This window comes from Rhodococcus sp. P4_E4, assembly GCF_056401575.1.
Genome location: NZ_JBFUJB010000001.1, coordinates 171133 through 228095, shown reverse-complemented (window position 1 = coordinate 228095; position 56963 = coordinate 171133). Strand labels below are relative to the sequence as shown.

Here is a 56963-nt window from a genome sequence, read left to right as displayed (position 1 = left end):
GCGGTTCGTCGTCGATGATCGCCTGGAAGAGGGACTTGATCTCGTCGGTGCGAGGAATCTCGTTGCCCCAGTCGTTGGTGCCGTCCGTGGGGACCGTCAAGAACGTCACCGCGCCCGCGTCGACGTTCTGCAGCGAACGGCCGAGGGTGACCAGCGACTTCGTGTCGATGTTCTCGACGAACGTGTCGCTGGTGAAGGCGTTGATGAATCCGTTGAGCTTGCTCGGATTCAGGAGGACCTGGTTGGACAGGGCCGAGCGGAGCAGCGCCGACAGGAACTTCTGCTGACGGGTGATGCGTCCGTAGTCGCCGTTACCCTCGGCTTCGACGTGGCGCGCACGCACATAGTTGAGGGCGGTACGGCCGTCGAGCATCTGCGTTCCGCCGGATGCGAGGACGGTTCCGAGGATGCCGTCCTCGATCGGTCCGGGGGAGCAGACGTTCACGCCGCCGACGGTGTCGACCATGCGCTCGAAACCGGCGAAGTCCATTCCGACGAAGTGCCCGATTTTCAGGCCGGACATCTTCTGGATGACCTTGACCAGGCACTTGGGACCACCGAGTGCGTACGTCGCATTGAGCTTGTCGCCACTGGCGGCCGGGAAGGTTTCGCTGGTGTACTTGCCGGCGTCGTTGTCCCAGCCCTGGCAGATCGGACGTTCGACGTCGAGGTCACGCGGGAAGGAGACGGCGACGACGCGGCTTCGGTCGGCGGGAATGTTCACCAGCATGACCGTGTCGGCTCGGGCGCCTTCGGCGTCTTCGACGGTTCCGGCGCCGATCTCACCGCTCGCACCGGCGCGGGTATCGGTGCCGATGATCAAGTACGTCTCGTCGCCGAGCTGGCCCCCGGCGTCGATGATGTCGTCGGACTCGGTGTCGAGTGCCGCAATCTGATCGAAACCGCCTTCGACCGACCGCAGATAACCCCAGACGACGCCGGTCAACGCGAGAGACATGACGGCCAGGAACGCTACCGCCGATCGGCCGATCACTTTTGCGCGATGGCGGCGGCGAATCTTGCTTTGCGCCAGACGGGTAGCGCCGGTGTCACCGACTACCCGCGGCACTGCGGAGGTGACGGGATGTTCTTCGGTGATCCAGTCCGCAGCGGCGGGCGGGACTGTCGAACGCGCGGGAATCGGCCGGGCCGGGGGCGGCGCGGACGCTGATGGAGGTGGAGTCCTGGGTGGCACGGATTTGGTCGGCGCTGCCTTGGGCGGCGCAGCCGGGGCAGGTGGCGGCTTCTTGTCGCCTACCCGTCGGACCAACTCGGCGACCGAAACAGAGTCGTCGGTCGGAGGCGAATCCCGGCGGCCGGTCCGTCCACTGCTGCGACGCTCCGGGGGACTGGGTGGTTGCGGTGCTGGTCGCTGGGGTGTGGCAGGGCGCTGGGGCGTTGCCGGTTGGTCCGGGCGGGCGTTGCGGAACCGCTTGTCTGCGAGCGGACGTTCCCAGGGGGCGCGGCTCTCGGGCGGAGGTGGGCCCGAATCGTGATCATCACCCACCGATGCAACCTGTCCCGTCGTCGACTGTCAGTAACTCGTCATTCAGATGCCGGCGTCAACCGGTTGTCGACGAAGCTGGAGCCATATTACTGGTGAATCCTGAGTGCTTCACTCAGAAAGTGATGAGAGTAATCCGACGGCGTGTTCTCGCTAGCCACCGGAGTGCATCATGTCAGCCCCCACCGGCACAAGATCGTCCTCGGGATCGTCGAGCCAACCTTCCGGAAGTGCTACCTGACCGGGCGAGCCTTGGCGACCCCGCGGGCCTTCGGCGTCCTTGGGGAACGGGACGTCGTGATCGAGCTGTCCGAGCAGGTCGTCCAGTTCGGACAACGTGCTGACCAACGCCATCGAGACCCGCAGATCCGATCCGACCGGGAACCCACGCATGTACCAGGAGACGTGCTTGCGAAGTTCGCGCAAGCCCTTCATCTCACCGTGGTGTGCGGCGAGCAGCTGGGCGTGACGGGCGATGATCTTGGTGACTTCGCCGAGCGTCGGCGGCGTGGCGATCTGTTGTCCGTTGAGAGCTGCGCTGAGTTCCGCGAACAGCCATGGCCGTCCGAGGCAGCCACGTCCGACGACGACGCCGTCGCAGCCGGTCTCGTTCATCATCCGGGCAGCATCCGAAGCATCGAAGATGTCGCCGTTGCCGAGGATCGGAACGTCGGTGACGTGTTCCTTGAGACGCGTGATCTCGTTCCAGTCAGCAGTGCCGGAGTAGCGCTGCGACGCGGTACGTGCGTGAAGTGCGACGGCAGCAGCGCCTTCAGCTGCGGCGATCCGGCCGGCGTCGAGGTGCGTGTGATGTTCGGGGTCGATGCCGACGCGCATCTTCACAGTGACCGGAATATCGGTGCCCTCGGTCGCGCGCACAGCAGCCGCGACGATCTGTCCGAACAGCCGACGCTTGTACGGCAGCGCGGAGCCACCGCCCTTGCGGGTCACCTTCGGGACGGGGCAGCCGAAGTTCATGTCGATGTGATCGGCCATGTTCTCGTCGACGATCATCTTGGCCGCGGCGTAGGTCGTATCCGGGTCGACTGTGTACAGCTGCAGCGACCGGGGCGTTTCGGTCGGGCCGAACGTGGTCATGTGCATCGTGGCCGGCTGGCGCTCGACGAGCGCACGTGCCGTGACCATCTCGCAGACGTAGAGGCCGGACGTGCTGCCTGCACGTTCGAGTTCGAGTTCACGGCACAGCGTGCGGAAGGCGACGTTGGTGACGCCCGCCATGGGGGCGAGGACCACGGGGCTGTGCAGCTCGAGTGAACCGATACGTAGGGATGACATGTCTACCTCTGAACAAATACTTGTGACAATTGGAAGTGCCCGGTACCGAATCCGGTACCGGGCACAGAATAGCTGGTGAAACTAAGAAGCCTGCTGTTCGCGCTTGGCGGCTTCGCGTGCGAGCATGCGATCGCGCTGTTCCTCGAACTTCGTCGCGTTGGCGGCGAGGGTCTCGAGGAAGGCCGCCAACTCTTCGCGCGTGTTCTCGCCTTCGGCGCTGAAATCGTTGCGCTCGAAGATGTTCCACTTGCGCAAGACGGGCCAGACGACCTCGTCGAGGTGCTGGCGAAGGTCGTAGATGCCGTGCTTGGCCATGAGAGCGCCGTTACGACGGAAGTTCGGCATGCCGGCGCCCGGCATCTGGAAGTTCTGGACGATGTTCGCCACAGCCTTGAGAGCCTGATCGGGAGCAAGATCGAGCGCGGCGGCGCAGATGTTGCGGTAGAAGATCATGTGCAGGTTCTCATCAGCGGCGATGCGCTGAAGCATCTTGTCGGCAATCGGCTCGTCGCAAGCCTTGCCGGTGTTGCGGTGGCTGACGCGCGTCGCGAGTTCCTGGAAGGTCACGTAGGCGACCGAGTGCAGCAGGCCGGCGTCGCCCTCGTCGATGGGCGCGCTGTAACCGTTGGTCATGTGTTCCATGCGGAAGCGCTCGAGCTCGACGGGGTCGACTGCGCGCGTGACGACGAGGTAGTCACGCATCACGATGCCGTGACGGTTCTCCTCGGCGGTCCACCGGCCGACCCACGTTCCCCAGGCGCCGTCCTGCGAAAAGTTCTCGGCGATCTCGCGGTGGTACGAGGGCAGGTTGTCCTCGGTGAGCAGGTTGGTGATCATCGCGGCGCGAGCTACCTCGCCGAGCTGTGACTGCTCGAGGCTCCAGTCTTCGCCGCCCATGGCTGCGAAGTTACGACCCTCGTCCCACGGAACGTAGTCGTGTGGATGCCATTCCTTGGCCATGGAGATGTGGCGGTTGACGTTCTCCTCGGCAACCGGCTGCAGCTCTTGTAGCAGCTCCAGCTGCGTCAGAATCCTCGTCATTTCTTGCCTCCATGTTGAGTGAATGCGCGACTTCGCCCCAGCCTACGGCACCGTAGGTTTGAAAAGAATGGCATGAAAATTGCTCCCCTCGAGGGATGTTACCGATCCGTAGTTATCCGGGGGCACTTTCACGACCAAGTCGTTCTTTCGACGTAGTCGCGGAACGTCCGGGAGGGATCGGACAGCTCGCGGCTCTTCGACCAGATCAGCCCTATTTTTCGCTGTGCTCCTTCGATCGGTACGTAGACGACTCCTTCGGCCCAGATCGGTGGATCCTGCACCGGCATGACCGAGACACCGAAGGACGCGGAGACCAGTCCGCCGACCGTTGCCAGCTCGCTGCTCTCGAAGACGAAATTCGGAGTGAATCCTGCGGCCGCGCACAGTTCATCGAGAATTCTTCGCATCCCGAAGTTCGGATGCATACCGATGAACGGTTCGTCGGCCGCGTCCGCAAGCTCGACCGAATGCAACTTCGCAAAGCGATGATCAGCCGGAACAGCCAATGCCAGTGACTGCTGGGCGATCTGCATCCATGCCACCTGCGGATCGCGCGGCTGCGGCGAGACGACGGCCAGGTCGGACGTGCCGGCGGCAATTCTGTCGACCAGGAACTGCGCACTGTCCTGACGCAGTTCGAATCGCACTCCGGGATGCTCGACGCGGTATCCGCGCAGCATGTGCGGCACCAACCAGGTGCCGAACGAGTGGAGGAAGTCGAGCCGGACCGTGCCGCTTTCGGGGCTCGCCAGCGACTGGATTTCGCTCTGCGCCGCGTCGAGTGAGTGAAGAGCGGTGCGAGCGTGTCGGTAGAGGATCTCGCCGTACCGGTTCAGTTCGAGCCGGCGTCCCTGACGGTCGAAGAGCGTCACTCCGATCTGTCGTTCGAGGCGTGCGAGTTTACGCGAGAGTGTCGGCTGCGACAGGTGAGTCAGATCCGCGGTAGCAGTCACCTGTTGGGTTTCGGCGAGAACGACAAACCATTCGAGGTCTTCGGTCAGCATCACGAACCCAATCTATATACCTATGACGCATATAGAACTCCAAGTTTATGCATTTTCTTTTGTCGAAGCGCGGCGGGAGGATTCTTACCGGAGGTAAGTGATGCCTGGAGGTATGTGGTGACTGTCGAGAATGTGATCGAATCCGAAGTGGTGCCGCTTCGCCGCGGAACATCGGGGTATCGCACGGTGACCGTTGCGTTGTTCGCGGCCGGGCTGTCGACATTCATCTCGATGTACGCGGCACAGGCATTGCTGCCTGCGTTCGCCGAAGGCTTCGACGTCTCGCCCGCGGTGTCTGCACTTTCGGTCTCGGCGACGACGGGCATGTTGGCGTTGGCGATCATTCCGGCCAGTGCGCTCTCCGAGCGGTTCGGTCGCACACGGGTGATGATCGCGTCGGCGTCGGCATCCTGTGTGATCGGTTTGCTTCTGCCGCTCAGTCCGACGATCGAGGTTCTGCTGATCGGACGCGCGGCACAAGGCTTGGCTCTGGCGGGGGTCCCGGCGGTAGCGATGGCCTATCTGGCCGAGGAGGTCGATCGGAAGGACCTCGGTGCAGCGATGGGAAGGTACGTAGCCGGCACGACGATCGGTGGGCTGATCGGACGGCTGGTTCCGTCGGCCGTCGTCGATTTCAGTACGTGGCGCTGGGCATTGGTGACTGCGGCCTTGCTGTCAGCGTTGTTCGCGCTCAACATGATCCGGAAGCTTCCCGCGTCGAAGTTCTTTCGCTCGCAGCCGGTGTCGGTGCGTGCGATCGCATCGAATCTACGACGCCACCTTGCGAACCCGTCGCTGCGCACGCTTTTCGCCTTGGGGTTCATCCTCATGGGCGGATTCGTCTCGATCTACAACTTCCTCGGGTTTCGGCTCACGGCAGCTCCTTTCGGACTTCCTGAAGCACTTGTCGGCCTGGTCTTTCTCTTCTACCTCGCCGGAACTTTCACCTCAGCGGTAGCCGGCGGGGCCTCGGACCGGCTGGGTAGGCGCAGTGTTCTGCTCGGCTCGGTTGTTGTCATCGGTATCGGTCTGGCACTGACCGTTCCGGACAATCTGGCGTTGACTCTCGTGGGGATGCTGCTCTTCACCGGAGGATTCTTCGCGGCACATTCGGTGGCCAGCGGTTGGGTGGGGCTGATCGCGACCGATCACCGGGCCGAGGCGTCGGCGTTGTATCTGTTTGCCTATTACGCGGGTTCGTCCGTGGCGGGCGCCCTCGCTGGTCTCGCGTACGCGGGCGGCGGTTGGGGTGGGGTCAGTGCCTTTGTGGGCGCGCTGCTGTTGGTTGCGTTTGCGTTGTCGCTGAGGATGTTTCGATCTTCGACGGTTGACTGAACAGAGCACTGCGGCGACCCCGAACGGGATCGCCGCAATGCGTTCTGTCTAGCGTTTTACTTCTTGCCGCCGCCGAGGAGGCCGCCGAGCAGGTCTCCGAGGCCGCCGCCACCGGATCCACCCAGGATGCCGCCGAGTGCGCCGCCGATGCCGCCGCCGGAATTGCCGCCGCCGCCGAGAATTCCGCCGAGGAGATCCCCGAGCCCGCCGCCACCGGAGGCCTGGCTCTGCGCGCCGGCGCCGCCACCGGTGAACTGCTTGGCGAGGTAGGCCAGGACGATGGGAGCGAGGATCGGCAGCAACTGCTTCACCAGATCGTTTCCACCGCCGCCGCCGACACCGCCCAGTGCGCTGGCGACCTGATCGGTGTTGCCGCCGAAGATGTTCGAGACGATCTTCTGACCGTCAGAGGTGTCGACTTTGCTGATGTCGACGCCGTCGTCGAGAAGGCTGGTGTCGGCGTGCGACTGCAGCGCACTTTCGAGTGAGGCTGCGCCTGCGGGATCCTGAGCGTTGGCGCCGAGGCCACCGACGAGGGTCGGAAGTGCAGTCTTGACCGCCGATTCGGCAGTTGCCTGGTCCACGCCGAGTTGCTGCGCGATCTGGTCGATGGGGATCTGGGATAGAAGGTCGTCAAGCGATGCCATTGATGCCCTACCTCTTCTGGGGTACTACTCGTCAGTACCCGGCTGTTGCAGACACTAGTGAATGTCGGCGTCGACGGTAACCCTCCGGTTGCCGAGCGGTCAGGCTCGGGTCTTCTCGCGGGGGACCAGACACGCTAGGAGAGCGAGAATCAGTCCGCCGGCCGTCAAGATGAATCCTGTCTGATTTGTCAGGATCGTGGAGTAGTTTTCCCTGATGACATTGTCGAATTGATCGTTCACTCGGTAGTAGAACGTGCCCAGAGTTCCCAATCCCACGATGATTCCGATCCACGCTGAAATACGAGAACCGAACAAAGCGGCGATCAGAATCAATACGGCTGCAGCGAGCAGAAGTATCGCCATCGAACGGTAGAAGGTCACGGACTGATCGCCGAGTTGCTCGATTGCCCACCCGGCCGGAAAACCGTCCCGCAGGTCCTCGAGGCGAACGTTGTTGGGTTTGACCCCGGCCAGTACGTACATGAACGAGCCGACGGCAACGGCGATTCCACAAATGAGCAGAACCAGATGAACTAACGTGCGCATGCCACTCTCCCTGTGTTCGGAGTTCGGTAACGCGGTCGTCGCCGAGCCTAGCTGTGTCGCGGGTGTCAAGCTCGGTATCGAGCGTGCAGAATCGTCTCCATGCCCGACAACATGCGTCGACTCGAAGAGATCTCGCTGTCCCTGCCGGAGGCGGAGCGCGTCGACATCGAAGCGTGGGACGGCCACCCGACCTTCCGGGTCCGCGGCAAGAACTTCGTGTTCTGCAACGTCGAAGCCACCTCCTTGACCGTCAAGTTGAGCAAGGAGGAGGCCGAAGCGGTGGTGGCCACCGAACCAGGCGCAAGCGCTGCCGGCTACGGTCTCGGTCGCCACGGGTGGGTTGCGCTCGACATCGGCACCGACGTTTCCGAGGAGAAATGGTCGCAACTGGAGGAGTGGATCTACACCTCGTTCACCCTCGTTGCTCCGAAGCGGCTTGCCCGGATCGTTCTCGATGCGGATGAGGAACGCCCGTAACGGATAGATTCGTCAGTACAGACGCCGACTAGACGAGGATTTGTCATGACGACACCGGAAACTTCACCGGCCACCGCAAAACCGGGCATGCCGCCGTGGGCGAAGAAGGCCATCGGGATCGCAGTGATGGCGGTGGTCCTGGTCATCGCTTACTTCATCCTTGCCGCCTTCCTTCCGCGTTGGTGGGCGCAGCGAATTGCGTCGTTGGCGAACGGCAGCTTCAGCGCCGGAATCGCGTGGGGACTGCTGTTCGGTCTCGTCTGCACCCTGGTCCCGCTCATCTTCTTCCGAGCGGTCTGGCAGGTGCGCAAGCGCAAGCATGCTCGAATCATCCAGATCACGGCTCTCGCGTTGGGTGTGATCTTCGCGCTGCCGAATCTTCTCTCTCTGACAGTTGTTCTCGGCAACAACAATGCAGCGCATGCGGGCGAGCGGATCCTCGACGTCGACGGCCCCGGTTTCCGCGGAGCCTCCGTTGTCGGTGCAGTCCTGGGCGTTGCGTTGTTCCTGGGTCTTGTTGCGCTCGGCTACATGTACAAAAAGCGTGGCAAGGATCTCGACAAGATGCGCGGTGAGCTCAAGCAACACGAGCCGCAGAGTAAGGGCGAGGCTCCGGCCCCGGAAATCTGAGTCAGCTCTTCGACCGAGTGCTCAGGCCGACACCGACTCCGACGGTTCCCGCCGCCACCAGTCCGGCGAGCGGGACCGCCCAGTGTCCGGCAAATGTGCAGGCGAGAACCAGGATTGCGCTCACCGGTAGAACAGCCTGCTCGATCCTGTCACGCTTGAAGTGTCGTGAGTGCATGAGCCACACGAAGATCAGGAACATCGCGGCGGGGATCGTGACCGCGGCAGATGCTGCGAACGTCGAAATGTGCGCCTCGCCAACTGCTTCCTCGACGGCTACTTCGATGCCGGCGCCGATGGCCGCAGCGGATCCGAATACGAAGTAGTGCCCGTATCCCCACAACAGGACGGCGCGATTGCCCTGGTCTGCGAGGTACTCGTGGATCGGGACGGCGAAGTAGATCCACAACGCGGAGAACACGATCAGAACTCCGCCGACAGCAATCGGAATCAGTAGGTCGGCGGCGTCGAAATCACGAATGCCGGATTGGACCGCGATGGTGGCGGCAGCAATGGTTTCGCCGAGCATGATGATGGTGAAGAGGCCGTAGCGTTCGGCGATGTGTTGCGGGTGCCACGGAGTCTGATGGTTGCGCTCGGCGATTGCCGGCACCGCGAGTTCGGCGATCATGAGAACGAAGAAGCCGGGTATCCACGCCGACGCCGGCATCAGGAGCAGCACGATCCAGCCGGCCTGGACGATCACGAGCCCGGCGGCGTATTGCAGAGCAGTGGTTCGCGCTGCGCCGGATTCACCGCTGGCGGCTCGAAGCCATTGGCAGGTGAGCGCAATTCGCATGATGAGGTAGCCGACGATGGCCGTCGTACGGTCGGTTCCGTCGAATGCGTCGGGGATTCCGGCGGCGAAGACGAGCACGCCACAAATCTGTACGAAGGTCGCGACCCGGTAGGGGACGTCGTCCGTGTCGTAGGCAGACGCGAACCAGGTGAAGTTCACCCACGCCCACCACAGCGCGAAGAAGACGAACATATAACCGGCGATGCCGTCGACGTAGTGGCCCTCGGCAACAGCATGCACCAGTTGAACTCCGGCCTGTGCGGCCGCAACCACGAAACACAGGTCGAAGAACAGTTCGAGTGGCGTCGATGCGCGATGGTTCTCGTCGCGGCTGCGTGCGCGCATCCGGATGATCGGCATAACGGCCCGGCCGTGGCCCGCGCCTGTACTGGTGTGTTCTGTCATCGTCCCCACCTTGCTCCGACGTCTAGTGCAGGAGCGCAGTCTAGGGCGAATTCCGTCGGGTCGACGAATGAGACATTTCGCCCCTCACCACACGAGAACGGGTTTGATGACGCGCCCCGACGCTTGATCTTCGACTGCTTTGTTGATGTCGGCGAATGCGTAGCGCGTCACCAAGCGGTCGATCGGAAACCGGCCACCAGTGAAGAGTTCGACGAGTTCGGGGATGAACGTCGAGACTTCCGACTCTCCTTCGATGCATCCTCGAATTGTCTTTCCGCTCAGCATGATGTCGGCCATGTTCATCTCGACCGTGGATGCTCCGAGTCCGACTACTGCCAGTGTTCCCCGTGCTCGAAGTGATGTGACGGCTTGATTGATCACGGAGCCGATTCCGGTGGTGTCGAGGGAATGTGTCGAACCTCCGTCGGTGGCGGCGCGTACTGCTTCAACCGCGTCCTTGGTGGTCGGGTCGACGGTGACGGCGCCGAATTCCTCGGCGAGTTCGCGCCGCTGCGCAACGGGGTCCACGGCGACCAGGGTGGAAACGCCGGCAGCCCTCGCCGCCAGCAGCGCTGCGAGTCCGACGCTGCCTGCCCCGAAAACGGCAAACGTCGAGTCGGGCTCGGGGCGAAGTAGATTCAGCACGGCACCCGCGCCGGTTTGAAACCCGCAGCCGAGCGGAGCCGCGACGGTCAGGTCCACCGCAGGATCGACGACGACGGTGTTGTCGGCAGAGGCGATGACGTATTCCGCGAAGCTGGACTGGCCGAAGAATGCGGACCGTATCGGAGTTCCGTTTCGCCGGACCGGCGTCGAGCCGTCGGTGCGTGCGCCAGAGCTGTTGAGCCCGTGTGAGCTTTCGCAGTACGCCCGATGGCCGTTGAGGCATTGCCTGCATACACCGCAACTGCGGTAGCTCAGCAATACGTGATCACCAGCCGCGATGTTGTCGATCGACGAGCCAACGGCTTGCACCACGCCGGCGCCTTCGTGTCCGAACACGCAGGGCCCGAGCTTTTCCGGTAGCACCGTCTTCGTGAACAGATCCGTGTGGCACAGGCCTGTCGCGACGATGCGAACCAGGATCTCGTCTGCGCGGGGTTCGTCGATCTCGACGGTGTCGAGTGTGAAGAGGGAGTGCGGGCCGTGTGAGAGCGCCGCTGTCATCTGCATGGCGGACGTCGAATTCTGTTCGGCGCGAATCACGCTCGCTCGAGCAGGAAGTAGTAGTGCTGTCCGCCGTCGAGAACCAACGCCGATTTTCCGTTCATGATGCCCATGAGCGTCGAATCGTCGACTTTCTTGAAATGGTCGAAGATCGGCGCGCCGTCGTAGACCATCGTCGCCGTGACTTCGCCACGAAACTCGATGTTCCACAGACTTGCCTCGCCATTGCCGCTCTTGACGTCGGAGTAGAGGTTGCCGTCTTCGTCTCGGCAGATCAACGGCTTGGCATCCTCGACGGAATTGAAAGTCTTGCCGTACCAGCGGCTCGCGAACAGTTTTTCGTGCAGACGATGACCGGTGGCGAAGTCGTCGCCCTTCCATTCGCCGAGGATTTCTTCGGCGGCAACGGTTTCCAGCGCGGCCCACACTTCGTCGAGTTCTGCTGGTGAAACACCACTTTCCGATCCACGGAGCCGGGTGAATGCGGTTCGAGCGTCATCGAGATTCATGTCTCTCCTTGCGTCGGCGGGTGAGTTGGCCGAAGTTCGCGAACCAAATTGTTCGTCAACTCTGCACGCTACGCCGAACCGGATGGTTCGGCAACGGTCGATTCGTTCTAGGCTGTGAACATGCGCTCAGCAGGGGAAGCCACGAGAGACCGCATTCTGGCGGCCGCAAAGGACGAATTTGCGACGTACGGCCTGGCCGGCGCGCGGATCAATCGGATCGCCGCGCAAGCGCGTGCCAGCAAGGACCGTCTCTACGCGTACTTCGCGAGCAAGGAAGAGTTGTTTTCTGCCGTCACTGAGCAATGGACGTCCGAAACCACAGCGGAGACAGCGCTACGAGGTGATGATCTGCCGGGGTATGCAGGTCGACTCTTCGACAACTACGTCGCGCATCCCGAGAACGCTCGATTGCAGCAATGGGCGGATCTCGAAGCACCGGACGTCATGAGCGAGGACGACATACGAAGCAAGACGTTCCGGCCGAAGGTAGCCGAGATTCGCAAAGGTCAACTCGAGGGACACATCGACCCCGAGTGGAATCCCGCGGAGTTGATTCTGTTGATCACCGACATCGCCCGGATGTTCGCGCTCAAGTCGTCCCGTCCCGTCGCTCAGCGTCGCGAGGCTGCGGTCGGGGCGGTTCAGCGGTTGATCGCGACGTGACGAACCGGATGTGCAACGTGATCAATGGCCAACGCCGCGTTCCCTTGTGCTCTCGCACGAGGGGACGCGGCGTTGAATTCCAGTTCGGAGCGGGTCAGAGCTTGACCGACGGCTGACCACTCCTGATACGACTTACCTCGGATCGAGCGAATTCGACTCGGCCGGTGTTGGTTCCGTGGGAGTCTGCCAGAGCGTCGGCGAGGTCTGCCGCGGCTTCGAGGACGTATTCGGCGCGTTTACGGGCCGCGTGTCCGCCTGCAGATTTGCGGAAAGCCCTGCGTGCCTTGTGGTCGCCGCACAGAGCGACGAATTCTTCGTCCGTGATGACACCACGGTCGACTTCCGGTGCCAGGATGTCGCTCAGGAACTGGCGTTCACGTGGAACCGTCATTCGAAACACGCGGACCACGAGGGTCAATGCAGCGGCGACCATGACAAAGAAGAGCGGAAAGAGGAGTGCATTCTTGCCTTGTGTCAAGGCACCGGCGGAATCCCACAGGCCGTGGAGCAGCATCGCGGTCGCCATCAGCGCGAGTCCGCGCCCCACACGACGCGGTTCCGCCGGCCGTCCCAGTAGATAGACGAGTCCGGCACCGAAGATCGCACTGTACAGAGTGTGTGCGGCCACTCCGAATACCATGCGGAGGATGATCGTCGGCATTGCAGCGCCGACCGGATCGGCTCCGAACTGCGACGCGGCCGAGTTCAAGGCGTACAGAACGTCTTCGAAGATCTGGAAGCCGAGTCCGATGAAGGCGCCGAGGATGAATCCGTCGAATGCGGTGCGCACCAATCGAGATGCCAGTGCGATGAGCAGGAGCAACCCGATGCCCTTGGCGATTTCTTCGGTGAACGGAGCTGTCAGGCCGGGGCCCCAGTCCGATGCCCACGCCTGTCCGAATGTCTTGGCGTACAAGGACAAGATGGCGTCGTTGGCGTTTGCGGCCATCACCCATGTAGCGGCGAAGCTGCCCCACAGGAACGCAACGACGATCAGTTTGACCGGTTGGCGCGCGTACCTGTCGATGTGCTGCGTGAACCACCAGAAGATGGCGCCGTACACACCGAACAGCACCAGCGAAAGCGCGATGGCTTCTCCGTAAGCGCCGGCGGACGACGACAGCAGCGAGAAGAATTTGAAGGCGCCGCTCACCACCAAAGCGAGGTAAACCCAGAAAGCGGCGTTGCGCGGCTGGTAGAACGTGAACGACCTACCCCAACCGGAGTTCTCGATCGCACCGGCGCGGGTGAGGAGATCGTTTGCGGGTTGTGTTGTGGGAGTGCTCATCAGGAACCCTCTCCGGCTCGGTGGCTGATGCTCACGATCATGTGAGCAATGTCGTCCGTGATGGTCGGAGCCACATCGCTCGGCCCGGTGGAGACAACTTCGATGCCTTTTCCGTCGACGACAAATGCTGCGATCACGCCGTCGGCAGTCGAGTTCGAGTAGCTGGTGATGACACCACGAATGCCGCTCGCCGTGGTGATCGAGGAAGAGTCGCCGCTGACGCGCAAAGACTCTGCTGTTGCCAGGGCGTCCGAGGTCTTCTTGATCTGTTCGAGTAGAGCGTTCGCGTCACCGGCGAAGGGTGCCGTGTAGACGGTGAACAGTGCACCGCTGTTCACCAGAGTTGCGCGCTGCGGGAACGAACCGGAGACGGGAGCATCAGTTTCGCGGACCCCGTCTGTGATTCCCCAGCCGACGGCGGGAACGAAGGTGATGCCGTCTTTGAGTTCCATGACATCCCCGGCCACGACTTCGTCGTCGTAGGCGACAGAGTTGTTGACGGCCGGGATGAGGATGCTCATGACTATCGCAACGGCCAGCACTATCGCTGCCGGGATGATGGTCGCTCGGTCCAGGCCGAACCATCTACGGTCGACGGGAACCCAGCGATCCTCGGGTTCGAATGGCGTCCGCGGCGGGTCGTCCCGCACTGTGGTTTCCGTTTCGGTCATGTTTGCCCGGGCTTTCGTGAGTGCTTGGTAAGGCGTTCGCGGGCCGCAGTATCCGATTTGTACTGCACGCCGTTTGTGCTGGGTCGACAGCGAATCTGAGGAGTGCGCCTCAGGGGGGTAAAAGTACCAAACAGAACGATTCAGGCAGGACGTGAACCTGGACATCGCTTTGGGGGAGTTTCGAAAGGCGCCGGCCCCGGCGTCTGCACGATGTTTACGTGATTCTCAGTATTAGTGCGTAGCTTGGTCGTTGGCTCGTTGACGCCCTCGGGATGTTGACGTGCCGCCCAAACTATTGTTGTCGACTGTTCAGATACTGGTGAGCTAAAGGATCGCGGCCGGCCACCCGTACTGAATATCGTCGACACTCAGCGTGTTCCTTAGACGCGCGCACCTGTTCAGTATCTGGAGTGGAACCGTGTCTCAGTGGCCGTGCCAATGAAGATCTCGAAGAAGGTAGCCCTGGTGCTGGTGGCTGCATTCGCGTTGGCGTTGGGTTCGGCGGAAGTCGGAACCGCCCGCGCAGACACGTCTGTCCGGGTGAGTGTGGCCGGTCATGTTGTGAGCGCCGGACACTTCGAGCAAGTGCGGCGCCCCAACCGGTGTGTGAAGGCTGGGCCGGGGAAGTCGAAACCGAGCGAGCAGAAGTCCACGAATCGCAGTGGGCGTCGAGGTAGCGGGGGATGCTTCTGACGGTGGTTGCGAAGTTCCGCAATCAGCCGTCCTGAATCTGTAACACGTTCTAATCTTGCGTGATGGACGTGACCTATGAGGGGACCAAACGCGAAGTCGCTACCGACAAGGGGACTTTGCGCTTTCACGAGGCGGGCGATGGTCCGCCGTTGATCCTGTTGCACGGCTCAGGGATCGGTGTGAGTGGTTGGCGGAACTATCGGGGGAACCTCGAGGTATTCGCGAAGCATTTCCACCGCTACATCCTCGAGTTCCCGGGTTTCGGCGTGAGCGATCCCGTCGACGGCCATCCGGTGATCACGGCAGCGTCGTCGGTGATCCGATTCATGGACGCGCTGGGAATCGAATCGGCTGCGATGATCGGCAATTCGATGGGTGGGGTAGTCGGCGTCAACGTCGCGATGAGGTTCCCGGAGCGTGTCTGCAGGCTGGTCACCATCGGTGGCGTCGGCCCGAACATCTTCAGTCAGAATCCAAGTGAAGGTACCCGTCTCCTGCAGGACTTCGCCGACGCTCCCAGCCGTGAGAAGTTGGTTCGATGGCTCGAATGCATGGTGTACGACAAGACTGTCGTCACCGAGGCGCGGATCGAGGAACGATGGGAAACGGCCAACGATCCGGCCTCGCACCAGGCATTGACCGCGATGTACGGATCCAAAGCCTTTGCCGCTCAGCAGCAGATGATGTCCAACTCGGATGTGCCGCCGTACTGGTCGATGATGCACAAGGTGCAATGCCCGACCTTGCTGACATGGGGGCTCGACGACAGGCAGTGTCCACCGGACATGCCGATGATTCCGATGCGACTGATTCCGAACGCCGAACTGCATGTATTCCCGAACTGCGGGCACTGGGTGATGATCGAAGCCAAGGAGGGAATGAGGCGCCGGGTCTGTGTTTGTGCCCCCAGTAGGACTCGAACCTACGACCTGCGGATTAAAAGTCCGTAGCTCTACCAACTGAGCTATAGGGGCGCGGCGCAGAGTCTAACGGGACCGCAGAGTCCGTGAAAACACCACCCCCATCAGAAGGGCGATTCCGATGACGGCGATGGTCCCGCCCGTGCGATGCAGACCCGCGTCGTCGATGGTTCCGCGCATGGTCAGCTCGATGACGACGGCCGCAAGGTTGGCGCCGATGTACTGGATTGTTCGGTACAGGCCGATCGCGGTCCCGACGTCGGCGGAGGTGGTCACCGAGTTGATCAGGTTCTGGTTTCCCATGTTGTTGAAGCCGTTGGGGATGCCCAGGATCGCCGCTATCAGCAGGAGTGCCACAAGGGGAGTCGAACTAGATTCGACAAAGGCGATCAGAATCCCGCCGACAGCCAACGCGGCGGTGCCGATCAGGAGGGTGATTCGTGCGCCGAATTTCCCGTACACCCTGGACGCGGACATGGTCGCGAAGATCCCGACCGCAGCGACGGGCAGCATGAAGAGCCCGGCGCTGATCGGTGACATTCCGCGGGCTACCTGTAGCCACTGGGGGAGTCCGAAGAAGATGCAGTAGAACGCTGTGTAAGTCAGCAGGGTCCGGCCGAGAGTCATGCTCAGTGCGCGGTTTCGGGCGACGGCACGGACGTCGATGAACGCCGAGGCGGTTCGACGTTCCCACCAGACGAACAGGAACGCGAAGAGGGCCGTCGACGGGACGAGATACCACTTCGCGTGCTCGGCGAGAGACAGGAGAAAAAGCATCGTCGACGTCGTCAGGGCCAGAAACAGCGTGATACCGAGTGGGTCGAGTGACTTGAACAACGCAGTGGCGCCGGCCCGGTCGGGCAGGGCGGAGTCGCTCGGAGCGGCGAAGAAGACCCATATGGCAGTGACGACGACAAGCGGGAGGTTCACCCACATGATCGACTGCCAACCGAGTGTGCCGACCAGCAACCCGCCGAGAGTAGGCCCCAGCGCGACGACCGATTGAGCGCAAATGGTGAGTGTTGCTATAGCTGAACGGGTTTGAGCCCGGTGGCGGTCAGCGTATTCGCGGATGACGGTCATCGCGTTCGGATACTGTGTCGCCGTGCCGATTCCGAGCAGAATTCGCGCCGCGATAAGCCAACCCAGTGACGGGGCGAGCGAGCCGAGGATCGATCCGGCAGCGATCAGACCCAATCCCGCCAGATAGACGCGTTTGGCGCCGAGGATCGATCCGAGTCGCCCCGCCGCCGGTGCCGTGACTGCAGTCGCGATGTAGAGAGCCGAGATGACCCACGCTGTGCCCGAACTGGAACCGAAGTATGTGGCGATCGGGACGATTGCCACCGCAATCATCGACGAGTTCAGTGCCTGAAGAACGGTTCCCGAACCGAGAGCAAGACTCAGTTTCAGGGGAACGGAGGCTTGGGGTGTCGACGTTTCGACGACGGCGGTCACGGGTTCATCAGTGACTCCTCTGATATCGATGTCGATGCTGGGGACGCGCCCTGGCCTAGTCTGCGCAGGATTCGGCCGGCGATCAGAAGCAAGTCACGCTCGGCTTCGGTGCACTCGGCGTCGATGACCTCGGCCAGCCACTGCGTGCGTTTCGTTCGGTCTTCGTGAAGGGTCGACGTGCCTAGTTCGGTCATCGTGACCAAGGCCGCGCGGCCGTCCGATGGATCCGCCCTTCGCGTCACCATGCCCTGTTCCTCGAGCGCGGCCACGGTCTTTGCGATGGATTGCGGTGTGACGCGCTCGAATTTCGCCAACTCTTTTGCGGTCAACGGACCTTGTCGGTCGAGGTGGCCGAGAGCTTGGATCTGGCTCGGCGTGAGTTTGTGGTCGTGGCGTTTGGTGCGGAGACGCCGGACGAAGGCACCCAGATCGTCCCAAAGTACGTCGATCTCGTCCCGAGTCTTGCTGCGACCCTCGCCATCGTTCATTTAGACAGTCTAACTGTGTTATTTCGATGCTGCTAGCACGGTTTCGACAAAAACTGGGGAATAAACAATCGCATTAGTTGTTTAAAACCTTGGGATTGCCGTTCATCCGTCGGCGAAGCAGTTCCGTCTGCGAGGTCGGATTATCGGAATCTCGGACACGAAAAAGCTCGGATGCGCACCCCCTGCGGCGCACCCGAGCGGCCAAAACCATACCACTTGGTGTCTTTTGGGCATAAAGTCGGTTGTTGTCCCCCGAACAGCCGATTGCCTCTAGTACTTTTGGCGGGTATCGCTCTAGTCCTTACGTAGGGTGTGTTGGAGGGGATATTGTGAGGTTTCGGGGGATGACAGGCGCCGATCACGGCGATTCTGCGTACCAACTCTGCGAGAGGCACAACACCGTAAATGGCACGTCAACAAGAGCGTGCGCGGCGTACCCGCGCCGCCCTGGTCGAAGCGGCTGCAGTCGAATTCGCCAAGCGCGGCTATGCAGCTGCGTCGGTGAACACGATCCTCGAGGGCTCCCGCGCCACCAAAGGCGCCATGTATTTCCATTTCCAGTCCAAGGAAGAGTTGGCGCGAGCGGTTCTGACCTCGGCTATCGAAACCTTCACTGGAATCACTGATCGTTGGGCCAAGAGAACAGACCTCGATCCATTCGTCGCATTGCACGGGCTCGTGCTCGACATTGCCGAGGTCTTCCGTGCCGAGGTAATCGTGCAGGCGGAATTCCGGCTGATCATCGAGCCGGAGTTCTACAAGGATGTGCAATCTGGTGGCGGGCAGGTCTGGGGAAAGACCGCCTACGAGTTGGCATTGCGCGCCAAGGACGACGGTTTGCTCCGCGAAGACGTGGACCCGGAGAAATTCACGCGCGTACTGGCAGCGAGCCTTGCCGGCCAGCGGTACATGGCGGACCTGATTGCCTCGAGTGGGGATCTGGGTGTGTGGTTCGAGGAGTCCCTCGAAGTGGTGCTCGAAGCCATGGCCACACCGGAGTGGTTGGAGAAGTTTCATCGCGACGGCTGGCCGCAAGTCGAGTTCCCCGACGCGGAATAGTCCACTTTTCGCCCATGACCAGGCGATTTGTGATTTCCGAACGCTGTGCCATAAGCTATCCAAGCTCCCAACGGAACGCCGTTGGGGTACTAGTTCGGAGAGATCCGGCGGGCCCCCTTCGTCTAGCGGCCTAGGACGCCGCCCTTTCAAGGCGGTAGCGCGGGTTCGAATCCCGTAGGGGGTACGTTTTGCGAAAGCGAAACGATGCAGTATGGTTTGACCCGCACGACACGCTTTGAGATGCACAAATGCCAGGCCAGGACAGTGGTTTGGGAGCGGCTCGAAGATGTAGTACGGTTTCACAGCAAGGAAAAAGCAAGGCCCTGTGGCGCAGTTGGTTAGCGCGCCGCCCTGTCACGGCGGAGGTCGCGGGTTCGAGTCCCGTCAGGGTCGCAAAGCTTTGTTCTCAATCAATTGGTTGAGAACAAAGCAATGCGATAGGCATTCGGTTCGGGTGCCGTCCGGCCAGGTAGCTCAGTTGGTACGAGCGTCCGCCTGAAAAGCGGAAGGTCGCCGGTTCGATCCCGGCCCTGGCCACCATAATTCTTATCGACAAGCTCCAATCTCATGTTCTTCGAACATAAGGTTGGAGCTTTTTCGTGTTCGGATGTCAGTCGCCGTCAACCACTCGGCCCGATCATCTCAGTTGTGCGCATCCTTTGTCTCCGTGAATATTTCCGGTCACCGGGAACGTGCTGGGCGTCACTCCACGGAGGACATCACTATTAGCCGATTGCGGCCGATCCGTGGCTGCGTCTACTGGAAGTGAGGTGGAATCTCCGTGTCGCACTCGAGATCTTGGCGCATCGGGAAAGTCAGCCGGGTCGCCGTCGCGTTGCTCGGTACCGGGGTTCTGTTGGTGGGCTGCGCGAGCAACGGTGACGACAGCGGGACCGATACGACGAACACGTCGGGGGACGTCGTGACCGGCATGGTCAACGAGCAACCGGACCCGGGCGACGCGGTCGCCGGCGGGACCATGACGTACGGCGTGCAGGTGCTCGTTCCCTCACTCGACCCGACCAAGACGGCAGCGCGCGGCGGTTCCGGCGGTGAGGCCTTCGCTGCGGTGTACGACGTCCTGATGAGTTACGACACTGCGAGCGGCGAGTTCGAGCCCAAGTTGGCTGAATCGCTCGATACCAGCGACGACGGAAGCACGTGGACGTTGAAACTTCGCGACGGTGTGAAGTTCAGCGACGGTTCCGCGCTCGACGCCAACGCCGTGATTGCAAGCATCGATCGGTACAACGCGGGCAAGGGCAATGGCGCCGAGTTGTGGCTGGCTTCGGTGGAATCGGCGCAGGCAAGCGGTCCCACGACGGTCGACTTCAAGCTGAAGACGCCGTGGATGCGCTTTCCGTCGATGCTCGCTCTCGGGCACGGGATGATCGTCGCCCCGAGTTCGCAGCAAGGCGACAAGTTCACCGCGGTGGGTGCCGGACCCTTTACCGAAGATCTCTTCACGCCGAGCGTCGAGCGAATCTTCAAGGCCAACCCGTCCTACTACGGCGGCGCTCCCAAGCTGGACAAACTGCGGATGGTTGCACTCAACGGTCCGCAGGCCAATCTCGAATCATTGAACAGTGGTCAGCTCGATGTTGCCTACATTCGCGGCCTTACTTCGGCGATCAATTCCGCCAAGTCCGCTGGTTACCCCGGCTACATCGACGTGCTCAACGCCGGTAGTGCCGAGATTGTCAACAATCGTGAAGGCCGACCGGGCTCGGATGTTCGCGTTCGCCAGGCTATCGGCTACGCGCTGGACACCACGTTGATCGATCAGCGCGTGGAAAACGGTGAGGGACTGCCTGGCTCGGAGTTGTTCGGTCCGACGTCGCAATGGCACGTAGACACACCGGGTATTGCCTACGACCCCGAAAAGGCCAAGGAGCTTCTGAATCAGGCGAAGGCAGACGGATACGACGGCGCGCTCGACTACGTCGTGCTCAGTGAGCCCAAGGACCACGCGATCGGCCTCGCCGTGCAGTCACTGTTGCAGGCCGTCGGGTTCGAGGTGAACTTGATCTTGGCCAACAACGCCGGCGACATCGTGCAGAACGTCTACGTCAAGCACGATTTCGACCTGGCGCACGCGGGCATCGGAATGTACGAGTCGATTCTCGATCTCGGATTGTTCTCCACGACCAACAGCACCTCGATGGCGAATACTGCTGGATATGCGAACCCGGCGATGGATCAGCTGATCGCAGATCTACAACAAGCCAAGGATAATTCGTCGACCCTGGCGATCATCGGCAAGATTCAGACGCTGTGGAACGAGACGGTTCCGTCGGCGCCGATCGGCGGGCTCACGTCGTTCTGGGCTTGGCAGAAGAACGTGCACGGTGTGGTTCCGACTGCAACCGGCATCATGCTGTTCGATCAGGCATGGATGGGCGCGAAGTAGCGTTCCAGCGCACACCGAGAGCCCCGTCCGACGCGAGTCGGGCGGGGCTCTTTGGTGTCTACGTCGGCTAGCGTTGCGCAACCCTTTCGATCAGGATGATTGAATTGAAATATGTTGTTGGTCAATATGATTCGCCGATCGTGATTTGACTTGTTTAGCGTCGCCCGCATAGATTGCATCCACCATCCAGAGTGGCTGAGAGACCTGGCTCGATGATGCCGCAGCAACCCGCTTCGTTTGCGCAGTGTGGGTGCTACCGCCAGGACCGATGGAGGACGCATGACTGTATTTGCCGTGGGTATCGAACTGGACGGCGAGGGCACTCACCCCGCTGCCTGGCGCCGAAGCTCACATCGCCCGGATCAGTTGCTCACGGGTAAGGCCGTGCGCGATCGCGTCGCGGCTGCCGAGAATGCGGGCTTCACCTTCGCGACGTTCGACGATTCCATCCTCCCTCCGAGTGGTGACGTTGTCGGCCGCATCGATGCCGTCTCCAGGGCGTCATACGTGGCGGCGACGACCAGCACGATCGGACTGGTCCCCGTCGTCGGGACCACGTACGCCGAACCGTTCCACACCTCTTCGCAATTGGCGACATTGGACTACTCCTCGCGTGGGCGTGGCGGCTGGCTTGCTGTTCCGGTCGAAGACGATGCCGCGGCGAGGGCGTGGGGGAGGGCTCCGGTAACGACGGAATCGGCGCGTCAGCAGGAGCAGCGGGATTCGGTTACCGTCGTGACAGATCTCTGGGATTCGTGGGAGGACGACGCCGTCGTCCGTGACTATCTCAGTGGGCGTTTCCTCGAGCGTGATCGTCTGCATTACGTCAATTTCGAGGGCGACACCTTCTCGGTGAAGGGGCCGTCAATCGTTCCGCGGCCGCCGCAAGGCCAGTTGGTGGTGTTCGGCCGCTACGGCGACATCGAACCACACCAGGCCGATGTTGTTCTCGTTTCCGGTGATTCGGTGGAGGCCATTGCACAGTCGGCTGCCAAGGCGCGCGATGAGGGCGCGTCATTGGTGGTCGCCGAGGTCGATGCGGCATTCGATACGCCGAATCTGTCTGCGGCGCAGCGGTTGATCGAGCTGAACTCGCACGGGAATGCCGTCGTCACTGGCCGACTGCTCCTGGCTGCAGATCCGGGGGAAGCGGCCGTGGTTCTGAAGGAATTGGCCGGACACCTCGACGGTGTTCATTTCCACGCTCTCGTGATCGACGAGGACCTTCCGGTGCTGGCCAAATTCGTTCTTCCGGCGCTGTCGAAGTCCGGGTTGACGCGACGCCCGGTTCCGGGATCGACTCTGAGGGGCAACCTCGGCCTGCAGCGGCCCGCAAATCGATTCGTCCACTCCTCCTGACTTGACTTCGCACTAAGGACATTTCGGCTATGACTGCATCACGCTCCGCCGTACCTCGACCCGACGCTCACGTTCACTTCGGCGTCTTCTTCCAAGGGGTCAACCACACCACCATCTGGTCCGATTCCTCGAGCGGATCCCAGATCGACTTCGAGACGTTTCGGCGCTTGGTACTCACCGCCGAGCGAGGTCTGTTCGACGCCTTCTTCCTCGGTGAGGGCCTTCGCCTTCGCGAGCAGAACGGCAAGATTCTCGATCTGGATATCGCCGGCCGCCCCGACGCTATTGCACAGTTGGCCGCCCTCGCCGGTATCACCGACAAGATCGGGTTGGTCGCGACACAGAACACCACATACAACGAACCGGCCGACCTCGCCCGTCGACTCTCCGGCCTCGATCTACTTTCCGACGGACGGGCCGGCTGGAACGCGGTGACCACCGACAACGCTTGGACGGGAGAGAATTTCCGTCGCGGTGGTTTCCTCGACCACGCCCTGCGCTACGAGCGTGCCGGGCAGTTCATCGAAACCGCGCGGGCACTGTGGGATTCGTGGGCCGACGACGCGATCTCGGACTCTCGCACGTCCGAGAACTGGTCGACTCCGGGAGCCGTGAGCGACGTACGCCGCCAGACTTCGCAGTTCGACATCACCGTGACGCCGACGCTTCCCCGCAGCAGACAGGGACATCCGGTCATCTTTCAAGCGGGCGATTCGCCGACTGGACGCGATTTCGCGGCGACGCACGCCGACGTCATCTTCTCGCGACACGGGACGCATTTCGACGGCGCGCTCGATTTCGCCGACGACATTCGGGCTCGGTTGCGTAGCGTCGGGCGACCGGAGGACGACGTCAAGATCCTGCCCAGCACGCAGATCGTGTTGGCGGAGAACGAGTCCGAGGTCGAGGAGAAGGCGCGGTGGGTCCTCGAAGGTCAGTTCACCGGCCAAACCGCACTGTCCCTCGTCGGATTGGTGTGGGGGAAGGACCTTTCCGACCGAGACCCGGACGGTCCACTACCGGAGGAAGATCCGGTTGCGCGCCCGGTGTCCGAGACGCGCGGTTCCGCGCGAGACGGCAACGACCCCATTGCGATTGCACGTGAATGGCGGGCTCTCGCCGAGGCAAAGAACCTGTCGCTACGTCAGGTCGCCATCGAGACCTCGCAGCGTTCGGGTTTTGCGGGCACCCCGGGGCAGGTCGCAGATCAGTTGGTCCATTGGGTGCGCAACGGAGCTTCGGACGGCTTCAACATCTCGCCGTACCTGGTGCCGACCGGGCTCGACGAGATCGTCGACTGGTTGATCCCGGAACTGCAGGAGCGTGGGGCGTACCGCACCGAGTACTCCACGTCGACGCTGCGAGAGCACTTGGGGTTGCGACCGCCGCTCACGCGTCGGGCCGCGTCTGAAGCTGCGGGGTAACGGGTCCTGTCCCACACGGTCACAGCGGCGGCCGAATCCACCAAGCTCGATTCGGCCGTCCGCTGGGAGATCATCGTCTGCGTAGCCGCGGGCTTCACCACTCTTCTCGATTCGGCGGTGCTCGGAATCGGGGTTCCGTCGATCCGGGCGTCGCTGGGCGCGTCGACCTCCGAGGTGCAGTGGATCCTTGCGAGCTATTCGCTGACTTTCGGCTTGGCCCTTGTGCCGGCGGGCCGACTCGGTGACGTCGTCGGGCGTCGACGCTTGTTCTTGGCGGGGCTGAGCATTTTCGCTGTGATGGGAATCCTCGGAGCATGTGCGTCGGATCCGTCGATGATCGTGTTGGCTCGTCTTGGGCAGGGGATCGGCGCAGGCACCATCAGTTCGCAGGTGCTCGGCATCATCACCGACCGGGTGTCCGGAAAGGCTCGGGCGAAGGCGTTAGGCGCGTACAGCACCGCGGGTGGTCTGGCCGGCGTTTCCGGACCGATCCTCGGTGGCGTTCTGCTGAAGTATTCCGACTCCGACTTCGGATGGCGGTTGCTTCTCGTTCTCAACGTGCCGTTTGCCGTGATCACTCTGATTTTGGCGTTTCGCTTTCTGCGCCGTGATCGAACTACCCGATCAGGCGCATCGATCGATCCGGTTGGGCTGTGTCTGCTGGCGACTACGACCGGGCTCCTGTTGTGGCCCATCGTGACCCGAACCAGTGTCACTGTGGCTGCGGCTTTCCTGATCGGTGCGTTCGGCGCTGCCGTTGCCTTCTGGTTCTGGGAACGTCGGTACGCCGAGCGCGGCGGGACGCCGGTACTGCTTCCGTCGTTGATCGCCTCACGGGGCTTCCGGTTGGGTACGACGGTTGCACTCTTCTGGTTCGGATCCATCCTCGCCGTCAACGCGGTGCTCAGCCTCTATCTGATCGAAGGTTTGGGCTTCGCCCCGCTGAGTGCGGCGTTGATCATGACCGGTAGCTCACTCGCGATGGCATTGACGTCGGCTCTCGGATGGCGGCTGGTTGCCAGGTTTGGCCGAAGTGCAGTGGTTTTTGCCATAGTCGGCGAGATCCTTGTCATCCTCGGGTACATCGCAGCGGTCAATCTGATTCCGCGGGAACATCTGATCCCGGTGCTGGTGGTCCTGGCGGTGTTGTCGGGAGTTGCCAGCGGTTTGGTCGACGCGCCCAATCGGGTGCTGACTCTCGAATATGCACCGCCGGGCGCGAACGGTGTTGCGGCGGGTTTCCTTCAACTGTCTCAGCGCCTGTCAGCGACCATCTCGCTGGCCGCGGTATCGGGGTTGTATCTCGGTGTACTCGGATCGTCGCCCGACGGATACGGACGTGCGTTCGGGATCGCGCTTGCCGTCTGCGTGGTCATGTTGACGCTCTCGTTGGCGGGGGCGGTGGCAGACCGACGCCGGCGAAGGACGTGACCTGGTATTTCGTGGGTCTCCATGGACCTCGGGAGGCCGAGCCCGTGTGACTCATGGGACTTGTGTTACCCATGGGTTAGGAGTCGTGGGACGATACTTGTGTGGTGACCGGTCGCAGTGAAGACAAGCCCAACGGTCGCGGGAGTGGAGAGCCAGTTAACTCACCCCGTGGATCGTCGGACAAACGTGACCGCACATCGACACCCTTCCGCGCTCGAACGGCGATGTGGACGAATCGGCCACTGTTCGATTTCCATATGATCGTCGGTCTGGTCGTGCTGATCGTCGCGTTCGGACTGCTGATGGTGCTGTCGTCTTCGGGCGTCGAATCCTATGTTCTGTCCGGGACGTCCTACGCCCGCTTCTGGCCGCAGTGCATGTTCGCAGCGATCGGTTTGGTGATGTTCGTGGCGGTCGTGCGGCTGCCGACCGAAACGATGCGTAGAGCCTCACCATGGCTGCTGATCCTGTGTCTTGTTCTGCTTGTCCTGGTGCTGATTCCAGGTATCGGCTCGGAGCAGATGGGTGCTCGCAGCTGGTTTGTGATCGCGGGTATTTCCTTCCAGCCGTCGGAGCTGGCCAAACTTGCTCTGGCGATCTGGTCCGCGGCGACGGTTGCGTCGTTCATGAACGCGCGGATGGATGTCAACCGTGCGCTGCCGGTGATCGGCGGTACGACGCTGCTGGTTCTGGTTCTGGTGGTGTTGGAGAAGGACCTCGGAACCACGATCACGATCGGCATCATCTTCATGTCGGTGTTGTGGTTCGGGCTGTTCCGGATGAAGACGTTCATCAGCCTCACGCTCGGTTCCGCAGTCGCATTTCTCGTGCTCGGGCTTACTGCTGGTTACCGCTCGGATCGCATCAAGGCTTTCCTCAATCCTGATCTCGACCCGCAAGGCTTGAACTTCCAGAGCACTCAGGCCAAGTACGCCTTGGCGAACGGCGGCATCTTCGGTCGCGGTCTGGGGCAGTCCGACGCCAAATGGAGTTACCTCCCTCAGGCGCACAACGACTTCATTTTTGCCGTGATCGGTGAAGAGTTGGGTCTGGTCGGTGCGCTGATCGTCGTTGCTCTCTTCGCCGCGGTTCTGATCGTCGGACTGCGAATCGCGAAGCGGTCCACCGATCCGTTCCTCAAGGTCATGACGGCGACGGCAACGACGTTGATCGTCGTGCAGGCGTTCATCAACATCGCCTACGTCGTTGGCCTGATTCCGGTGACCGGTCTGCAACTACCGCTCATCTCGGCGGGCGGAACGTCGATGATCACCACCTTGCTGATGTTCGGGCTCATCGCGCACGCAGCCTTCCGTGAGCCCGAGGCTGTCGCCTCGGCCGAGAGCAGCGGTCGCGGTTGGATCCCGCTGGTCTTCGGCAAGCCTCGGTTCGGCATTGCCAAGAAGCCACAGACTGATCGACGTAGGCCGCCTGCTCGCCGCGCCCAGCCGGCCCCGACTGGTCAACGCCGACCGGAGCGACGGGCGCCGCAACCCGACAGGCGCCGGACTCAAGCGCCGGGCCGACGCGCACCGTCGCGCGACTGGTCGGAAGATCCACGTAGACGCGGCCGATCCGATCGGCCGCGGCGCGCTTCCTGATCTCGGCCAGTCCTACTGGCGGCCAGCTCGGAAGCGGGCAGTCATGCACCCGACGATTGCGTTGGGCGGCTACATTGGGAGTCGGCAAAACGACGTCTAATTAGGGTTGTGGACATGGCAGGTGGCGACAAGGCAGACCAGTCGGTGGTCGAACGTAGCTCGGTGACCGGACGTCGTACGACGCCGTCGCAACGAGCGCGTTTTCGCCGGATTGTCGACGCCGCAATGGAATCCGCCTCCGAAGGCGGCTACGACGCGGTGCAGATGCGATCGGTCGCCGATCGCGCCGGCGTCGCGATCGGCACTGTTTACCGGTATTTCCCGTCGAAGAACCACATGCTCGTCGTCGCATTGTTGTGGATGTTCGAGGGTTTGCGTGACAGATTCCAGGACTTTGTAATCCCGGGCGAGACTCCGTCGGACCGAATTCTGTTTGTGCTGCGCAAGAATACGGAGGTCCTCGAGACCGACCACCTCCGTTACGAAGCGTTGGTTCGGGCGTACATGTTCGCGGACGCGTCGGCGACTCCGGAACTCAACGCGCTCGGTGGCGTCGTGACCGAGATGTTCGCGAAGGCGATCGGCGTCGAGGAAGTCTCGCAACAGCAGATGGATGCGGTGAAGGTCATCGACGACGTCTGGATGTCGAGTCTGGTCTCGTGGGTTGCCGGCCGGATGACGACGGACGAGGTGATGGCGCACCTCGAACTTGCCGTGCGACTGGTCTTTCGCAAGTTGGGTGGATAGCGCTCAGACGGTGTAGCCGCCGTCGACGTTGAGCTTTTGACCGCTGATGAATCCGGCCGCGTCGCTTGCGAGGAAACATACTGCTTCGGCGATGTCGGCAGCTGATCCGAAGCGCTTCAACGGAATTCGGCTCATCGTCACATCGAGTGCGCTCTGGTCGAGTTCGGCGGAGTTGATCAGTCGCTCCGCCATTCCGTCCGTCAACATGCCTGGTCCTACCGCGTTGAACCGAACGCCGTAGCGTCCTTCCTCTGCGGCGAATCCGCGAACAAGTTGTTCGACAGCCCCTTTGGTGCCTGCGGAGAGTCCGTCGCGCACGGGAAAACGATCCGTTGCCGCGGTTGTCACCGCTACCACCGAACCCGAAGATGCCCGCAGCGCAGGCAGGGCGGTGTGGACGAGTGTGAAGAACGCCGCGGCTTCCTGGTTCAGTTGTTCGGTGAAGAACGCCGGCGTCACGCGCGAGAGGTGCGTCATCGGGACGTGCGGTCCCGCAGCGTGGACGAGGGTCGTCAACGCGCCCAGATCGCTGACCGCATCGCGGACGGCGGAGCTGATCGACAACTCGTCGGTCAAGTCGAGAGAGTACGAGTGGGCGAGCACGCCATGCGCTCGAATCTGCTCGCTCAGCTGCTCGGCAGCGTCCTTGTTGTTTCGGTAGGTGAAGGCGACGTCGTGCCCGCGGTCGGCGAGAGTAAGCGCGATCGCCGACCCGATTCCACCGGTTCCGCCGCTGACAAAAGCGGTGCGTGCTGCGCTCACAATGCCTCCAGAGGTGTGCCGTTTCATAACCTAGCAAATGCTTGGTTGGGTTCTGTCTGGGAATATATCAGTACGCGAAGGACAGGCTCAGATTGCTATCGCAACCGGACTGATCGTCCTAATCTGTTGCCATGTCCGGAGACAGTGTGCAGTTGACCGACGGGGCGCCCGGTGGGGAATCGGAACCTCACGCACCGAGTTTGAACAATCGCCTGAATTGGCTGCGTGCAGGTGTTCTGGGGGCAAACGACGGAATCGTCTCGACCGCAGGCCTCGTGGTCGGTGTTGCGGCAGCCACAACCGAGCGCTCGGCGATCTTCACGGCCGGTTTCGCTGGTCTGGTTGCCGGCGCTGTGTCCATGGCGTTGGGTGAGTACGTCTCGGTCAGCGCTCAGCGAGACACCGAACGCGCACTCCTGCAGAAGGAGAAGAAGGAACTCCTCGAGACACCGGAGGCGGAACTCCAGGAACTGACCGAGATCTACGAGAACAAGGGATTGAGTCCGGAGACGGCCCGCCGCGTCGCCGAAGAATTGACCGAGCACGATGCTTTCGCGGCACACGTCGAAGTCGAATTGGGTATCGACCCGGATGATCTCACCAATCCATGGCATGCGGCGATTTCGTCGGCAACCTTTATTAACCGCGGGGGGTTAATAAAGGCGCACAGCAATTCAGGCGCGACAGATCATGACCGGCCCTGGCGCATGGTGCAGCAGATTCTGGCTGGTCGAGCCCATCACGGCGGCGGCCATCGCACTGCGGCCATGGCTTCCGACAACTATCAACTGCGCGTCGTCGGCGTACTTGAGCATGACGGGGGCGGCGGCGCCGGGTTCACTGATGCGGGTGACCGGCACGTCCGGGTACTGATCGGCCATGCCGGCCAGGTTCTCTGCCAGCAGTGCCGATTCCTCCTGCTCGACGGCTTCCCAGTCGATGAGGATTCCCGCTCCGCCTTCGCGGAAGGTGGACGAGCCCTGCCAGGTGTGGACCGCGATAAGCGGCGCGTCGAACTGATCGGCATAACGAAACGCGTACTCGACGGCCTTCTTGCTCAACGCACTTCCGTCGACTCCGACGATGACGGGACGTTGATCCGGACCGGGATTCTCCGCCGAACCACGCCAGACGGTGACCGGACAGGTTGCGTGATTTGCCACCTTCAGTGCGGTCGATCCGAGTAGCCGCGAGCGCAGTGCGCCGGATCCGGTCGACCCCATCACGATCAGGCGTGCGGTACCCGAGGATTCGAGGATGTGCGTCGACGCCGGGCCCGGTGCGATCTCGGATTCGATGGTCAGTTCCGGGAATTCAGCTGAAATCACCGCGGCGGCGGCATCGACGATCGCTTCGCCGTCTTCGCGGATCTGGCTGAGGAACTGCGACTGCAACATCACTGCAGCGGGACTGTAAATCGGACCCTCCTGCGGCAGGGCATGCACCAGAATCAGTCGTGAGTTCACCGCGTTCGCGACCGAGGCTGCCCACCGGGCCGCCGCCGTCGAGGCCTCGGATCCGTCGATACCGGCGACGACGTCCTGGTGTCCTGCAAGTGTGTTCATGTCTACTCCTCTGAAATGATCGAGATCGGTCGACTGGTTGCAGCCTGGTCACCAGAGTGACGACGCTGATTTGACGGCTTCCTTCCACGTCTTGCGGAGCAGTGTTGATTGCCCGTCGGCGATTTCCAGTTCTCGTCGGTAGGCCATGCCCAATCCGAAACTGGTGAGCGAGGTGTGCTCCTGCTCCGCAGCAATTTCGAGCAGGTGATGTTGGGCTACAACGGAATCCTGATGCTCGCCGAGAACATCCTGGAAGTGGCTGAAATGCTTCAAGGCGCGCTTGGCCCGGCTCTTCGACACCGGTTCCATGACCTCGATCGCGTACTTCATCCGCTTGGCGCCCTTGCGTGCGCGGTGCATTCGCTCGTCACGCTCGGTGCGGGTATCGGCATCGAAGACGTGATCGACTCGCTTACCGACCTTGTGAGCTAGATGGCGCACGGTATGCGCCAGCTCTCGTGCCGACGCCTTTTTTCCTACACGGTGGGCGGCAGTGTCGAATTCGAGGTCGCCGACGTACTCGTCGAGTCGATCGAGCAGTGTGGTGTAGCGCTCGGAATCGAGCGCTTCGAGGGCGGTTTCCTGCGCGGTTTCACCGCGGGCCGAGAAGTACTCGTCGATTCGAGCGCGCACTGCTTCTCGCTCGGGCATCTCGTCGATTTCACCGAGTCGTTCCACAAGACGCTCCCACTGGACCTCGACGTCGCGGGCGTCACCGAACTTTCCACCGATCCACCGAAGATCCGTGATGAGATCGTCGGTCTTGGGGGAGTGACCGGCGTACGACTGTAGAGCGCTGCGGATACGACGTGCTGCGACCCGGAAGTCGTGAACGGCTTCGTCGTCGGCGCGGCGCGTGCCGAGATCCGCGGCGACCAGTGCGCGCAGTTGTTCGATGAGGTAATTACGCAACAGAATTCGCGGATTCGACGCTTTGCCAGTGGTTACCTCGTGGCCGACGTATGGAGTGACCGAAGTGCCCAGTGCTCGTTTGAGTTTGGACGGACTCGCAGAACGCTCGAGCCCCGCGTCCAGTAGAACCGACTCGATTGCATCGGCCAGGGCCTGCCCGCCTGCGCCTTGTTCGACCTCGACTTCCTGCCACGTCGACTCACCGGAACCGTCTGCCTTGCAGGCGATGACGGTGTCGGAGACTACTTCGGCAAGCAGAACACCGTTTTCGCCGTTGAGTCTGGTGCGCTCCCGATCGGTGATGATCAGGGCGACCGGCACCAGATCGTGACCGCGGATGACCGCCCGGATCAGACTCGCCAGCGGCGAGGGCACATCGGTGCTCTCGTCCGGGGGAAGCTGGATTTCGGTTCTAGTGTCCTCGCCTGCGGGAAGTTTCATGTGCCACCCCGCGTCGTCGCCGCCCTCACGCTTGCGCAGCGTGATCTTCTCGGCGAGTAACCGGTAGTCGGCGGTGTCGAAGTAGGTGGCAGAGAGCTGTATCGAGTCGTGGACCGGTTCGCCGACGACACCGGGAAGTCCACCCAGCGCGGGAACTTCCTGCTCGGCCGGCGCCTCGTACTTGCGCTCGATCTCCCGTACGGCTTCGGGTACGACGGCGGTCTTGCTCATCTGGTCTCCTCTTGCGGTGCGGTCTGCGCTTCCATCCTCCCGGTATCGGAGGCGCAGTGGAAGGGTCCGGGGTCCCTACGGCGAGTCGCCACGGCCTGATTCGTCCGGCCAGGACAGTGTCCGCCGACTTTCGAACCGTTGCAGCCGGCCGGTCGTGGGATCCTCGAACTCGAGAACCTTCGACAGCAGGCGCAGCGGGTTCGAATAATCCTCTGCGGCAACGTCGTAGAAGTCGGGATAGAAGTTGTCGCCGTGGATCGGTAGCCCGAGCGAGGTCATGTGCAGGCGAAGTTGATGGGTCTTGCCGGTATGGGGAATCAACCGGTACCGCGCGAAGCCGTCTCGCGTCTCGATCAGTTCGATCCGCGACTCGCTGTTGGGTTCGCCCTCGATCTCCGCGGCCTTGAGCACGCCGCGTTCTTTCACGATGCGACTGCGCACGACCACGGGAGTGCTCACCTGCGCGTCGTAACGCGCGATGGCCTCGTATTCCTTGGTGACGCGGCGCTCGGCGAACATGGTCTGATAGCCGCGCCGGGCCGCCTGATGCACGGTGAACAGCAGCAGTCCTGCCGTGACGCGGTCGAGGCGATGCGCTGGACTCAACTCCGGCAGATCGAGATCTCGACGCAACCGCACCAAGGCCGATTCGGCGATGTATCGCCCGCGGGGCGTGCTCGCGAGAAAGTGCGGCTTGTCCACGACCAGGATGTTTTCGTCCCGATAGAGGATGTCGATCTCGAACGGCACCCGCGCTTCGACCGGAGCGTCGCGGTACAGGTAGACGAAACGCCGGGGGGCGAAACCGCTCGTCTCGGTGATCGCGACGCCCTTCTCGTCGACGACCTCCCCGGCTGCGACTTTCTCCCGTAGGCGGACGGCGTCCTGGGGAAACCGTTCGAGCAGGTAGTCGAGCGTCGTCGCCCACATGCCGTCGTCTGGCTGACGGATGCGACTCGGGTTCAGGCCGTCGCGGACGGGAAGGGGAGATCGTGACACATCTTCAAAGCTAGCCGTCCGGGCGGCATCGAGACCTATTGACGACATATGGGACGGAAGTTACTATCCGGTAAGTTCGTGACGCCGGTCACTGTCGTGGGGGCAGGGCTGGGTCATCACAACAGAAAATTGGGGTTTTCGTGAGGACACGACTTCTACGTCGAAGGTCGACAACGATTGCGGTGGGGCTGTGCGTCGTGGGATTGACGGTGCCGAGCGCCGTCGCTTCCGCGGATCCGACGGGAGGGTCGGACGGACAGACCTGGCTCGCGGCCACGGAGACTGCGCCGCAGTATCCGGGCGTCTCCGTCGAGTGGGACGTACCCATCACGATGAGTGACGGCACGGTTCTGCAGGCAAATGTGTACCGACCGGCGGATGCGTCCGGGCGCGCTGTGGAATCGAAGGCGCCTTCGGTTCTCAACATAACTCCGTACACGAAACTGCTGGACACGTTGGTGGATTCAGCTCTGTCGATCCCGCAGGTGGGTGAGACGTTGATGGACGTGGCGAACTCGCTCGACCTCGCGGCGCCGTTCGACGGAGTCTCGGAGTTGACGGGCGTCATAGCCGGCGGAGGCGCCAGGGTTCTCGGCGTCAACCGTGATCTGGTCCAGAACGGATACACGCAGGTAGTGGTCGACGCACGTGGAACCGGCTTCTCCCAAGGTAATTGGGACGTGCTCGGCAAGCGCGAGCAACAGGATTCGGTCGAAGTCATCGATTGGATGAGCAAGCAGGGGTGGTCCGACGGCAAAGTGGGGATGGCCGGAATCTCGTACTCCGCGATCAACTCCGTACAGGCCGCGAGTAACAATCCGCCTGCGTTGAAGGCAATCTTCCCGGTCGAACCAGGCAACGATCTGCTACGCGACATCGTCGGAACCGGTGGCGGACTCGGAGTCGGGTTCATGCCGTTGTGGCTGACCGCGGTCAACGGGCTCAAACTCATTCCGAACGTTCAGGACATCCTGCAAGGCAACTTCGATCCACTGTGGTTGGCGAGCCGCCTCGAGGATCCCGGCACCCTGATTCCTGAACTGGTACAAGCGATGACGGCCCAGAGAATCGAGGACGTGTCACCGTCGACTCTGCAAGTCGCACAGGACGGTCAGTTCTATCAGGACCGATCCGCTGACGTCGGCAACATCACTGTTCCGACGATGGTCTACGGCGGTTGGCACGACATCTTCGCCAACAGCGAGCCGCGGATCTACAACGGAATCGATCTGCCGGCCGGGCAGAAGCAGTTGATCATGGGCAACGGCTATCACGTCACTCCCGGTGGAGGATTCGGCAAGGACGGTGCGCCGCCTCGCCTCGACGTACTCGAACGCGCGTGGTTCGACAAGTGGCTCAAGGGCATCGACAACGGAATCGAGCGATACGGTCCGGTGACGATGTTCCAGCAAGGTGGCGGATGGATCACGGATGATCAGTTCCCGCGAGCGGGCGCGACGTACGAACGTATGTATCTGAACTCCGCGCCCAGCGGAACTGCCGCACACGCGGCCTACGACGGTTCACTGACCAGTGACCAGCCCAGTGCCGCAGCGCGATTGACAGTCGCACCCGGACTGCGAGGCTTCTGCTCCGGTGACGGAACTCAGGGCACTGCCGGGATCTCCGTGGTGCTCGGTGCGTCGTGTTCCAAGGATTCCCGATTCCAGGAAGCGGAGGGTCTGACGTTCACCGGTGAGGCAGTCACGGAGCCGACCTCACTCTCGGGCCCGATCAACGTCCACCTCGAGACAGTCCTGGACGCGACGGACGGATTCTGGGCAGCGACGGTCAACGACGTAGCGCCGGACGGAACATCGACACCGATCACGAACGGCGCTCTGACTGCGTCGCTCCGGGCGGTCGACGATTCCAAGAGCACTCGCTCGGCCAACGGTGACTACAGTGAACCGCACCACTATCTGACGATCGACACGCGTCAGCCGGTGGTTCCCGGTGAGGTCACCGCCGTCGACATCAACATGCTCCCGACGGACGCAGTGCTACAACCCGGTCACCGGCTCCGCGTCGACGTCTACGCTGCCAGCGTGCCGCGATACCTGGCGCTCGGGCCGATGCTTGCCGACAGCCAACTGAAGCCGCAGCACATCGAATTGGCTGCGGATCGGCCGAGCTTCGTCAACGTTCCGTTCGTCGGGGGTCGCTGACCCGGACTGGATCGGCGGCGTGAGAACCTGCGGGCTCGCGGACGTTCTGCGAAGATCGTCCGATGACAGAATCCCGACTCTCCGCCGCCGTCCACGATCGTCTGGACGGACTTCTGGATCCGGTGGACGAGCGGCTCGCGGCCCAGTACCCGGGAAACCGTGACGAGATCCAGCCCGTGCACACGATTTACGTCAGTGCCGCGGATGCAACCGTCGACACCCCTCGTCTCTGGGGTGAGCAGGCGATCGCGCTGCTCGATTCCCATGCGCATGTGTTCGCCGATCTCGACACGGAGAATGCGCTCGCAGCTGTGCGAGTTCAACTCGGCCGCAAGCCGGTCCAAGACTTTCGGATCGATTTCGAGGACGGGTACGGACGCCGCAGCGACGAAGAAGAAGACGCAGCAGCGACGTCGGCCGGGCGGACACTTGCAGCGTTGAGCGCTGATCCTGCCGGGCCGAACTGGGGCGGCATCAGGTTCAAAGGGCTGCCGGCCGGTGAGCGTCGACGCTCGATCAGGACGCTCGAGCTTGTGCTCGACGCGGCCGGCGGAGTGCCGGACGGATTTGTCTTCACCGTTCCCAAACTGCGCGCGGTGGAGCAGGTCACGGCGACGGTGGCGCTCTGCGAAGAACTGGAGAAGGCACACGGACTCGAGACCGGTTCGCTTCGGTTCGAGCTGCAGATCGAGAGCCCGCAGGCGGTCATCGCTGCCGACGGAACTGTGGCAGTTGCTCAGGCCATCCATCGCGGTGCCGGCCGTCTGACCGGTTTGCATTACGGCACTTACGATTACAGTGCGGCTTGCGGAATTGCATCGCGTCATCAGTCGCTCGAACATCCGGTGGCAGACCACGCAAAGGCTCTCATGTTGGCTGCTGCCGCGCAGACCGGCGTCTGGGTGTGCGACGGGTCAACTCAGGTCGCGCCCGTCGGGAGCGCCACGGCGATCCGCGACGCGATCACTCGGCACCATCGTCTCGTCACGCGGTCCCTTGAACGCGGTTACTACCAGGGGTGGGACATGCACCCCGGGCATCTGGTCACCCGCTGGCTCGCCACGTTCGGCTTCTACCGCAACGCACTCGGCGCCGCTGCCCCGCGCATCCAGTCGTACCTGGGGCGCCAAGGTGGCGACGTGATGGACGAACCTGCAACTGCCCAGGCGCTGGCAGCGGTGGTACTGCGCGGGCTCGACGCGGGGGCTTATCCAGAATCCGACGTTCTCCGGCTCGCCCCGAGCGCGGACACCAACGCACTCCATCACCTCGTAGGACGCACCACACCGATCACAGGAGAACACTGACCGATGAGCACCACCGAATTCACCTTGCTGCCCGACCTGGCACTGCGCACCCTCGGCGGAGCCGTCATCTGGGCGAACGACGAGGCATTCGCCGAGCGCGAGGCCCTGATCCGACCAGGTAAAGCCGGATACCAGCCGGCGACGTTCGGACACAAGGGGCAGGTGTACGACGGTTGGGAGACGCGTCGCCGCCGTGTGGCAGGCCATGACGAGGCGATCGTGCGCCTCGGTGTTCCTGGAGTGGTGCGAGGCGTCGTGGTCGACACCGCGTGGTTCAAGGGCAATTACCCGCCCGAGATCTCGGTGGAAGCAATCTCCGTCGACGGGTATCCGGATCCCGTCGACCTGGCCGGATCCGGCGAGTGGACAACCATCGTCGAACGCTCGACCGTGCACGGTGACTCGGAGAATCCGTTCTCGGTGGTTTCGGAGGATCGATGGACGCACGTCAAGCTGACCATTTATCCGGACGGCGGCGTTGCGAGATTCCGTGTTCACGGTGAAGCACGGCCAGACCCGCGTTTCCTCGATGCCGGGCCGTTGGACCTTGCAGCACTCGAAAACGGTGGCCGCGTGACCGATTGCTCCAACATGTTCTACAGCTCACCGCAGAACATTCTGTTCCCCGGACGCGCTGCTTCGATGGGGGACGGGTGGGAGACCGCCAGGCGCCGCGACGACGGAAACGACTGGGTGCAAGTACAACTCGCGGGTGAAGGCGTGTTGAGTTTCGTCGAGATCGACACCTCGTACTTCCTCGGAAACAGTCCAGGTGAGGGCGCTCTGACCGGCCGAACTCCGGAAGGGGAGTGGTTCGAACTGTTGCCGCGTACGACGCTGCGTCCGGACACGCGCCATCGCTTTCCGATCGATTCCGAAGTTCCGGTCACCGATGTTCGTCTGGACATCTTCCCGGACGGTGGCCTGGCGCGGCTGAGAGTATTCGGCGTACTCACCGACGCTGCTCGCGCTGTGATCTCCGGGCGCTGACGGTAAAGTTGTTGCCATGAGCGACTATCCGCGCGACGACTATCCCCGGGACATGGTGGGGTACGGCCCTCATCCGCCGCATCCGCACTGGCCCGGCGACGCGCGGATAGCGGTTCAGTTCGTACTCAACTACGAAGAGGGAGCCGAGAACAACGTCCTCGACGGGGACGCGGCTTCGGAGACTTTTCTGTCGGAAATGACTCCGGCGGAAGCATTTCCGAATCGACACATGAGCATGGAATCGCTGTACGAGTACGGCTCCCGGGCCGGGTTGTGGCGTGTCCTGCGGACCTTCGAGCGGCGAAACCTGCCTCTCACAGTCTTTGCGGTGGCGCGGGCAATGCAGCGTAACCCGGAAGCAGTCAGTGCTTTTCAGGAGTTGGGTCACGAGATCGCGTGTCACGGATTACGTTGGAAGTCTTACCAATCCGTGGACATCGAGCGTGAACGCGCCGACATGGCCGAGGCAGTCCAGATTCTGCAAGATCTGACGGGTTCGGCGCCTCTCGGTTGGTATACCGGACGCGATTCACCGAACACCCGCGAATTGGTGGTCGAGCACGGCGGCTTCGTCTACGACTCCGATTCGTACGCCGACGATCTGCCGTACTGGGTAGACGTTCCGCGTGGCACAGAGTCGGTGAAGCATCTCGTCGTTCCGTACACGCTCGATACCAACGACATGCGTTTCGCCTCTCCAGCAGGATTTCCCAGCGGCGATCAGTTCTTTGCGCACCTACGTGACGCCTTCGACGTGCTGTATGCGGAGGGAACGGCCGGATCACCGAAGATGCTCTCCGTCGGGTTGCACTGCCGCATAGTCGGACGCCCTGCCCGAGCTGCCGCCCTCGAGCGTTTCCTGGACCATGTGCAGTCACACGAAAAGGTCTGGATCTCGCGGCGAATCGACATCGCCGAGCACTGGAAGACCATTCACCCCGCGTAATGCGGGGCTATTTGCGCGCCTCGATCAGAAATCGACTCGAGTACGCGACAAAAGATCCGTCTCGACGGATCTGCTGATCGAGTTCCCGGAGCCGGTCCAGATACTGCGCGACGGTGAATCCCGGAACCATCCAGATCACCTTGCGTAAGAAGTAGACAACGGCGCCGATATCGAAGAATTCCATGCGCAGACGCTCGAAACGAAGGTCGACGACGGTGAGCCCGGCCGAAATCGCGTCGGCGCTTTCGTCCTCGTAGTGCCGTCCGCGACGAGCCTGCGGCTGAGGACCGAGGAAGAACTCGACGAGTTCGAACACGCTGGCGTGACCGACATGTTGAGCGAAGTACGTTCCTCCCGGTTCGAGTACCCGAGCGATCTCGGCCCACCACACCGTCGCAGGGTGTCGACTGGTCACCAGATCGAAAGCCGAATCGGCAAACGGTAGCGGTGGCTCGTCCGGATCCGCGACCACCACCACACCTCGGGGACGCAGAAGCGCGGTGGCCTTGGTTACGTTCGGTGGCCAGGATTCGGTTGCCGCCATCACCGGCGGGAGTGTCGGTGCAGCGGCGAGGACTTCGCCGCCGCCGGTCTGGATGTCCAGCGCAGCGCCGGCACCACCGAGACGTTCACCCATCAACCTCTGATACCCCCACGACGGACGCTGCTCCGTGGCGCGCCCGTCGAGCCACGAGAAGTCCCACCCGTCGACGGAGGCGGATTCGGCTTCGGCGACAAGTTCCTCGAAACTTCGTGACGTCCTCTCAGGCGTTCCTTGCGACATCACATCATCATCGTCGCGGAGCGTCGACGGTGCCAGTTTTTTACGGCTACTTCGGGGTGGCACCGAGCATCGGTGCGAGTTGTGTGGCAATCGGGTTCAGGTTGAGCTTGTCCGGGTCCACCTTGGGCTTGCTGTCCCACGGTTGCGAGGTGTTCGGGTCGGCGAACGCGATGCGGTTGGCGCTCCGAACTCCCGTTTCGCTGCCCTGGGGTGCCTGGCAGTTGGCGGCTGTGTTCAACGGGAAGTTCTGCGTCGTGTCGTCGAAGTTCGGGTCCTTGCGCTTCATCTCGTCGAGGATCGCCATGGTCCCTTCGTAACCGACGGTGCACGAGAGCGGGTTGTTGGTCTCGAGTACCAAGCCCAGATGTACTGTGCCGTCTCCCGGTGCAACGGTGGGCGCCGCCCCGGCGAGGGCAGGCAGGAAGAGCAGGAAGGGCTGCAGCGAGGGCAGTGTCGGGGCGGCTGCCGCTGCAACGGCGGAGAGGTTGGAGAGGTTGGTCGTGAGCGCGGGGCCGGCTTCGGTGACGAGAGAGCCGACTTGTTCGCTGGCCGGTATGCCGTTGTCGATCACGCGTCGGATGTCGGGGTCGCTGGTGCGCAATTGCGCAGTCAGTGCGTCGAGGTCGGTGCTGAACTGCTTGATCGCCGACGATTGATCGGACTGGGTCGTGAGTACCGTCTGGCTGTCGCGGATCAGTCCGAGGGTCTGGGGAAGRGTGTCGAGGCCCGACTGGGAAATCCCCGACAGCGAGTCGGCAAGTACCTGCAGATCTTCGCCCTTGCCGTTGAATGCCGCGCCGAGTTCCTTCGCGACGGTGTGGAGTGCGTCKACCGGAACGGAGTGCACCAGACCGTTSGCGCTGGTCAAGACGTTCTCGATGGGGATCGGCGTGGTGGTCTCGCCCACGGCGATCACCGAGCCGTCTTCGAGGAACGGGCCCTGGTCGGTATCGGGCTGAAGGTCGACGTACTGCTCACCGATGGCTGAGCGATTGGCCACCACGGCTCGCGCGGATGCGGGAATCTGTGGAGCATTGCTGTCGATCAACAGGTCGACTTCGATTCCGTCGGACGTGAGCGACATGTCGCCGACGCGTCCGACGGGTACACCGCGATAGGTCACTTCGGCGTTGGTGAAGATGCCACCGGACGTCGCCAGTTCGGTTTTGACCGTGTATTGGCCGAATCCCAGAAGATTGTCCAGCCGTACGTATTTCGCTCCGACGTAGATCAAACCCAGGAGTGCAACCACGACGAGTGCGACCAGCTGCCACTTGGCGAGCTTCGACATCACCATGTGGGGACGGCCCTGAACTGATGCGGTGTGTTCATGGTTCGACTCCCGAATGACTAGCCGGGTACGGCTGGTGTTGAGCGAATTGTGTTCACCCGCGAGCATTCTCGGGCGAACCGGAAACTTCCGGCAATTCGTTGTTGGCGATAACTATAAACAAGTCGTCACAGATAGAAAGTCGGCGCTGAGATTTCCGCAGGTCGTCGAAACGTAAGTGGCACAGCTCACTTCAAATGCGTCGATGTGACGTACGTAGCTTTGCGTCCGAATCGGGCTTGACTTCGCCAAACATATCCATAAAAGTAGATGCGTTCCGGTTGGCGAGGAGAAGGGGTGCGGTCCATGGATGCTTTGGCGATCTTCAAGGCGCTGTCCAACCCGACTCGTCTGCAGATCTTGGAGTGGCTCGCGCATCCGGCGAAGTATTTCGACGAGGACTCGTACACGCAACAGGATCTCGGGTTTCATATCGGAGTCTGTGTCGGTGATATTCAGGGGCGGTCGGGACTTGCCCAGTCGGTGATCTCGGGGTACCTGCAGGGCATGAAAGATGTAGGTCTGCTCGAGTCCGAGCGCATCGGGAAGTGGACGTACTACCGACGAAACGAAACCGTGATCGGCGAGTTCAGGGAATTCGTTCGCGAAAAGTTGTAGCGGTCGGATTGCCCTCGACGGCCGGTTTTGCTCAATCAAACATATCTATATATCTAGATATGTATCTGTCTTGTGTGGCGTAGTAGTAAGGAGTGTGTCGTGAAGTCGAAATTGTTGATACCGGTTCTGGCGTTGGGTGTATTCGGAATCATCACTACGGAGATGGGCATTATCGGGGTTCTGCCTCAGGTCAGCGAAAAGTTCGGTATCACCGCGTCCACTGCCGGATGGTTGGTCGGTGTGTTTGCGCTCGTCGTGGCGGTGACCGGTCCGTTCACGACGCTGATCACCTCGGGAATCAACAGGAAAACCGTTCTGTTGGTGGCGATTGCAGTCTTTGCGGTGTCCAACATGGTGTACGCGAGCACGTCGAGTTTCGAGGTGATGTTTGCATTTCGGATCATTCCCGCCGTGGTTCACCCGGTCTTCTTCGCGCTCGCACTCGCGAGTGCAGTTCGACTGGTGCCACCGGAGGAAGCAACTGCAGCTGTGACGAAAGTATTTGCGGGTGTCACAGTAGGATTCGCATTCGGTGTACCGCTGACGTCGTATCTGGCCGAGAACTTCTCGGTGTCCGCGGCTTTCGTTTTCGGTGCCGTGGTCAACGTTCTCGCGTTTCTCGGGATTGTCGTACTTCTGCCCTCGGCTCCGGTGACACAACGCCTGTCGTACGGCGCACAGGTCGGGATCCTTCGCCGGCCGCGCGTGTGGTTGACCATCCTTTCCGTCACCTTCGTCTTCGCAGCCATGTTCTCGGTGTACGGATACTTCGCCGAATACCTCGGCGGAGTGACGGGCATGAGCGGATCGTGGATCAGCGCGATGCTCTTGGCTTTCGGTGTCGTGATGATCTTCGGCAACTTCGTCTTCGGGGCGGTGCTCGCCAAGAGTGTGGTGCGCACGGTTGTGGCTTTTCCCTTGCTGTACATCGTCGTCTACGTGATGCTCTATCTGGCAGGTCCGTACTTCGGTGCGATGGTTGTAGCCGTGTTGGTTTGGGGTGTAGTGCATTCCGGTGGACTGGTGGTTTCGCAGAGTTGGATGGGGCGAGACGCAGTCGACGCGCCTGAATTCGGCAACAGCCTTTTCATCTCGTTCTCCAACTTGGGGATCACGCTCGGAACTGCGGTCGGTGGACTGTTTCTCGCGCATTTCGAAACCCGCCAATTAGTCTGGGCCGGAGTATTGTTCGCGGTCCTGGCACTGGTGACGATCGCTGCTCGACTCTCGCTCGGGCACATTCACAGCGAGAACGGTGTCAGTGTGCCGGTGTAGTTTTTGGGCAGTGGCCGTGCGAACTCGCCGCGCGCACTGGTCGACAGTCCGAGGGTGACCAACGATTGAACCATCGTGACCCCAGCGGCAACGCCGTCGACTACCGGGACACACAGTTCGTCGGACAAGTCCTGGCACAGGTCCGCCATGCCGGCGCAACCCAGCACGAGAACGTCCGAGTCATCTTGCTCCAATGCGTCGAAACAGGCTTCCAAGATCACCTTTCGCGCGTCGGGATCACGATCGAGTTCCAGAACCGGAATCTCGCAGGAGTGGATACCCCGGCACCGAGCCTGCATGCCGTACCGGTCCACCAGATCGGCTGCGCGGCCGCGGGTTCGACCGAGGGTGGTCACGATGCTGAATCCGCGTCCCAGGAAACTTGCGTAGTTCATTGCCGCTTCGGCAACAGCTACGACGGGGCCCTTGGCCAGCTCTCTGGCTGCATCTAGACCTGGGTCACCGAAGCAAGCAATGACGTAGCCGTCGACTTCGTTCTTTTCTCCGGCGGCGATCTCGGCCAGGATTCCGGGGATGCTGAGAGCTTCGTCGTAGTGGCTTTCGATCGACGCGGGACCCATCGCAGGGCTGACTGCCTCGACGAATGTGCCCGAGCCCGCGACACCCCGGGCACATTCCTCGATCTTGGCGGTCATCGCCCACGTGGTGTTGGGGTTGATCACCTTGATTCTCATGACGATCAGTCGACCGTCACAGTGTCGGGAGAAGAAGCATTCCGGACAGCCAGGGAAGTGCGCGTGGCGAGTAGGTAGTAGACGGCAAATCCGAGCCCGCAACCGATGAACCAGCTGTACTGCGCTGCGGTGTACATCCCGGTGAGGTCCTTGCCCAGGACCGGGACCATCGCGACGACGGCTCCCACCACGGTGGCGATCACTGCAGCAGGATTGTATCCCTTGCTGTACCAGTAGGTTCCGGTTGGCGACATGCTGAACAGTTCGTCGACGATCACCTTCTGCTTGCGCACGAGGTAGTAGTCGGCAATCAGGATTCCGAACAGCGGACCGATGAAGGCTCCGAGGGTTTCGAGCGTGTAGTGGATGACGTCGGGATTGTTGTAGAGGTTCCACGGGGTGATGAGGATCGAGCCGATCGCCGCGATCATCCCGCCGGCCCGCCAGCTGATCTTCTGCGGGCTCACGTTGGAGAAGTCGAAGGCCGGGGAAATGAAGTTGGCCACGATGTTGATGCCGATCGTGGCGATGGTGAAGGTGAGTGCGCCGAGGACGATGGCGAAGGTGCTGTCGATTCGTGCCACTGTTGCGACGGGATCGGTGATCAGTTCGCCGTACACCGGCAGTGTCAACGACGCCGTGACGACGACCAACACCGAGAATACGAGGAAGTTCAACGGCAAACCGAGGAAGTTGCCCTTCTTGACTGCAGCGAACGACTTCCCGTAGCGGGAGAAGTCACCGAAGTTGAGCATCGGTCCGGAGAAGTACGAGACAACCAGAGCGATCGCACCGAGCATGACCGGCACGGCGTCGAAACCGGAGTATTTGACGTCGCCGAGTGTGAGATCGACAGCGCTCCAGCCTGCCTGGTAGATGAGGTACCCGCACAGCATGAACATCACGACATACACAGCCGGCCCGCAGAAGTCGATGAAGCGGCGGATCGATTCCATGCCTCGCCAGAAGACGCAGGCCTGAAGTACCCACAGGAGCATGAAACTTCCCCAGCCCAGTGCGGAGAGTCCGGCGAATCCGTAGTCTTCGACGACGGCATACGGTGCGAGTGACGGAAAGAGTTTGATCAGTACGACATCGAGGGCTGCCGAAGCGAGAAAGGTTTGAATCCCGTACCAGGCCACGGCAATCAGGCCACGAATGATTGCCGGGATGTTCGCGCCGAGGACACCGAACACGCTGCGGCAGATCACCGGATACGGTACGCCGGTAACTTGGCTGGGCTTGGCGACGAGATTGCAGAAGAAGTAAACGATCGTGATACCGACCAGCAGGGCGACGAGTACTTGCCAGCTGGCCAATCCCAGTGCGAAAAGACTACCGGCAGTGACATATCCGCCGACGCTGTGTACGTCGGACATCCAGAAGGCGAAGATGTTGTACGACGACCAGGTCTGCTCGCGAAGCGGCGCCAGATCCTCGTTGGTCAAACGAGGGTCGTAGCCCGGTTTGATCAGTCCGCCGCCGACCGGGTGGCCCGCGGCTTCGACGAGGTCGGCCGAGCCGGTTTCCTTTGGGGGAGTTGGGGCAGTGGTCGTTCGGGACGGAAGAATGTCGGTCATGACAGCTCCTGTGCATCAGTGCAGGAAATCAGCGGACAGTGCACGAGCTCTCAGCGTCAGTGATGAAAACTGTGTTGAGAGAAAGGTATCGACGCTGTGTTGCACAGCTATTGCGCAATCGGTATATCTTTCTCGGCCAGTAGGCCGGTGTCTGTCGGCAGAGTCGCGATCACGGTGTTGAGTCGGCGATGATGGATTTCGGAAGCACTCAGAAGAGCGGCTGCGTCCCGACGCAGGAATGCGTCCAGCATCGCGGTGTGATCGGAGTGCAGAACCTGGCGATCGACGCCGGCAACATGGACCATTGGCTGTACCGGTTCGGTGATGTTCCAGGCAGCTTCGAACATGTGCAGAAGTCGAAGCATTTGCGACGGTCGGGTCAGTGCGAGGTGAAAGTTTCGGCTCTCACAGTGATAGGACTGAGAGTCGTCGTAGCGCAACGCGATCTCCAGACGGGAATTCACCTCGACGGCGTGTTCGTGATCCTCTTCGGTGGCCTGCTCGACGGCGACGGCCAATGCAGCTGATTCGAGAGTTTCGCGGACGATGTACATCTCGCGCAGTTCTGCCGGCGTCAACTGAGCAACGGTGTAGCCGAATTGGTGGCGGTGGTCGACCAACGACTCTCCGACCAGGGTCTTCAGCGATTCCCGCACTGGTATTCGGCTGACCCCGAACACATCAGCCACGTCGCCGAGAGGGATCGGGGTACCCGGAGGCGCCGAACCCGACAGAATCACTCGGCGCAGTTCGTCGAGGATCGTTTGTTGTGGACTGCCGGGAGCATCGATTACCAGTTGCGTCAGTAGTACCGATCTACGGCGCGGTGGCATGTCGGTCTCCCTTCTCGTCGCTGCCAGGGTAGAAATCCGTTGTTTCGGGCGCGTGACACCGGCATGGCCGTCGTGAATCGCATCTGTGAGGGGCCGACATTTCGACTGCGATGACGAAGCACAAGTGAGCGCTGCTCAGGGCGACGAACGCGGGGGTAGCGTTGATTTGTAGTGGTTGGCAGAAAGCGAGTCGGTCGATGGCATCCGTTGTGCGATCAGAAGCCGACCAGCGAGTTGTCGGCAACTTGCCCTTGGAGCTGACGAGTTTTGTCGGCCGACGGCGTGAGTTGGCCGAAGCCAGAAGATTGTTCGAGTCGTCCCGTTTATTGACGCTCACCGGTATCGGAGGTGTCGGCAAGACGCGGCTCGCGATCCGGCTTGCGAGCGCGCTCCAGCGGGTGTTCCGAGACGGCGCGTGGTTGGTGGAGTTGGGGGAGCAGACGGATCCAGAACTCCTCGAGGATTACGTCGCCGTGATTTTGGGGGTGCGGCCGGTGTCCTCGTCGGACCCGCTGCACACTGTGATCGACTACTGCTCCGATCGCAGTCTGCTGTTGGTACTCGACAACTGCGAACATCTGGTCGATGCCGTCGCTCTGTTTGCCGGTGCGATCCTACGGCGATGTGCCGGTGTCAAGATCTTGGCGACGAGCAGAGAATCGCTGGGAATGGGCGGTGAGGTGACGATGCGCGTTCCCTCGCTCACCACGCCGCAGCAACAGCCGCGCGAATTCGAGGGACTTGCCCAGTACGAATCCGTGTCGTTGTTCACCGAGCGTGCGGCTTCAGTCGTCCCCGGTTTCACCCTCACTGAGGAGAACAAGCGCGCCGTTGCTCATATCTGTCACGACCTGGATGGACTCCCGCTTCCGATCGAGTTGGCGGCCGCTCGCCTGCGCGGTATGTCGGCGGAGCAGATCATGGATCGGCTCTCGGATCGTTACCGCCTTTTGACTTCTGGTGGACGCGACGTACCGAGTCGTCAGCAGACTCTCCGATTGTCGATCGATTGGAGTTACGACTTGTGCTCGCCTTCGGAGCAGCAGCTGTGGGGTCGGCTGACCGTGTTTTCCGGCGGGTTCGAGCTTGACGCAGCCGAGGGAGTGTGCGGGCAGGAATCGAGTTCGACGGAAGTGCTCGATCTCGTCACTGCGTTGGTCGAGAAATCCATCCTCATTCGTGAGGAGATCGACGGCACCGTTCGCTATCACCTGCTCGACCTCCTGCGGGAGTACGGACGAGAGAAGGCCGAGTTCTCGAACGACTACGTGGAACTTCGACGGCGTCACCGTGATTGGTTCGAAGCGCTGGTCGTTCGTGCGGAAGCCGAGTGGATCAGTGACCGGCAAGCTGCGTGGATCGCACGGCTGGGTCGTGAACAGCACAACGTCTACGACGCGCTGGAGTTTTCGATTTCCACTGCCGTGGAGGCGCGATCTGCAACGCGAATGGTCGGTGCGTTGTACAGATTCTGGCTTTCTGGTGGATTGCTTGTGCAGGCACGGTATTGGACGGATCGAGCTCTGAATACAGAGGATCGGGAGCTCGACCCGTTCCGCGTTGATGTCTTGGCCATCGACGCTGTGAATCACGCGATGCAGGGGGAACTCGAACGGGCACAAGCGCTGGTCGACGAGAGTTGGCTCCTGGCGAATGCCTTGGCGGACGTACGCTCACGCGGTCTGGCGGCATGGGGTGACGGATACGTCGATACCTTCAGAGGCAACTTCGATACCGCAACGGCCAAGTTGGAATCCGCGTTGACGCTGTTTCGATTGGACGAAAATCTGCTGCATGTGGTGATCGGCCTGGACACCCTGGGGATTGCGTACTTTCTTTCCGGGGCCCTCGATCGCTCGGTGGAGTGCAACGAAGAGACTCTCGCGATCACCGTGCCCGCCAACGAAGTGATGTTCCAGGCTTTTGCGTTGGGAACCCTCGGGCTGGTGGGCTGGCTCCGAGGTGAATTAGATGACGCACGTGATTATTTGACGCGGAGTCTGAGAATTCTCGATGCCCCGATGAACTCGGCGTGGTGTATCGAACCACTGGCGTGGATTGCTGCAGCGCAACGTGATTGGAAGAATTCCGCGGTTCTGCTCGGCGCGGCAGCCATGTATTGGCAGAAGGTCGGGGGTCGGCTGGCGGGCCTGCCGGGTTTGTCGCCGCATCACGACACTGCGGCAGAGACTGCTCGTAGGGCTATGGGTAAGAGTGCTTTCGACAAGTCGTTTCGCAACGGATTTGTGATGTCCGAGAGTGAAGCTGTCGCGTATGCGCTCGACGAGCGTCGCAGTGTTCCGGGTTCATCGTCAACTGAGGCACCTCACCTGACTCGTCGTGAGCAGCAAGTTGCGGAACTCGTTGCGCGGGGCCTGACCAATCGCGCTATCGCGGAACATCTCGTGATCTCGCTTCGTACGGCTCAGGGTCATGTGGAGCATGTGCTGACCAAATTGGGTTTCACCTCCAGAGCGCAGATCGCGGCGTGGTTCGTGTCGACCGAGCAGGAGACCGACTCCCGAGGCTGAGATCGCGGGCAGTGGTGAGCGCTTCTCGGGTGCAGTTCGCGGGGGTAGCGTTGGTTTTGGAGTGGAATCGCAGAAAGCGAGTCGGTCGATGGCATCCGCTGTGCGTGCAGAAGCCGATCATCGGGTTGTCGGTAACTTGCCGTTGGAGTTGACGAGTTTTGTCGGTCGGCGGCGTGAGTTGGCCGATGCCAGAAGATTGTTCGAGTCGTCCCGTTTGTTGACGCTGACCGGCGTCGGGGGCGTGGGCAAGACACGTCTCGCGATTCGGCTTGCGGGTGCGCTGCAGCGGGTGTTCAGCGACGGTACCTGGTTGGTGGAGTTGGGGGAGTTGTCGGATCCGGATCTGCTCGCGGATTATGTCGCCGTGACTTTGGGGGTGCGGCCGGTTTCGTCGTCTGATCCGCTGCGCGCTTTGATCGAATTTTGCGCCGATCGGAGTCTGCTGTTGGTGTTCGACAACTGTGAACACCTGGTGGATTCGGTTGCCGGGTTCGCCGGGGCGATCTTGCGTCGGTGTGCTGGTGTGAAGATTCTGGCGACGTCGCGAGAGTCTCTGGGTGTGGGCGGTGAGGTGGTGATGCGGGTTCCTTCTCTCACTACGCCGGAACTGCGGGGGCCGCGCGCTTTCGATGGGCTGGCTCGGTACGAGTCTGTTTTGTTGTTCGCAGAAAGAGCTGCGACTGTGGTGCCGGGTTTCGTGTTGACCGAAGGGAACCGGAATGCCGTTGCCCGTATCTGCCACGATCTGGACGGATTGCCGTTGCCGATCGAGTTGGCTGCTGCTCGGCTGCGATCTATGTCGGCGGAGCAGATCATGTATCGGCTTTCTGATCGTTACAGCCTTTTGACTTCCGGTGGGCGTGATGTTCCCAGTCGTCAGCAGACCCTGCGATTGTCGATCGATTGGAGTTACGACTTGTGCTCACCGCGTGAACAACGGTTGTGGGCGAGGCTGTCGGTGTTCTCGGGTGGGTTCGATCTCGATGCTGCCGAGGGTGTTTGCGGGCAGGATTCGAGTTCGACGGAAGTGCTCGATCTCGTCACTGCGCTGGTCGAGAAGTCCATCCTCATTCGTGAGGAGATCGACGGCTCAGTCAGATACCACCTTCTCGATCTACTCCGGGAGTACGGACGAGAGAAGGCCGAGTTCTCGAACGACTACGTGGAACTTCGATGGCGCCACCGTGATTGGTTCGAAGCGCTGGTCGTTCGTGCGGAAGCCGAGTGGATCAGCGACCAGCAAGCTGCGTGGATCGCAAGGCTGGGTCGTGAACTGCACAACGTCTACGACGCGCTGGAGTTTTCGATCTCGACGCCGGGTCAGACGCGATCAGCGACGCGAATGGTCGCGGCGCTGTACCGATTCTGGGTTCTCGGCGGTCGGATCGCTTCGGCGCGGCACTGGGCGGATCGAACCCTGAGAGCTTCCGATGGGGAGCCGGACACTTATCGCGTGGAAATTCTGTGTATCGACGCCGTAGCGCATGGGATGCAGGGTGACCTCGTCCGGGCGCGCGGACAGGTAGAGGAGAGTTGGCGCCTTGCCGAGGTCGTGGGAGATGTACGCTCTCGAGGCTTGGCTGGATGGGCGGACGGATATGTCGACACGTTCAACGGCGAATTCGACACTGCCGCCAGGAAGTTGGAGGCTGCCGTATCGCTTTTCCAATCAGCTGAGAATCTAGAGCACAAAGTGGCCGGCTTGATTACCCTCGGGCTCGCTTGCATCTTTACCGGCGCGCTGGAGCGATCGGTGGAGTGTTTCGACGAGTCCCTTGCCATCACCGGACCGCCGCACGAAGTGATGTATCAGGCGTCGGCGCTTAGCAATCTAGGGCTTGTGGACTGGTTTCGAGGTGACCTCGAGCGCGCACGTGACCATTTGGCGCGAAGTCTGCGGGCCACGGCCGCTTCAATGAACTCGGCGTGGTGTATCGAACAGTTGGCGTGGATTGCTGCAGCGCAACGTGATTGGAAGCAATCGGCGGTTCTACTCGGCGCTGCGGCGATGTACTGGCAGAAGGTCGGGAGTCGGCTCGCGGGGCTTCCGATCTTGTCACCCCACCATGACAAGGCGGCAAACGATGCTCAAAAGGCATTGGGTAAGGGTGCTTTCGACAAGCAGTTTCACCGGGGAATTGTGATGACCGAGGGTGAAGCTGTCGCGTACGCGCTCGACGAGCATCACAGAGTCCCGGAAACATCGTCGACCGAGGCGATTCGACTTACTCGTCGTGAACTGCAGGTTGCGGAACTGGTTGCGCAGGGCCTGACCAATCGCGCTGTCGCAGAGCATCTCGTCATTTCGCCGCGGACAGCACAGGGGCACGTGGAGCACGTGCTGACGAAATTGGGTTTCACCTCCAGAGCGCAGATCGCGGCGTGGGTGGTATCGACTGCGCAGGAGCGTGACTCGCGCGAGGTCAATGGTTCAGCAGATCGGAGCTGAAGTCCGATTGCAGTTCTCCCCGATCGTCGCCGCACAGGCAGAACACCGGGTACCGCTTACCTAGTTCTCGCCGTTGAAACAATACTCGCAGCGGTCCGGACGCATCCGCGCGCGGGGATTCCGTGAGCAACGTGTACAGCCACGGCCCCTCGTCCAATTCGACGATGGCGAGAACGGTCGTGGGGTCGCCGTGAACCGTTCGCCAGGACACGACAGTGCCGTCTCCGCAACACCGCGTTACGTCCAACCGCGCTCCGCGACACCTGGTGCAGACCGCGCTCGCGGGGGAGAGGATGGCATCACATTCCGCGCATTGGGGGAGTGTCAAGCATTCGGATCGTGATGAACGGCCCGAATATCGTTGCGATACAAGACTTTTTGTCAAGTTGACGTGATACATGTCAGTAGCGCCGGGCGAGATAGTATGGCATCGAGTCCACGGGTGCGCGTTTGACCGACTCCCCGGACGTCGGGGCGTGAAGGACCTCACCGCCTCCGGCATAGATCCCCACATGTTCCCCGCCGTAGTACAGGACTACGTCACCTGGCTGGAGATCGTCCCGGGAAATCGGAGCTCCGCCGACCGCCTGGTCGTAGGTAGTTCGCGGAATTGAAACGCCCGCTTGTGCATAGGCCCATTGAACGAGGCCGGAGCAGTCGAACGAGTCCGGTCCGGTCGCGCCCCAGACGTACGGTGCGCCGATCTTGGACTCTGCGGCTGCCAATGCGCGGCCTCCATCCGAGGAAGCGAAAGCTGACACTTTCGCCGGATTCGTGACGACGGAAACTCCGGCGGTGTTCCAGTCCGGAAGCAAGGGGGCCTGAGCGTTCGCGGTGTCGATACTGACGGCAAGGGTTGTCAGTGAAAGAGCGCCGATGACAAGCGCCCTTCCGAGTGCGTTCTTCGTCGTGCTGGGGCTGGTGAATCGGTGGTGCGACATTTCTCGTGTTGCCTTCGCGTCGGTGCGTCCCGAAGCAGGTATCCGGCTGGGCGTGATCGGGCTTCGGCTTGTGACACACAGCCTGGTTTCGCCTCGACGTGTTCGCGCCGGTCAGTTGGACGGGATGCATACCTGTTTTCGAGTGGCGTGTCGGCAATCGTGACGTCTCGCGAAGTGGCAGAAGAAAGAAGTAGGTACCGATGCAGGTACTACGGTCGTCGCCGCGCCGGTGCGTGCGCGGCAACATCGAGTTCGATACTTCACCCGGAGAAAAACCTCACCTGAACTGGGATTTGATCATGATTGTCTCCGCAAGTCGAACCGATGCATTCATCGAGTGGCGCACCGCCGTGGTCGATTCTCGACCTGTCGACTTCGGCGTCGGTGGGCACGGCGAGACAGTGCTGTTTCTGCACGGTTGGGGGTTGTCCCCTCGCGCCTATGGATCTGCGCTTGCTGCCGTCGTTCACCGGGGATCCAGGGTGATTGCGCCTGCGCTTCCGGGACTTGGCGGTACGGCTGAACTAGACCGAGCCGATCGCAACTTCGAAGGTTATGCGGCGTGGGTGACGCGGTTTCTCGACGCGGCCGGAGTTACCGGTCCGGTGACCGTCGTCGGGCATTCGTTCGGCGGCGGTGTAGCGACAGCAGTGGCGCGGGACTTCCCCACGCGAGTCTCGCGCTTGGTTCTGGTGAACTCGGTTGGTGGTGGCGTGTGGTCGAGTGCGGGTGGTCAGGAGCGCCCGATTCGTGAACGTCCGTGGTGGAACTGGTGTGGGTCGGCGATGGTCGAGGCTGCCGAGTCGGTACACGCTCGCAGAATCCCGCAGTTTCGACTCGACGAGTTCGCGTTCAACGCGCTTCGCAACGCCCGTGGAGTGTGGCAAACGGGCAACCTCGCGCGGACTGCGGATCTCATCGATGCACTCGAAGAGATCGCAGTCCGCGCGATGCCTGTTGTCGTGTTGTGGGGAGCTGATGATCATGTGATTCCGCGAACGAGTTTTCATGCTGTCTGCGCCGCCTTGGGTGATCCCGAGGTTCGCGAGGTTCCTGGCAATCACAATTGGCTTATCGACGATGCGGAATTGTTCGGCCAGGTGCTGACGGAATCACTGGCCGGACGAGCTGTCAGTGCACCTGTTCTGTCTCCTTCGTTCGCGTTCTGTTCGACCACGCGGATTGCGCAGTGACCAGGCAGCCGGCGATCAGGGTGATGACCGCGATGACGCGCACGGCGCTGTCCGCGCCGGTGGTGAAGGCACTCAGGACGGCGTCGTGAGCGAGGGGAGTGTCGGCCATCTCGAGTCCGTCTGCGACCGTGCGTGGCGCGGCGCCGTCTCCGTCGCGCATCGCGTCGGGCAATGCGCTGATGAAACGGCTGGTCAAGATGGTGCCGATGACGGCGACGCCCAAGGCGCTGCCGAATTCTCGTGCCGTCGCCTGCAGTCCTGAACCGACGCCTGCCTGTTCGAGGGGCAGCGAGTCCGCGATGTCGTGAGTCAATACGGGGAGCGCGGCTGCCGCGCCGATGCCGATGACGACGAGCCACAACGCGTAGGCGAAATAGGGAGTGTGGGCTGTGCTGGTCGACAGCCCGAACATGCCGACCCCGATGAACGCGAACGCTGCCGCCACGGTGATGGTGGAACCCAGACGAGCCGAGATCAGCGGCACGAAGCGAGCACCGAACAGCAGTGGAATGGTCAGCGGTATCACCGCCAGGCCGGTGGTGAGAACGCTGAATCCCTTGGCGTACTGCAGAAATGATGCGTTGACGTAGAACAGTGCGAACAGACCGAAGAACGCGACGGTCATTCCCAGGCATCCCGCGCGCAGCAGAGGAAGGCGGAACAACCGCGGATCCAGCAAGGGTTGCTCGACGCGGAGCTCGACGATGATCCATGCCGCATAAAGCGCCGCCGACGCGACGAATGCTGAGATCACCGTGATGCTGCCCCAACCACTTTCGGGTCCTTCGATGACGCCGACCAGCAACCCGAACGTCGCCGCCGTCAGCAAGACGGTTCCGACGGGGTCGAGACCGCGGTGATTTCGAGGGGTGCGAGGAGCAAGGTTGGCGACTGCGGCAGCACCTGCCAACGCGATGGGTACGACGGCGACGAACAACCAGCGCCAGGACCCGGTCTGCAGAAGCGCGCCACCACCGACATTCCCTGCCACGCCGCCGAATCCGGTCGACGATGCCCAAATGGCAATTGCGCGAGGACGCTTCTGTGGGGGAGTCGCGTGCATGAGGATTGCGAGGCTGTTCGACAGAACACAGGCGGCTCCGACTCCGGTGACGCAGCGGCCGATCAGCATCACCGCCACTGTGGGGGAACTCGCGGACACGGCGGCGCCTGCTGCGAAGAGGATCAACCCGATGGTCAGCACCCCTTTGCGTCCGAAGCGATCACCGAGTGCCCCGCAGGGGATCACCAGACAGGCGAAGACCGTGACGTAGGAATCGACGATCCATAGAAGCTGCGTCGAGGAAGGATGCAGAGACCCGGACGTCAGGAGCGGAACTGCCAGGTTGATGGCCGCGACGAACGCAATAACGAGGACGGTGACCGCGCACAACGTTGCGAGCACCAATCCTTGTCGCGCGTCCGAGTTCGCCCGACCCTCCGTCGGTATCGAAGTATTTGTGGACAAGACGCACCTCTTTGCGGAAATTTGTTCTATTGCGGGAGTTGTTGATCGACAGCCAATTCGGCTACTGAAACGACAGTAGGGATCTCGGTAACGTGCGTCTACTGCAAAGATTGCAGTAGATAGTTGCGTATGGTGCAACTATGGCGATGGATATGGACCTCAATCTTTTGAGAGTGTTCGACGCTCTGGTAGCGGAGGGCAGTGTCACCGGCGCGGCCGAGCGATTGAACTTGTCGATACCGGCAACCAGTAGGGCTTTGGGGCGTCTCCGGCGTGCGATGGATGACCCGATCTTTGTTCGTGCCGGGCGTGGGTTGGTACCGACGCCGTTTGCGTTGCGTGCAGCACCTCAGGTCCGATCGCTCCTGGAAGGGGCGCAAGGCCTGTTGATCGACCGCAAGAACTTCGAACCAGCAGAACTCGAGCGGACTTTCGTGATCCGAATCAACGAGGGCACGGCGGCCAGCCTCACCCCGGCTCTGGTCCGGCGTTTCGCGGCGGAAGCGCCGAACGCTGTAATCCGTTGTGTCGGAGAGGGAAACGAGGACGTCGACTCGCTGCGGAACGGTTCGATCGATCTCGATATCGGCGCTGATCCGTTGCCGTCCTCTGATGTGTGCAGTGAGATTCTCTACCGAGAGGGTCATGTGGGCTTGGTATCGAAGTCGTCGCCGTTGGCCCGCACGGCTCAGCCGACACTCGCGCAGTTGTGTGAGCATCCACATGTCTCGACATCCAGACGTGGCCGGACACACGGACCGATCGACGACGCGTTGTCCGCAGTCGGAATGCGCCGGCGGGTGATCGCGGTGGTTGCCTCGCCCGTTGCGGCGGCGCTCATGGCGGCCGACAGCGATCTCGTTGCACTGGTGCCGGAAAGGCTTGCCCGATACTTTGCCGCTCGCCTCGATGTCGCTTGGTTTGCGGTGCCGACCGAACTACCGGCCGTCACCATCCACCAACAGTGGCACGGTCGGCTGGACCACGATCCAGCACACAAATGGCTGCGCGAACAAGTACGTGAGGCAAGCGTCTAGCTGGAATCGGCAGATGTTCTGTACTCTCGCAGTCATGCAACAGCGGAGCACGGGAACGGTGACACGGTCACTGTTGCTGATTCTGCTGCCGTTCATCGCTCTTCTCGCCGTGCCTCCGCTTGGATCGTCGGGTAGCGCCGCGGTGCTGGGAACTGCGATTGCCGTCTTCGTGGTCGCAGCCCTCGCAACGTCGCCGAAGTACGAACTTCTGCAGCTGTGCACGGTTTCGGCCACTGGCCCCTCTGATGACGAACGCTGCCTGCGTGGCGCTTTCCGCAGGCAGAGCAGCCCGGACGCGCCCGGCCGTCCACAGCCTCGAGCTCCGGGAATCGGTTTGTAGGTCGGCCGTCGGCGGGAGTGAACTCGTCGTAGGTCGGTCAGACGTCTTGCGTCCACGACCATTCCCGCGCTCTCATCTCTCTGAGCGTGCCTCTCGGTGAGGTTCATTCGTCATGCTCGATTTTGTCTACTACCCCGTGTCCGGAATCCTCTGGTTCTGGCACAAGGTCTTTTCACTGATCTCCGGATCACCCGACAACGGCGTCGTATGGGCGTTGTCGGTCGTATTTCTGGTCTTCACGCTCAAGGCTTTGCTGTTCAAACCCTTCGTCAAGCAGGTCCGCACCCAACTGGTGATGCAGAAGCTGCAACCTCAGATCAAGGCGTTGCAGAAGAAGTATTCGGGTGACCGGCAGAAACTCACTGTCGAGATGGCCAAGCTGCAGAAGGAACACAACTACAGTCCGTTGCTCGGCTGTCTGCCGATGCTCGTTCAGGCACCGGTGTTCATCGGCCTTTATCACGTCCTGCGATCGTTCAATCGGACTGGAGCGGCATCGCACGTCCCGTTTCTGAGCCCGACCGAACCGATGTCGGTGGCGGACAACGCGAATACGGCCAACTACTTCTTCAGTGCCTCGGACGTGCAGTCGTTTCTCGACGCCAAACTGTTCGGCGCGCCGTTGTCCGCCATGATTTCGAGTCCGGCAGCGCAACTGGAAGCGTTCGGCGACGTCAGCCGTATCTCCATCATTCTGGTTGCCGTACCGCTGATGATCTTCGCCGCCGTCGCTACACATTTCACGTCGCGGGCGTCCATCGCGCGCCAAGTGGTCACCGGAACCGTCAACCCTCAAACAGCGATCATGAACAAGCTCGCATTGTGGGTGTTTCCGGTGGGTGTGATCGCTTTCGGTGCTTTCGCGCCCGTGGCGATCCTGCTGTATTTCGTGAGTAACAACTGCTGGACGCTGGGACAACAGCATTTGGTCTACGGCCGGATCGCGGCGGAGCAGAAGGAAGCTGAATCGTCGCCGACACCCGGAGTGACTGCGCCCCCGTCGCCCAGGGTGGCTGCAGCACCGCCGCTGCCGGGTGCAAAGCCGATCCGCGCCAAACGCAAGCGATGACAGAAAAGCGACCCCTCCCTACCGGCGGGTAAGGCACGTACGCTGGAATGCATGACCAAATGGACCGCAGAAGACGTAGTCGATCAGACCGGCCGCACATTTGTCGTCACGGGGGCGAACAGCGGACTGGGTGAGGTAGTCGCACGGGCGCTTGGCAAAGCCGGGGCCGACGTCGTCCTCGCCTGTCGTGACACCACGAAGGCCGATGCCGTGGCCGCCGAGATCGGACCCAACGCGGTTGTCCGCAAATTGGACCTCTCGGATCTGTCGTCGGTACGAGCCTTTGCCGACGCAACGGAGAAGGTCGACGTCCTGGTGAACAACGCCGGCGTGATGGCGGTTCCGTTTCGCCGGACTGTCGATGGATTCGAAATGCAGATCGGCACAAACCATCTCGGGCACTTCGCGTTGACCGGATTGCTGAAGGACAAGCTCACCGACCGTGTCGTGACGATGTCCAGTGCCCTGCATCAGCTCGGAACTGTCGATCTGGACGATCTCAATTTCGAGCGTCGGAAGTACAACCGCTGGTTGGCCTACGGGCAGTCCAAGCTTGCCAATTTGTTGTTCACGTACGAACTTCAACGCAGGCTTGCGGCCTCGGGATCTTCGCTCAAAGCGCTTGCTTCGCATCCGGGATACGCGTCGACGAACCTGCAGGGTCACACCGAGTCGATCCAGGACAAGCTGATGGGAATCGGCAATTCGATCTTCGCGCAGTCCGCGGAGATGGGTGCCCTTCCCGAACTGTGGGCGGCAACCGCGCCGGATGCCTTCGGCGGCAGTTACATCGGACCGGACGGTCCGTTCGAGCAGCGAGGTTATCCGAAGGTCGTGGGGTCGAACAAGAAGTCACACGATACTTCKMGAAGTTCGCGGCCACCTTCATATTCGTTCGAGCCAGATGTTGTTCGGGTTACAGCGTGACAA

Annotated in this window: 50 protein-coding genes, 4 tRNA genes, 3 pseudogenes and 1 riboswitch (2 of these 58 only partly in view); of the genes and pseudogenes, 30 read left to right on the top strand and 27 right to left on the bottom strand. The window is 61.7% G+C overall.

Annotation, left to right across the window (positions count from 1 at the left end):
• The 4 genes from AC1DVN_RS01070 to AC1DVN_RS01055 form a co-directional block, all read right to left on the bottom strand.
• Window positions 1-1507, bottom strand: partial view of an LCP family protein gene (locus AC1DVN_RS01070; RefSeq protein WP_477993177.1) — the 5' portion only. 524 nt of this gene lie to the left of the window's left edge; 1507 of the gene's 2031 nt are visible here — the first part of the coding sequence; the start codon lies at window positions 1505-1507; the stop codon falls past the left edge of the window.
• A 150-nt stretch (window positions 1508-1657) separates the two neighbouring features.
• A complete protein-coding gene (gene dusB / locus AC1DVN_RS01065; protein WP_003939756.1) occupies window positions 1658-2800 on the bottom strand; it encodes a tRNA dihydrouridine synthase DusB in 1143 nt (380 codons plus the stop codon).
• Between the two features lie 81 nt (window positions 2801-2881).
• Window positions 2882-3841 (bottom strand): acyl-ACP desaturase, encoded by a 960-nt coding sequence (locus AC1DVN_RS01060; RefSeq protein WP_003940492.1) that lies wholly within the window; start codon window positions 3839-3841, stop codon window positions 2882-2884.
• A 128-nt stretch (window positions 3842-3969) separates the two neighbouring features.
• Window positions 3970-4848 (bottom strand): LysR family transcriptional regulator, encoded by an 879-nt coding sequence (locus AC1DVN_RS01055; RefSeq protein ID WP_477993175.1) that lies wholly within the window; start codon window positions 4846-4848, stop codon window positions 3970-3972.
• 114 nt (window positions 4849-4962) lie between these two features.
• Between AC1DVN_RS01055 and AC1DVN_RS01050 the strand changes: the two genes are divergently transcribed.
• Window positions 4963-6180 (top strand): MFS transporter, encoded by a 1218-nt coding sequence (locus tag AC1DVN_RS01050; protein WP_477993173.1) that lies wholly within the window; start codon window positions 4963-4965, stop codon window positions 6178-6180.
• Window positions 6181-6236: 56 nt separating this feature from the next.
• On the opposite strand, the gene AC1DVN_RS01045 is transcribed toward AC1DVN_RS01050, so the two are convergent.
• Window positions 6237-6827, bottom strand: coding sequence for a DUF937 domain-containing protein (locus AC1DVN_RS01045; RefSeq protein WP_477993171.1), 591 nt, complete (start codon window positions 6825-6827; stop codon window positions 6237-6239).
• A gap of 99 nt (window positions 6828-6926) precedes the next feature.
• A complete protein-coding gene (locus tag AC1DVN_RS01040; protein WP_020970602.1) occupies window positions 6927-7373 on the bottom strand; it encodes a hypothetical protein in 447 nt (148 codons plus the stop codon).
• Between the two features lie 99 nt (window positions 7374-7472).
• Here AC1DVN_RS01040 and AC1DVN_RS01035 point away from each other — a divergent pair, with 99 nt between their 5' ends.
• Together AC1DVN_RS01035 and AC1DVN_RS01030 are read left to right on the top strand one after the other, a co-directional pair.
• Window positions 7473-7850: an MmcQ/YjbR family DNA-binding protein gene (locus tag AC1DVN_RS01035; RefSeq protein ID WP_007733864.1), complete on the top strand. Its 378-nt coding sequence runs from the start codon at window positions 7473-7475 to the stop codon at window positions 7848-7850.
• 45 nt (window positions 7851-7895) lie between these two features.
• On the top strand, window positions 7896-8480 hold the full coding sequence (locus AC1DVN_RS01030; RefSeq protein WP_020908915.1) for a hypothetical protein: 585 nt from the start codon (window positions 7896-7898) through the stop codon (window positions 8478-8480).
• Window position 8481: 1 nt separating this feature from the next.
• Here AC1DVN_RS01030 and AC1DVN_RS01025 read toward each other — a convergent pair whose 3' ends face one another.
• The 3 genes from AC1DVN_RS01025 to AC1DVN_RS01015 form a co-directional block, all read right to left on the bottom strand.
• Window positions 8482-9681 (bottom strand): low temperature requirement protein A, encoded by a 1200-nt coding sequence (locus AC1DVN_RS01025; protein WP_078377362.1) that lies wholly within the window; start codon window positions 9679-9681, stop codon window positions 8482-8484.
• An 84-nt stretch (window positions 9682-9765) separates the two neighbouring features.
• Window positions 9766-10854: an NAD(P)-dependent alcohol dehydrogenase gene (locus tag AC1DVN_RS01020; protein ID WP_477993383.1), complete on the bottom strand. Its 1089-nt coding sequence runs from the start codon at window positions 10852-10854 to the stop codon at window positions 9766-9768.
• A gap of 29 nt (window positions 10855-10883) precedes the next feature.
• Entirely contained in the window at window positions 10884-11357 is a 474-nt protein-coding gene (locus AC1DVN_RS01015) for a DUF4334 domain-containing protein (protein ID WP_019745072.1), read from the bottom strand.
• A 120-nt stretch (window positions 11358-11477) separates the two neighbouring features.
• Between AC1DVN_RS01015 and AC1DVN_RS01010 the strand changes: the two genes are divergently transcribed.
• On the top strand, window positions 11478-12020 hold the full coding sequence (locus tag AC1DVN_RS01010) for a TetR/AcrR family transcriptional regulator (RefSeq protein ID WP_029256113.1): 543 nt from the start codon (window positions 11478-11480) through the stop codon (window positions 12018-12020).
• 94 nt (window positions 12021-12114) lie between these two features.
• Here the strand turns inward: AC1DVN_RS01010 and AC1DVN_RS01005 are convergent, their stop codons facing one another.
• A complete protein-coding gene (locus AC1DVN_RS01005; protein WP_019745070.1) occupies window positions 12115-13308 on the bottom strand; it encodes a PrsW family intramembrane metalloprotease in 1194 nt (397 codons plus the stop codon).
• Complete coding sequence (locus tag AC1DVN_RS01000) at window positions 13308-13979, bottom strand: hypothetical protein (protein WP_046379179.1); 672 nt, start codon at window positions 13977-13979, stop codon at window positions 13308-13310. Before AC1DVN_RS01000 ends, AC1DVN_RS01005 begins: the two co-directional genes overlap by 1 nt.
• Window positions 13980-14405: 426 nt before the next feature.
• Between AC1DVN_RS01000 and AC1DVN_RS00995 the strand changes: the two genes are divergently transcribed.
• A complete protein-coding gene (locus AC1DVN_RS00995; protein WP_134999848.1) occupies window positions 14406-14672 on the top strand; it encodes a hypothetical protein in 267 nt (88 codons plus the stop codon).
• Between the two features lie 62 nt (window positions 14673-14734).
• Window positions 14735-15565 (top strand): annotated as a pseudogene (locus AC1DVN_RS00990) (alpha/beta fold hydrolase); the annotation flags it as partial.
• Between the two features lie 8 nt (window positions 15566-15573).
• Here the strand turns inward: AC1DVN_RS00990 and AC1DVN_RS00985 are convergent.
• From AC1DVN_RS00985 to AC1DVN_RS00975, 3 genes are all read right to left on the bottom strand, one after another.
• Window positions 15574-15646, bottom strand: a tRNA-Lys gene (locus AC1DVN_RS00985).
• Between the two features lie 12 nt (window positions 15647-15658).
• Entirely contained in the window at window positions 15659-17050 is a 1392-nt protein-coding gene (locus tag AC1DVN_RS00980) for an MFS transporter (protein WP_355329650.1), read from the bottom strand.
• On the bottom strand, window positions 17047-17538 hold the full coding sequence (locus AC1DVN_RS00975) for a MarR family winged helix-turn-helix transcriptional regulator (protein ID WP_021345391.1): 492 nt from the start codon (window positions 17536-17538) through the stop codon (window positions 17047-17049). The genes AC1DVN_RS00980 and AC1DVN_RS00975 overlap by 4 nt, the downstream gene beginning before the upstream one ends.
• Before the next feature lie 405 nt (window positions 17539-17943).
• On the opposite strand from AC1DVN_RS00975, the gene AC1DVN_RS00970 reads away from it, so the two are divergent.
• The 10 genes from AC1DVN_RS00970 to AC1DVN_RS00925 all read left to right on the top strand — a co-directional run bounded on the left by AC1DVN_RS00970 (window position 17944) and on the right by AC1DVN_RS00925 (window position 27569).
• Complete coding sequence (locus tag AC1DVN_RS00970) at window positions 17944-18597, top strand: TetR family transcriptional regulator (RefSeq protein ID WP_020908905.1); 654 nt, start codon at window positions 17944-17946, stop codon at window positions 18595-18597.
• Between the two features lie 111 nt (window positions 18598-18708).
• Window positions 18709-18781: transfer RNA gene (locus AC1DVN_RS00965), tRNA-Glu, on the top strand.
• Between the two features lie 135 nt (window positions 18782-18916).
• Window positions 18917-18990 (top strand) — tRNA-Asp (locus AC1DVN_RS00960).
• A gap of 70 nt (window positions 18991-19060) precedes the next feature.
• Window positions 19061-19137: transfer RNA gene (locus AC1DVN_RS00955), tRNA-Phe, on the top strand.
• A gap of 241 nt (window positions 19138-19378) precedes the next feature.
• A complete protein-coding gene (locus AC1DVN_RS00950) occupies window positions 19379-21007 on the top strand; it encodes an ABC transporter substrate-binding protein (RefSeq protein ID WP_445386716.1) in 1629 nt (542 codons plus the stop codon).
• Between the two features lie 179 nt (window positions 21008-21186).
• Window positions 21187-21282: riboswitch (SAM riboswitch) on the top strand.
• A gap of 4 nt (window positions 21283-21286) precedes the next feature.
• On the top strand, window positions 21287-22366 hold the full coding sequence (locus AC1DVN_RS00945; RefSeq protein ID WP_477993167.1) for an LLM class flavin-dependent oxidoreductase: 1080 nt from the start codon (window positions 21287-21289) through the stop codon (window positions 22364-22366).
• A gap of 29 nt (window positions 22367-22395) precedes the next feature.
• Window positions 22396-23790 (top strand): NtaA/DmoA family FMN-dependent monooxygenase, encoded by a 1395-nt coding sequence (locus AC1DVN_RS00940; protein ID WP_021345386.1) that lies wholly within the window; start codon window positions 22396-22398, stop codon window positions 23788-23790.
• Window positions 23791-23859: 69 nt separating this feature from the next.
• Window positions 23860-25221 (top strand): MFS transporter, encoded by a 1362-nt coding sequence (locus AC1DVN_RS00935; protein WP_195849623.1) that lies wholly within the window; start codon window positions 23860-23862, stop codon window positions 25219-25221.
• A 224-nt stretch (window positions 25222-25445) separates the two neighbouring features.
• Window positions 25446-26822 (top strand): putative lipid II flippase FtsW, encoded by a 1377-nt coding sequence (ftsW, locus tag AC1DVN_RS00930; RefSeq protein ID WP_020908900.1) that lies wholly within the window; start codon window positions 25446-25448, stop codon window positions 26820-26822.
• Window positions 26823-26936: 114 nt separating this feature from the next.
• A complete protein-coding gene (locus AC1DVN_RS00925) occupies window positions 26937-27569 on the top strand; it encodes a TetR family transcriptional regulator (RefSeq protein ID WP_019745059.1) in 633 nt (210 codons plus the stop codon).
• 3 nt (window positions 27570-27572) lie between these two features.
• Here AC1DVN_RS00925 and AC1DVN_RS00920 read toward each other — a convergent pair whose 3' ends face one another.
• On the bottom strand, window positions 27573-28358 hold the full coding sequence (locus tag AC1DVN_RS00920; protein WP_182262454.1) for an SDR family NAD(P)-dependent oxidoreductase: 786 nt from the start codon (window positions 28356-28358) through the stop codon (window positions 27573-27575).
• Window positions 28359-28462: 104 nt separating this feature from the next.
• Here AC1DVN_RS00920 and AC1DVN_RS00915 point away from each other — a divergent pair.
• A pseudogene (locus AC1DVN_RS00915) lies at window positions 28463-28990 on the top strand (VIT1/CCC1 transporter family protein); the annotation flags it as partial.
• A gap of 15 nt (window positions 28991-29005) precedes the next feature.
• Here AC1DVN_RS00915 and AC1DVN_RS00910 read toward each other — a convergent pair.
• The 3 genes from AC1DVN_RS00910 to AC1DVN_RS00900 form a co-directional block, all read right to left on the bottom strand.
• The gene (locus AC1DVN_RS00910) at window positions 29006-29896 is read right to left on the bottom strand and encodes a universal stress protein (RefSeq protein ID WP_020970585.1); all 891 of its coding nucleotides are present in this window, start codon (window positions 29894-29896) and stop codon (window positions 29006-29008) included.
• A 48-nt stretch (window positions 29897-29944) separates the two neighbouring features.
• The gene (locus tag AC1DVN_RS00905; RefSeq protein WP_477993164.1) at window positions 29945-31480 is read right to left on the bottom strand and encodes a CYTH and CHAD domain-containing protein; all 1536 of its coding nucleotides are present in this window, start codon (window positions 31478-31480) and stop codon (window positions 29945-29947) included.
• Window positions 31481-31555: 75 nt separating this feature from the next.
• Window positions 31556-32479: a pseudouridine synthase gene (locus AC1DVN_RS00900; protein ID WP_024487285.1), complete on the bottom strand. Its 924-nt coding sequence runs from the start codon at window positions 32477-32479 to the stop codon at window positions 31556-31558.
• A gap of 140 nt (window positions 32480-32619) precedes the next feature.
• Here AC1DVN_RS00900 and AC1DVN_RS00895 point away from each other — a divergent pair, with 140 nt between their 5' ends.
• The 4 genes from AC1DVN_RS00895 to puuE all read left to right on the top strand — a co-directional run bounded on the left by AC1DVN_RS00895 (window position 32620) and on the right by puuE (window position 37890).
• Window positions 32620-34647, top strand: a complete 2028-nt coding sequence (locus tag AC1DVN_RS00895; RefSeq protein WP_047889858.1) for a CocE/NonD family hydrolase — start codon at window positions 32620-32622, stop codon at window positions 34645-34647.
• Between the two features lie 62 nt (window positions 34648-34709).
• Window positions 34710-35954 carry a DUF6986 family protein gene (locus AC1DVN_RS00890; RefSeq protein ID WP_021332132.1) on the top strand — a complete coding sequence of 415 codons (1245 nt, stop codon included), beginning with the start codon at window positions 34710-34712 and terminating at the stop codon, window positions 35952-35954.
• 3 nt (window positions 35955-35957) lie between these two features.
• A complete protein-coding gene (gene alc / locus AC1DVN_RS00885) occupies window positions 35958-36944 on the top strand; it encodes an allantoicase (RefSeq protein ID WP_060938101.1) in 987 nt (328 codons plus the stop codon).
• A 16-nt stretch (window positions 36945-36960) separates the two neighbouring features.
• Window positions 36961-37890: an allantoinase PuuE gene (gene puuE / locus AC1DVN_RS00880; protein ID WP_020908892.1), complete on the top strand. Its 930-nt coding sequence runs from the start codon at window positions 36961-36963 to the stop codon at window positions 37888-37890.
• A 7-nt stretch (window positions 37891-37897) separates the two neighbouring features.
• Here puuE and AC1DVN_RS00875 read toward each other — a convergent pair whose 3' ends face one another.
• Window positions 37898-38674 (bottom strand): class I SAM-dependent methyltransferase, encoded by a 777-nt coding sequence (locus tag AC1DVN_RS00875; protein ID WP_019745049.1) that lies wholly within the window; start codon window positions 38672-38674, stop codon window positions 37898-37900.
• A gap of 46 nt (window positions 38675-38720) precedes the next feature.
• Window positions 38721-39971 (bottom strand): MCE family protein, encoded by a 1251-nt coding sequence (locus AC1DVN_RS00870; RefSeq protein ID WP_250884846.1) that lies wholly within the window; start codon window positions 39969-39971, stop codon window positions 38721-38723.
• Window positions 39972-40310: 339 nt separating this feature from the next.
• Here AC1DVN_RS00870 and AC1DVN_RS00865 point away from each other — a divergent pair, with 339 nt between their 5' ends.
• Window positions 40311-40622 (top strand): ArsR/SmtB family transcription factor, encoded by a 312-nt coding sequence (locus AC1DVN_RS00865; RefSeq protein ID WP_021345375.1) that lies wholly within the window; start codon window positions 40311-40313, stop codon window positions 40620-40622.
• A 99-nt stretch (window positions 40623-40721) separates the two neighbouring features.
• Window positions 40722-41897, top strand: a complete 1176-nt coding sequence (locus AC1DVN_RS00860) for an MFS transporter (RefSeq protein ID WP_084324904.1) — start codon at window positions 40722-40724, stop codon at window positions 41895-41897.
• Here AC1DVN_RS00860 and AC1DVN_RS00855 read toward each other — a convergent pair.
• The 3 genes from AC1DVN_RS00855 to AC1DVN_RS00845 all read right to left on the bottom strand — a co-directional run bounded on the left by AC1DVN_RS00855 (window position 41864) and on the right by AC1DVN_RS00845 (window position 45005).
• A complete protein-coding gene (locus AC1DVN_RS00855) occupies window positions 41864-42592 on the bottom strand; it encodes an aspartate/glutamate racemase family protein (RefSeq protein ID WP_084324905.1) in 729 nt (242 codons plus the stop codon). The genes AC1DVN_RS00860 and AC1DVN_RS00855 overlap by 34 nt on opposite strands.
• Before the next feature lie 5 nt (window positions 42593-42597).
• On the bottom strand, window positions 42598-44172 hold the full coding sequence (locus AC1DVN_RS00850; RefSeq protein WP_151532233.1) for an NCS1 family nucleobase:cation symporter-1: 1575 nt from the start codon (window positions 44170-44172) through the stop codon (window positions 42598-42600).
• Window positions 44173-44279: 107 nt separating this feature from the next.
• Complete coding sequence (locus tag AC1DVN_RS00845; RefSeq protein ID WP_020908886.1) at window positions 44280-45005, bottom strand: GntR family transcriptional regulator; 726 nt, start codon at window positions 45003-45005, stop codon at window positions 44280-44282.
• Between the two features lie 197 nt (window positions 45006-45202).
• Here AC1DVN_RS00845 and AC1DVN_RS00840 point away from each other — a divergent pair, with 197 nt between their 5' ends.
• Both AC1DVN_RS00840 and AC1DVN_RS00835 read left to right on the top strand, forming a co-directional pair.
• Window positions 45203-47536, top strand: a complete 2334-nt coding sequence (locus tag AC1DVN_RS00840; protein ID WP_477993159.1) for an ATP-binding protein — start codon at window positions 45203-45205, stop codon at window positions 47534-47536.
• Window positions 47537-47624: 88 nt separating this feature from the next.
• On the top strand, window positions 47625-49985 hold the full coding sequence (locus AC1DVN_RS00835; protein WP_477993157.1) for an ATP-binding protein: 2361 nt from the start codon (window positions 47625-47627) through the stop codon (window positions 49983-49985).
• On the opposite strand, the gene AC1DVN_RS00830 is transcribed toward AC1DVN_RS00835, so the two are convergent.
• Complete coding sequence (locus AC1DVN_RS00830; RefSeq protein WP_020970572.1) at window positions 49960-50196, bottom strand: PhlB family protein; 237 nt, start codon at window positions 50194-50196, stop codon at window positions 49960-49962. The genes AC1DVN_RS00835 and AC1DVN_RS00830 overlap by 26 nt on opposite strands.
• Before the next feature lie 190 nt (window positions 50197-50386).
• A complete protein-coding gene (locus AC1DVN_RS00825) occupies window positions 50387-50926 on the bottom strand; it encodes a C40 family peptidase (RefSeq protein ID WP_021332140.1) in 540 nt (179 codons plus the stop codon).
• A 299-nt stretch (window positions 50927-51225) separates the two neighbouring features.
• On the opposite strand from AC1DVN_RS00825, the gene AC1DVN_RS00820 reads away from it, so the two are divergent.
• Window positions 51226-52119, top strand: coding sequence for an alpha/beta fold hydrolase (locus tag AC1DVN_RS00820; RefSeq protein WP_264613253.1), 894 nt, complete (start codon window positions 51226-51228; stop codon window positions 52117-52119).
• Here the strand turns inward: AC1DVN_RS00820 and AC1DVN_RS00815 are convergent.
• Window positions 52058-53524 carry an MFS transporter gene (locus AC1DVN_RS00815; RefSeq protein ID WP_264613252.1) on the bottom strand — a complete coding sequence of 489 codons (1467 nt, stop codon included), beginning with the start codon at window positions 53522-53524 and terminating at the stop codon, window positions 52058-52060. The genes AC1DVN_RS00820 and AC1DVN_RS00815 overlap by 62 nt on opposite strands.
• Window positions 53525-53727: 203 nt before the next feature.
• On the opposite strand from AC1DVN_RS00815, the gene AC1DVN_RS00810 reads away from it, so the two are divergent.
• From AC1DVN_RS00810 to AC1DVN_RS00795, 4 genes are all read left to right on the top strand, one after another.
• Window positions 53728-54624, top strand: a complete 897-nt coding sequence (locus tag AC1DVN_RS00810; RefSeq protein ID WP_020908881.1) for a LysR family transcriptional regulator — start codon at window positions 53728-53730, stop codon at window positions 54622-54624.
• A 34-nt stretch (window positions 54625-54658) separates the two neighbouring features.
• Window positions 54659-54964: a DUF6412 domain-containing protein gene (locus AC1DVN_RS00805; RefSeq protein ID WP_029536945.1), complete on the top strand. Its 306-nt coding sequence runs from the start codon at window positions 54659-54661 to the stop codon at window positions 54962-54964.
• Window positions 54965-55076: 112 nt separating this feature from the next.
• Window positions 55077-56033 carry a membrane protein insertase YidC gene (gene yidC / locus AC1DVN_RS00800; protein WP_019745039.1) on the top strand — a complete coding sequence of 319 codons (957 nt, stop codon included), beginning with the start codon at window positions 55077-55079 and terminating at the stop codon, window positions 56031-56033.
• A 51-nt stretch (window positions 56034-56084) separates the two neighbouring features.
• The gene (locus AC1DVN_RS00795; RefSeq protein WP_477993153.1) at window positions 56085-56960 is read left to right on the top strand and encodes an oxidoreductase; all 876 of its coding nucleotides are present in this window, start codon (window positions 56085-56087) and stop codon (window positions 56958-56960) included.
• Here the strand turns inward: AC1DVN_RS00795 and AC1DVN_RS00790 are convergent.
• Window positions 56950-56963: pseudogene (locus AC1DVN_RS00790) on the bottom strand (NADP-dependent oxidoreductase); it runs 878 nt beyond the window's last position. The gene AC1DVN_RS00795 and the pseudogene AC1DVN_RS00790 overlap by 11 nt on opposite strands.

Excerpts from the sequence above, each read along its gene's own strand:
- dusB (WP_003939756.1), bottom strand. The coding sequence starts at position 2,800 with ATGTCATCCCTACGTATCGGTTCACTCGAGCTGCACAGCCCCGTGGTC.
- AC1DVN_RS01060 (WP_003940492.1), bottom strand. The coding sequence starts at position 3,841 with ATGACGAGGATTCTGACGCAGCTGGAGCTGCTACAAGAGCTGCAGCCG.
- AC1DVN_RS01045 (WP_477993171.1), bottom strand. The coding sequence starts at position 6,827 with ATGGCATCGCTTGACGACCTTCTATCCCAGATCCCCATCGACCAGATC.
- AC1DVN_RS01040 (WP_020970602.1), bottom strand. The coding sequence starts at position 7,373 with ATGCGCACGTTAGTTCATCTGGTTCTGCTCATTTGTGGAATCGCCGTT.
- AC1DVN_RS01035 (WP_007733864.1), top strand. The coding sequence starts at position 7,473 with ATGCCCGACAACATGCGTCGACTCGAAGAGATCTCGCTGTCCCTGCCG.
- AC1DVN_RS01030 (WP_020908915.1), top strand. The coding sequence starts at position 7,896 with ATGACGACACCGGAAACTTCACCGGCCACCGCAAAACCGGGCATGCCG.
- AC1DVN_RS01025 (WP_078377362.1), bottom strand. The coding sequence starts at position 9,681 with ATGACAGAACACACCAGTACAGGCGCGGGCCACGGCCGGGCCGTTATG.
- AC1DVN_RS01020 (WP_477993383.1), bottom strand. The coding sequence starts at position 10,854 with ATGCAGATGACAGCGGCGCTCTCACACGGCCCGCACTCCCTCTTCACA.
- AC1DVN_RS01015 (WP_019745072.1), bottom strand. The coding sequence starts at position 11,357 with ATGAATCTCGATGACGCTCGAACCGCATTCACCCGGCTCCGTGGATCG.
- AC1DVN_RS01010 (WP_029256113.1), top strand. The coding sequence starts at position 11,478 with ATGCGCTCAGCAGGGGAAGCCACGAGAGACCGCATTCTGGCGGCCGCA.
- AC1DVN_RS01005 (WP_019745070.1), bottom strand. The coding sequence starts at position 13,308 with ATGAGCACTCCCACAACACAACCCGCAAACGATCTCCTCACCCGCGCC.
- AC1DVN_RS01000 (WP_046379179.1), bottom strand. The coding sequence starts at position 13,979 with ATGACCGAAACGGAAACCACAGTGCGGGACGACCCGCCGCGGACGCCA.
- AC1DVN_RS00975 (WP_021345391.1), bottom strand. The coding sequence starts at position 17,538 with ATGAACGATGGCGAGGGTCGCAGCAAGACTCGGGACGAGATCGACGTA.
- AC1DVN_RS00970 (WP_020908905.1), top strand. The coding sequence starts at position 17,944 with ATGGCACGTCAACAAGAGCGTGCGCGGCGTACCCGCGCCGCCCTGGTC.
- AC1DVN_RS00945 (WP_477993167.1), top strand. The coding sequence starts at position 21,287 with ATGACTGTATTTGCCGTGGGTATCGAACTGGACGGCGAGGGCACTCAC.
- AC1DVN_RS00940 (WP_021345386.1), top strand. The coding sequence starts at position 22,396 with ATGACTGCATCACGCTCCGCCGTACCTCGACCCGACGCTCACGTTCAC.
- ftsW (WP_020908900.1), top strand. The coding sequence starts at position 25,446 with ATGTGGACGAATCGGCCACTGTTCGATTTCCATATGATCGTCGGTCTG.
- AC1DVN_RS00925 (WP_019745059.1), top strand. The coding sequence starts at position 26,937 with ATGGCAGGTGGCGACAAGGCAGACCAGTCGGTGGTCGAACGTAGCTCG.
- AC1DVN_RS00920 (WP_182262454.1), bottom strand. The coding sequence starts at position 28,358 with ATGAAACGGCACACCTCTGGAGGCATTGTGAGCGCAGCACGCACCGCT.
- AC1DVN_RS00910 (WP_020970585.1), bottom strand. The coding sequence starts at position 29,896 with ATGAACACACTTGCAGGACACCAGGACGTCGTCGCCGGTATCGACGGA.
- AC1DVN_RS00905 (WP_477993164.1), bottom strand. The coding sequence starts at position 31,480 with ATGAGCAAGACCGCCGTCGTACCCGAAGCCGTACGGGAGATCGAGCGC.
- AC1DVN_RS00890 (WP_021332132.1), top strand. The coding sequence starts at position 34,710 with ATGACAGAATCCCGACTCTCCGCCGCCGTCCACGATCGTCTGGACGGA.
- alc (WP_060938101.1), top strand. The coding sequence starts at position 35,958 with ATGAGCACCACCGAATTCACCTTGCTGCCCGACCTGGCACTGCGCACC.
- puuE (WP_020908892.1), top strand. The coding sequence starts at position 36,961 with ATGAGCGACTATCCGCGCGACGACTATCCCCGGGACATGGTGGGGTAC.
- AC1DVN_RS00875 (WP_019745049.1), bottom strand. The coding sequence starts at position 38,674 with ATGTCGCAAGGAACGCCTGAGAGGACGTCACGAAGTTTCGAGGAACTT.
- AC1DVN_RS00865 (WP_021345375.1), top strand. The coding sequence starts at position 40,311 with ATGGATGCTTTGGCGATCTTCAAGGCGCTGTCCAACCCGACTCGTCTG.
- AC1DVN_RS00855 (WP_084324905.1), bottom strand. The coding sequence starts at position 42,592 with ATGAGAATCAAGGTGATCAACCCCAACACCACGTGGGCGATGACCGCC.
- AC1DVN_RS00850 (WP_151532233.1), bottom strand. The coding sequence starts at position 44,172 with ATGACCGACATTCTTCCGTCCCGAACGACCACTGCCCCAACTCCCCCA.
- AC1DVN_RS00845 (WP_020908886.1), bottom strand. The coding sequence starts at position 45,005 with ATGCCACCGCGCCGTAGATCGGTACTACTGACGCAACTGGTAATCGAT.
- AC1DVN_RS00840 (WP_477993159.1), top strand. The coding sequence starts at position 45,203 with ATGGCATCCGTTGTGCGATCAGAAGCCGACCAGCGAGTTGTCGGCAAC.
- AC1DVN_RS00835 (WP_477993157.1), top strand. The coding sequence starts at position 47,625 with ATGGCATCCGCTGTGCGTGCAGAAGCCGATCATCGGGTTGTCGGTAAC.
- AC1DVN_RS00825 (WP_021332140.1), bottom strand. The coding sequence starts at position 50,926 with ATGTCGCACCACCGATTCACCAGCCCCAGCACGACGAAGAACGCACTC.
- AC1DVN_RS00820 (WP_264613253.1), top strand. The coding sequence starts at position 51,226 with ATGATTGTCTCCGCAAGTCGAACCGATGCATTCATCGAGTGGCGCACC.
- AC1DVN_RS00810 (WP_020908881.1), top strand. The coding sequence starts at position 53,728 with ATGGCGATGGATATGGACCTCAATCTTTTGAGAGTGTTCGACGCTCTG.
- AC1DVN_RS00805 (WP_029536945.1), top strand. The coding sequence starts at position 54,659 with ATGCAACAGCGGAGCACGGGAACGGTGACACGGTCACTGTTGCTGATT.
- yidC (WP_019745039.1), top strand. The coding sequence starts at position 55,077 with ATGCTCGATTTTGTCTACTACCCCGTGTCCGGAATCCTCTGGTTCTGG.